52 protein-coding genes and 3 tRNA genes (2 of these 55 cut by a window edge) are annotated in these 57199 nt (G+C 51.0%); 33 read left to right on the top strand and 22 right to left on the bottom strand.

The window, feature by feature from the left end; translation table 11 throughout:
* The 8 genes from aspS to AYI96_RS09765 form a co-directional block, all read left to right on the top strand.
* Window positions 1-348: the 3' end of an aspartate--tRNA ligase gene (aspS, locus tag AYI96_RS09800; protein WP_039032908.1), read on the top strand. Its footprint begins 1434 nt before the window's first position; only the last 348 of its 1782 coding nucleotides appear in the window; the start codon falls outside the window, past its left edge; it ends in the stop codon at window positions 346-348.
* Window positions 349-454: 106 nt separating this feature from the next.
* On the top strand, window positions 455-1201 hold the full coding sequence (locus tag AYI96_RS09795) for a YebC/PmpR family DNA-binding transcriptional regulator (protein ID WP_039032909.1): 747 nt from the start codon (window positions 455-457) through the stop codon (window positions 1199-1201).
* An 11-nt stretch (window positions 1202-1212) separates the two neighbouring features.
* A complete protein-coding gene (gene ruvC, locus AYI96_RS09790) occupies window positions 1213-1734 on the top strand; it encodes a crossover junction endodeoxyribonuclease RuvC (protein ID WP_039032910.1) in 522 nt (173 codons plus the stop codon).
* Window positions 1731-2348, top strand: a complete 618-nt coding sequence (gene ruvA / locus AYI96_RS09785; protein ID WP_039032911.1) for a Holliday junction branch migration protein RuvA — start codon at window positions 1731-1733, stop codon at window positions 2346-2348. The genes ruvC and ruvA overlap by 4 nt, the downstream gene beginning before the upstream one ends.
* Window positions 2349-2383: 35 nt before the next feature.
* Entirely contained in the window at window positions 2384-3388 is a 1005-nt protein-coding gene (gene ruvB / locus AYI96_RS09780) for a Holliday junction branch migration DNA helicase RuvB (protein ID WP_039032912.1), read from the top strand.
* 341 nt (window positions 3389-3729) lie between these two features.
* A complete protein-coding gene (locus tag AYI96_RS09775; RefSeq protein WP_071476682.1) occupies window positions 3730-5718 on the top strand; it encodes a cation:proton antiporter in 1989 nt (662 codons plus the stop codon).
* Between the two features lie 174 nt (window positions 5719-5892).
* Window positions 5893-6627 (top strand): 5,6-dimethylbenzimidazole synthase, encoded by a 735-nt coding sequence (gene bluB, locus AYI96_RS09770; RefSeq protein ID WP_144361513.1) that lies wholly within the window; start codon window positions 5893-5895, stop codon window positions 6625-6627.
* Between the two features lie 252 nt (window positions 6628-6879).
* A complete protein-coding gene (locus AYI96_RS09765) occupies window positions 6880-8652 on the top strand; it encodes an acyl-CoA dehydrogenase family protein (protein ID WP_144361512.1) in 1773 nt (590 codons plus the stop codon).
* A gap of 104 nt (window positions 8653-8756) precedes the next feature.
* On the opposite strand, the gene dacB is transcribed toward AYI96_RS09765, so the two are convergent.
* Complete coding sequence (gene dacB / locus AYI96_RS09760; protein WP_144361511.1) at window positions 8757-10295, bottom strand: D-alanyl-D-alanine carboxypeptidase/D-alanyl-D-alanine-endopeptidase; 1539 nt, start codon at window positions 10293-10295, stop codon at window positions 8757-8759.
* Window positions 10296-10346: 51 nt separating this feature from the next.
* On the bottom strand, window positions 10347-10511 hold the full coding sequence (locus AYI96_RS20305; protein WP_100143596.1) for a hypothetical protein: 165 nt from the start codon (window positions 10509-10511) through the stop codon (window positions 10347-10349).
* A gap of 348 nt (window positions 10512-10859) precedes the next feature.
* On the opposite strand from AYI96_RS20305, the gene pssA reads away from it, so the two are divergent.
* The gene (pssA, locus tag AYI96_RS09755) at window positions 10860-12173 is read left to right on the top strand and encodes a CDP-diacylglycerol--serine O-phosphatidyltransferase (protein WP_144361510.1); all 1314 of its coding nucleotides are present in this window, start codon (window positions 10860-10862) and stop codon (window positions 12171-12173) included.
* A gap of 103 nt (window positions 12174-12276) precedes the next feature.
* Complete coding sequence (locus tag AYI96_RS09750; protein ID WP_071476677.1) at window positions 12277-13212, top strand: LysR family transcriptional regulator; 936 nt, start codon at window positions 12277-12279, stop codon at window positions 13210-13212.
* Here the strand turns inward: AYI96_RS09750 and AYI96_RS09745 are convergent.
* The 4 genes from AYI96_RS09745 to AYI96_RS09730 all read right to left on the bottom strand — a co-directional run bounded on the left by AYI96_RS09745 (window position 13199) and on the right by AYI96_RS09730 (window position 18352).
* Entirely contained in the window at window positions 13199-14275 is a 1077-nt protein-coding gene (locus AYI96_RS09745) for a YjjW family glycine radical enzyme activase (RefSeq protein WP_144361509.1), read from the bottom strand. The genes AYI96_RS09750 and AYI96_RS09745 overlap by 14 nt on opposite strands.
* Before the next feature lie 11 nt (window positions 14276-14286).
* Window positions 14287-15837: a YjjI family glycine radical enzyme gene (locus AYI96_RS09740; RefSeq protein WP_144361508.1), complete on the bottom strand. Its 1551-nt coding sequence runs from the start codon at window positions 15835-15837 to the stop codon at window positions 14287-14289.
* A gap of 345 nt (window positions 15838-16182) precedes the next feature.
* The gene (gap, locus tag AYI96_RS09735; RefSeq protein ID WP_025010313.1) at window positions 16183-17193 is read right to left on the bottom strand and encodes a type I glyceraldehyde-3-phosphate dehydrogenase; all 1011 of its coding nucleotides are present in this window, start codon (window positions 17191-17193) and stop codon (window positions 16183-16185) included.
* Window positions 17194-17404: 211 nt separating this feature from the next.
* On the bottom strand, window positions 17405-18352 hold the full coding sequence (locus tag AYI96_RS09730) for a DUF2989 domain-containing protein (protein ID WP_313954996.1): 948 nt from the start codon (window positions 18350-18352) through the stop codon (window positions 17405-17407).
* A 193-nt stretch (window positions 18353-18545) separates the two neighbouring features.
* Here AYI96_RS09730 and AYI96_RS09725 point away from each other — a divergent pair, with 193 nt between their 5' ends.
* The 4 genes from AYI96_RS09725 to AYI96_RS09710 all read left to right on the top strand — a co-directional run bounded on the left by AYI96_RS09725 (window position 18546) and on the right by AYI96_RS09710 (window position 20799).
* Window positions 18546-19988: a glyceraldehyde-3-phosphate dehydrogenase gene (locus AYI96_RS09725; RefSeq protein WP_039032918.1), complete on the top strand. Its 1443-nt coding sequence runs from the start codon at window positions 18546-18548 to the stop codon at window positions 19986-19988.
* A 512-nt stretch (window positions 19989-20500) separates the two neighbouring features.
* A tRNA-Gly gene (locus AYI96_RS09720) sits at window positions 20501-20576 on the top strand.
* 20 nt (window positions 20577-20596) lie between these two features.
* Window positions 20597-20670, top strand: a tRNA-Cys gene (locus AYI96_RS09715).
* Window positions 20671-20712: 42 nt separating this feature from the next.
* Window positions 20713-20799: transfer RNA gene (locus tag AYI96_RS09710), tRNA-Leu, on the top strand.
* A 372-nt stretch (window positions 20800-21171) separates the two neighbouring features.
* On the opposite strand, the gene AYI96_RS09705 is transcribed toward AYI96_RS09710, so the two are convergent.
* The 3 genes from AYI96_RS09705 to AYI96_RS09695 all read right to left on the bottom strand — a co-directional run bounded on the left by AYI96_RS09705 (window position 21172) and on the right by AYI96_RS09695 (window position 24428).
* Window positions 21172-22506 (bottom strand): anti-phage deoxyguanosine triphosphatase, encoded by a 1335-nt coding sequence (locus AYI96_RS09705; protein WP_144361507.1) that lies wholly within the window; start codon window positions 22504-22506, stop codon window positions 21172-21174.
* A gap of 11 nt (window positions 22507-22517) precedes the next feature.
* The gene (yfbR, locus tag AYI96_RS09700) at window positions 22518-23105 is read right to left on the bottom strand and encodes a 5'-deoxynucleotidase (RefSeq protein WP_039032920.1); all 588 of its coding nucleotides are present in this window, start codon (window positions 23103-23105) and stop codon (window positions 22518-22520) included.
* Between the two features lie 108 nt (window positions 23106-23213).
* Complete coding sequence (locus tag AYI96_RS09695; RefSeq protein ID WP_039032921.1) at window positions 23214-24428, bottom strand: pyridoxal phosphate-dependent aminotransferase; 1215 nt, start codon at window positions 24426-24428, stop codon at window positions 23214-23216.
* A gap of 575 nt (window positions 24429-25003) precedes the next feature.
* On the opposite strand from AYI96_RS09695, the gene AYI96_RS09690 reads away from it, so the two are divergent.
* Complete coding sequence (locus tag AYI96_RS09690; protein WP_071475537.1) at window positions 25004-26386, top strand: Na+/H+ antiporter NhaC family protein; 1383 nt, start codon at window positions 25004-25006, stop codon at window positions 26384-26386.
* Between the two features lie 217 nt (window positions 26387-26603).
* On the opposite strand, the gene AYI96_RS09685 is transcribed toward AYI96_RS09690, so the two are convergent.
* Complete coding sequence (locus tag AYI96_RS09685; RefSeq protein ID WP_039032923.1) at window positions 26604-27857, bottom strand: uracil-xanthine permease family protein; 1254 nt, start codon at window positions 27855-27857, stop codon at window positions 26604-26606.
* A gap of 211 nt (window positions 27858-28068) precedes the next feature.
* Here AYI96_RS09685 and AYI96_RS09680 point away from each other — a divergent pair, with 211 nt between their 5' ends.
* Together AYI96_RS09680 and hda are read left to right on the top strand one after the other, a co-directional pair.
* Window positions 28069-29214, top strand: a complete 1146-nt coding sequence (locus tag AYI96_RS09680; RefSeq protein ID WP_144361506.1) for a DUF2066 domain-containing protein — start codon at window positions 28069-28071, stop codon at window positions 29212-29214.
* A gap of 76 nt (window positions 29215-29290) precedes the next feature.
* Window positions 29291-30001 (top strand): DnaA inactivator Hda, encoded by a 711-nt coding sequence (gene hda, locus AYI96_RS09675; RefSeq protein ID WP_039032924.1) that lies wholly within the window; start codon window positions 29291-29293, stop codon window positions 29999-30001.
* Between the two features lie 79 nt (window positions 30002-30080).
* Here the strand turns inward: hda and AYI96_RS09670 are convergent, their stop codons facing one another.
* Window positions 30081-32030: a PKD domain-containing protein gene (locus tag AYI96_RS09670; protein ID WP_144361505.1), complete on the bottom strand. Its 1950-nt coding sequence runs from the start codon at window positions 32028-32030 to the stop codon at window positions 30081-30083.
* Between the two features lie 310 nt (window positions 32031-32340).
* On the opposite strand from AYI96_RS09670, the gene AYI96_RS09665 reads away from it, so the two are divergent.
* On the top strand, window positions 32341-32619 hold the full coding sequence (locus tag AYI96_RS09665) for a peptidylprolyl isomerase (protein WP_025010268.1): 279 nt from the start codon (window positions 32341-32343) through the stop codon (window positions 32617-32619).
* 1 nt (window position 32620) lies between these two features.
* Here AYI96_RS09665 and AYI96_RS09660 read toward each other — a convergent pair whose 3' ends face one another.
* Together AYI96_RS09660 and AYI96_RS09655 are read right to left on the bottom strand one after the other, a co-directional pair.
* Window positions 32621-33208, bottom strand: a complete 588-nt coding sequence (locus AYI96_RS09660) for a class I SAM-dependent methyltransferase (protein ID WP_071475540.1) — start codon at window positions 33206-33208, stop codon at window positions 32621-32623.
* Window positions 33205-33678 (bottom strand): mechanosensitive ion channel family protein, encoded by a 474-nt coding sequence (locus tag AYI96_RS09655; protein WP_144361504.1) that lies wholly within the window; start codon window positions 33676-33678, stop codon window positions 33205-33207. The genes AYI96_RS09660 and AYI96_RS09655 overlap by 4 nt, the downstream gene beginning before the upstream one ends.
* 256 nt (window positions 33679-33934) lie before the next feature.
* Between AYI96_RS09655 and AYI96_RS09650 the strand changes: the two genes are divergently transcribed.
* From AYI96_RS09650 to AYI96_RS09630, 5 genes are all read left to right on the top strand, one after another.
* Complete coding sequence (locus AYI96_RS09650; RefSeq protein WP_186300047.1) at window positions 33935-35440, top strand: EAL domain-containing protein; 1506 nt, start codon at window positions 33935-33937, stop codon at window positions 35438-35440.
* Complete coding sequence (locus tag AYI96_RS09645; protein WP_071475542.1) at window positions 35440-37308, top strand: VRR-NUC domain-containing protein; 1869 nt, start codon at window positions 35440-35442, stop codon at window positions 37306-37308. The genes AYI96_RS09650 and AYI96_RS09645 overlap by 1 nt, the downstream gene beginning before the upstream one ends.
* 165 nt (window positions 37309-37473) lie before the next feature.
* Window positions 37474-38007, top strand: coding sequence for a PepSY-associated TM helix domain-containing protein (locus AYI96_RS09640; RefSeq protein ID WP_409928941.1), 534 nt, complete (start codon window positions 37474-37476; stop codon window positions 38005-38007).
* Between the two features lie 69 nt (window positions 38008-38076).
* A complete protein-coding gene (locus AYI96_RS09635; protein ID WP_144361502.1) occupies window positions 38077-38610 on the top strand; it encodes a DUF2271 domain-containing protein in 534 nt (177 codons plus the stop codon).
* A 3-nt stretch (window positions 38611-38613) separates the two neighbouring features.
* A complete protein-coding gene (locus AYI96_RS09630) occupies window positions 38614-39438 on the top strand; it encodes a DUF4198 domain-containing protein (RefSeq protein WP_260852983.1) in 825 nt (274 codons plus the stop codon).
* A 300-nt stretch (window positions 39439-39738) separates the two neighbouring features.
* Here AYI96_RS09630 and AYI96_RS09625 read toward each other — a convergent pair whose 3' ends face one another.
* From AYI96_RS09625 to AYI96_RS09615, 3 genes are all read right to left on the bottom strand, one after another.
* Complete coding sequence (locus tag AYI96_RS09625; RefSeq protein WP_039032940.1) at window positions 39739-40116, bottom strand: DUF2069 domain-containing protein; 378 nt, start codon at window positions 40114-40116, stop codon at window positions 39739-39741.
* On the bottom strand, window positions 40117-40467 hold the full coding sequence (gene arsC, locus AYI96_RS09620) for an arsenate reductase (glutaredoxin) (protein ID WP_039032941.1): 351 nt from the start codon (window positions 40465-40467) through the stop codon (window positions 40117-40119). It abuts the gene before it with no gap.
* Window positions 40468-40589: 122 nt separating this feature from the next.
* The gene (locus AYI96_RS09615; protein WP_039032942.1) at window positions 40590-42059 is read right to left on the bottom strand and encodes a M48 family metalloprotease; all 1470 of its coding nucleotides are present in this window, start codon (window positions 42057-42059) and stop codon (window positions 40590-40592) included.
* Window positions 42060-42161: 102 nt separating this feature from the next.
* Here AYI96_RS09615 and AYI96_RS09610 point away from each other — a divergent pair, with 102 nt between their 5' ends.
* Window positions 42162-42407, top strand: coding sequence for a sulfurtransferase TusA family protein (locus AYI96_RS09610; protein ID WP_039033027.1), 246 nt, complete (start codon window positions 42162-42164; stop codon window positions 42405-42407).
* Between the two features lie 61 nt (window positions 42408-42468).
* Window positions 42469-43560 (top strand): AI-2E family transporter, encoded by a 1092-nt coding sequence (locus AYI96_RS09605; RefSeq protein ID WP_039032943.1) that lies wholly within the window; start codon window positions 42469-42471, stop codon window positions 43558-43560.
* A 65-nt stretch (window positions 43561-43625) separates the two neighbouring features.
* Here AYI96_RS09605 and AYI96_RS09600 read toward each other — a convergent pair whose 3' ends face one another.
* The gene (locus AYI96_RS09600; protein WP_144361501.1) at window positions 43626-44519 is read right to left on the bottom strand and encodes a LysR family transcriptional regulator ArgP; all 894 of its coding nucleotides are present in this window, start codon (window positions 44517-44519) and stop codon (window positions 43626-43628) included.
* Window positions 44520-44675: 156 nt separating this feature from the next.
* Between AYI96_RS09600 and AYI96_RS09595 the strand changes: the two genes are divergently transcribed.
* Complete coding sequence (locus AYI96_RS09595; RefSeq protein ID WP_039032945.1) at window positions 44676-45302, top strand: LysE/ArgO family amino acid transporter; 627 nt, start codon at window positions 44676-44678, stop codon at window positions 45300-45302.
* A gap of 112 nt (window positions 45303-45414) precedes the next feature.
* On the opposite strand, the gene AYI96_RS09590 is transcribed toward AYI96_RS09595, so the two are convergent.
* The 4 genes from AYI96_RS09590 to AYI96_RS09575 all read right to left on the bottom strand — a co-directional run bounded on the left by AYI96_RS09590 (window position 45415) and on the right by AYI96_RS09575 (window position 49744).
* Window positions 45415-47016 carry a PepSY-associated TM helix domain-containing protein gene (locus AYI96_RS09590; RefSeq protein ID WP_144361500.1) on the bottom strand — a complete coding sequence of 534 codons (1602 nt, stop codon included), beginning with the start codon at window positions 47014-47016 and terminating at the stop codon, window positions 45415-45417.
* Window positions 47017-47304 (bottom strand): hypothetical protein, encoded by a 288-nt coding sequence (locus tag AYI96_RS09585; protein ID WP_028779881.1) that lies wholly within the window; start codon window positions 47302-47304, stop codon window positions 47017-47019. It lies immediately after the preceding gene.
* On the bottom strand, window positions 47301-47558 hold the full coding sequence (locus tag AYI96_RS09580; RefSeq protein WP_039032947.1) for a hypothetical protein: 258 nt from the start codon (window positions 47556-47558) through the stop codon (window positions 47301-47303). Before AYI96_RS09580 ends, AYI96_RS09585 begins: the two co-directional genes overlap by 4 nt.
* A 908-nt stretch (window positions 47559-48466) precedes the next feature.
* Entirely contained in the window at window positions 48467-49744 is a 1278-nt protein-coding gene (locus AYI96_RS09575) for a tyrosine-type recombinase/integrase (RefSeq protein ID WP_039032948.1), read from the bottom strand.
* Between the two features lie 507 nt (window positions 49745-50251).
* Here AYI96_RS09575 and AYI96_RS09565 point away from each other — a divergent pair.
* The gene (locus AYI96_RS09565; RefSeq protein ID WP_144361499.1) at window positions 50252-51829 is read left to right on the top strand and encodes a response regulator; all 1578 of its coding nucleotides are present in this window, start codon (window positions 50252-50254) and stop codon (window positions 51827-51829) included.
* Window positions 51830-51865: 36 nt separating this feature from the next.
* Here AYI96_RS09565 and AYI96_RS09560 read toward each other — a convergent pair whose 3' ends face one another.
* Entirely contained in the window at window positions 51866-52327 is a 462-nt protein-coding gene (locus tag AYI96_RS09560) for a hypothetical protein (protein ID WP_039032949.1), read from the bottom strand.
* Window positions 52328-52592: 265 nt separating this feature from the next.
* Here AYI96_RS09560 and ccoN point away from each other — a divergent pair, with 265 nt between their 5' ends.
* From ccoN to AYI96_RS09530, 6 genes are all read left to right on the top strand, one after another.
* Window positions 52593-54029, top strand: coding sequence for a cytochrome-c oxidase, cbb3-type subunit I (ccoN, locus tag AYI96_RS09555; RefSeq protein ID WP_028779894.1), 1437 nt, complete (start codon window positions 52593-52595; stop codon window positions 54027-54029).
* 12 nt (window positions 54030-54041) lie between these two features.
* The gene (gene ccoO / locus AYI96_RS09550; protein ID WP_025010382.1) at window positions 54042-54647 is read left to right on the top strand and encodes a cytochrome-c oxidase, cbb3-type subunit II; all 606 of its coding nucleotides are present in this window, start codon (window positions 54042-54044) and stop codon (window positions 54645-54647) included.
* 10 nt (window positions 54648-54657) lie between these two features.
* On the top strand, window positions 54658-54834 hold the full coding sequence (locus tag AYI96_RS09545) for a CcoQ/FixQ family Cbb3-type cytochrome c oxidase assembly chaperone (RefSeq protein ID WP_039032950.1): 177 nt from the start codon (window positions 54658-54660) through the stop codon (window positions 54832-54834).
* 5 nt (window positions 54835-54839) lie between these two features.
* Window positions 54840-55820 (top strand): cytochrome-c oxidase, cbb3-type subunit III, encoded by a 981-nt coding sequence (ccoP, locus tag AYI96_RS09540; RefSeq protein ID WP_039033029.1) that lies wholly within the window; start codon window positions 54840-54842, stop codon window positions 55818-55820.
* A 104-nt stretch (window positions 55821-55924) separates the two neighbouring features.
* Window positions 55925-56404 (top strand): FixH family protein, encoded by a 480-nt coding sequence (locus AYI96_RS09535; protein WP_039032951.1) that lies wholly within the window; start codon window positions 55925-55927, stop codon window positions 56402-56404.
* Window positions 56405-56412: 8 nt separating this feature from the next.
* A protein-coding gene (locus tag AYI96_RS09530; protein ID WP_039032952.1) for a heavy metal translocating P-type ATPase crosses the window boundary here: on the top strand, window positions 56413-57199 show its 5' portion. It continues 1610 nt past the right edge of the window; the window shows 787 of its 2397 coding nt (coding positions 1-787); it begins with the start codon at window positions 56413-56415; its stop codon lies off the right edge, out of view.

The following is a 57199-nucleotide window of genomic DNA, read 5'->3' as shown; positions in this document are numbered from 1 at the left end:
AACGGTACCGAACTCGGTGGCGGCTCTGTACGTATCCACAATCAGGAGATGCAGGCCACGGTATTCCGTATTCTTGGGATCACAGATGAAGAAGCCAAAGAAAAATTCGGCTTCCTGCTGGAAGCGCTGCGCTACGGCACACCACCGCACGCAGGTTTGGCCTTCGGTCTCGACCGTCTGGTTATGCTGATGACAGGCGCCAGCTCGATTCGTGACGTAATGGCGTTCCCGAAAACCACTACCGCAGCCTGCCCGCTGACCAATGCACCGGGTGAGGCCAATCCACAACAACTGGTGGAATTGGGTATCAAGGTTGCCGAAAAGGCCGCCGACAAAGCTGAAGTCTGAATGACTGAGCTTGAAGTCATAAAAGTGTGAATCAAACCGGGGCATAAGCCTCGGTCTGTTTTTTTACCGGTCTGAATTTAAGCCGGTATTGAGAGGAGATATACCTATGGCAGGTCATAGTAAATGGGCCAACATCAAACACCGCAAGGCCGCTCAGGATGCCAAGCGCGGTAAACTGTTCACCAAACTTATCCGCGAGCTGACAGTTTCAGCCCGCGAAGGTGGCTCAGATCCGGATTCCAACCCCCGTTTACGTGCCGCTATCGACAAAGCGCTGTCCAACAACATGACCCGTGACACAGTCGATCGTGCGGTTAAGCGCGGTGCCGGTGAGCTCGACGGCCAGGCGCTGGAAACCGTTGTTTATGAAGGTTATGGCCCAGGCGGCACCGCCGTTATGGTCGAGTGCATGACAGACAACCGCAACCGCACTGTGACCGGCGTACGTAACGCCTTCAATAAGTCAGGTGGTAACCTGGGCACAGACGGCTCAGTGGCGTATCTGTTCACCAAGCAGGGCGTTATCAGCTACGAAGAAGGCGTTGATGAGGATGCCATCATGGAAGCCGCGCTGGAAGCCGGCGCCGAGGATGTGGTCAGCAATGATGACGGCTCTGTGGATGTATACACTGCACCTGCCGATTTCGGTGCGGTAAAAGATGCGCTGGATGCGATTGGGGTTGAAGCGGTGAATGCTGAAGTGACCATGGTGCCATCGACCAAGGCCGATCTGGATGAAGATACCGCCGCCAAGTTCCTGCGTCTTATCGACACGCTGGAAGATCACGACGACGTTCAGGAAGTTTATCACAACGCGGAAATTGCCGATGATGTGATGGAACGCCTCGGCTGATAAGGCGGACTATGGCGATTATTTTAGGTGTTGACCCTGGCTCGCGGATCACTGGCTACGGCGTGATCCAGTGTCAGGGAAGACACCAGATTTACCTCGGCAGCGGTTGCATTCGCACCAGCTGCGAGGACCTTCCCTCCCGTCTCAAACAGATATTCGATGGCCTGTCGGAGATTATCCGCCAATATCAGCCGGAGCAGTTTGCCATTGAGAAAGTGTTTCTGGCCAAAAATGCCGATTCGGCGCTGAAATTGGGCCAGGCCAGAGGCGCGGCCATAGTGGCGGCCACAGCGGCGCATTTGCCGGTGGCTGAATACACGGCAACCCAGATCAAAAGCGCCGTGGTTGGGACAGGCAGGGCTCAGAAAACCCAGGTACAACACATGATCCAGCAGCTGCTCAAACTGCCGGCCGCCCCGCAGGCGGATGCGGCAGATGCGCTCGCCGTGGCCGTGTGTCATTATCATACTTGCCAGAGTCTGGTTGCCCTCGGTGGCCGGGCAACGGCCCGCAGCTATGGAAGATACAGATGATAGGGCGTTTACAGGGAATATTGCTGGAAAAGCAAGCTCCGGAAGTGTTGTTGGATGTGCATGGCGTGGGCTATGAACTGCAGATGCCGCTGACCAGCTTTTATGAGTTGCCGGAACTGCAACAGAGCACCACTCTCTATACCCACTTTGTGGTGCGTGAAGATGCTCAACTGCTGTATGGCTTTATTACCAAGCAGGAAAGAGCGCTGTTCAGGTTACTTATCAAGGCCAATGGGGTCGGCCCTAAGTTGGCGCTGACCATACTGTCGGGGCTGACGGCGCAGGAATTTGTCAGCTGTGTCGAGCGCGATGATATCGCCACTTTGGTAAAACTGCCGGGGGTGGGCAAGAAGACCGCCGAGCGTTTATTGGTTGAGATGCGCGACAAGCTCAAGAGCCTGATGGAAGCCTCCAGCGGCAATGAGCGTGAGTTTGTGCTCAAGTCCAATTTTACCCCGGCAGAAGCGCCCAACAACGCCGAAGAAGATGCCATTGCAGCCTTGCTCTCTTTGGGTTATAAACCCGCCCAGGCCAGCAAAGCGGTTTCCAGCGCCTTTGTTGAAGGCATAGATTCAGAAACCCTGATCAAGGCCGCACTCAAATCCATGCTGTAACATGGAGCGGATAACTGAGGAATGAAGGTAAAGGCATGATAGAGGCCGACAGACTGATCCAACCCCAAAGCTCTCCTCAGGAGGAGCTTATCGATCGGGCGATGCGTCCCAAGTTGCTGGACGAGTATACAGGTCAGAATGAGGCTCGCGCTCAGCTCAAGGTGTTTATTCAAGCCGCCAAAAACCGCCAGGAAGCCTTGGATCACATGTTGATCTACGGCCCGCCGGGGCTTGGCAAGACCACCTTGGCAATGATAGTGGCCAATGAGATGGGGGTGAATATCAAGTCCACCTCGGGGCCAGTGCTGGAAAAAGCCGGCGATCTGGCGGCATTGCTGACCAATCTCGAGCCGGGCGATGTCCTGTTTATCGATGAAATTCATCGTCTCAGCCCTGTGGTGGAAGAAATTCTCTATCCGGCGATGGAAGATTATCAGCTGGATATCATGATAGGCGAGGGCCCGGCGGCCCGTTCTATCAAACTGGACTTGCCGCCATTTACCCTGGTGGGCGCTACCACCCGCGCCGGTGCGCTCACTTCGCCGTTAAGGGCTCGTTTCGGGATCCCGCTGCGGCTAGAGTTTTACAATGTGGACGACCTCAGCACCATAGTTGCCCGCTCTGCCAAGATGTTGGAACTGCAGATGGACTCGGACGGCGCCAGGGAAATCGCTCGCCGTGCCCGCGGAACCCCGCGGATCGCCAACCGCCTGCTCAGACGGGTGCGTGACTTTGCCGAGGTGAAACACGATGGCCGGATCACCAAGTTGGTGGCCGAGCAAGCGCTGGATATGCTGGATGTGGACGGCGAAGGCTTCGATTACATGGACCGCAAGTTGCTGCTGGCGATCATCGACAAGTTTATGGGCGGCCCAGTGGGGCTCGACAACCTGGCGGCGGCTATAGGCGAAGAGCGGGAAACCATAGAGGATGTGCTGGAGCCATTTCTTATTCAGCAAGGTTTTATCCAGCGTACTCCCAGGGGCAGGATAGCCACTGCCAGGGCCTACAGCCATTTTGAGATGATAAAGCCGGAATAGTCAGAAAAGGGAAAGGTCTTAACGACTTTTCCCTGTCTAATCACGCAAAATAGGTAAACCCTGCATCTTGGCAAACTGAAAATCGATAGTTAACTTATTGTTTTTATAAAGTTAGTTTTGCAGCCTTATCAACTTCCTTGGAAAAGCACTTTTGCTTAATATTATGTGCATCTTCCAGTTCTTATCAGATTTTATTCTTGTATAACCGGGTTTTGAAAATCATTGATATTCAAAGCTGGTACATATTTCGTTAACTCATATATGCTCATAATGCGAATGCGGCTTTTACTGGGCTGATGGTAGAACGGCTTTCGGGGCGAGCCAAACAAAAGGATTCACTTATGGTTGAAAAAATCACCGCCATGCTGGCGTTGATAGGAGTCTTGTCTCTGGCGTGTCAGTGGATTGGCTGGCGGATGCGTCTGCCGGCGATATTGCCGCTGCTATTGTGTGGTTTATTGCTGGGGCCTGGACTAGGTTTACTTAATCCCGACGCGATTTTCGGTGATCTGCTGTTCCCGATAATTTCCCTCGGGGTGGCGGTGATTCTGTTTGAGGGGGCGTTGACACTCAACTTCAAGGAGATCAAAGATCACGGCCGGATGGTGACGCATTTAGTGTCTGTGGGGGCATTGATTACCTGGGGCTGCATCGCCTCGGCGGCGCATTTTTTGTTGAGCTTTGACTGGCCGCTGGCGTTGCTGTTTGGTGCCTTGGTCGTGGTGACCGGCCCGACTGTGATAGTGCCCATGCTCAGAACTGTTAAACCCAAGTCTCAGTTGGCCAGCATTCTGCGCTGGGAGGGGATAGTCATAGATCCGATAGGCGCCATGCTGGCGGTATTGGTGTTTGAGTATATTACTGTCAGCGCCGGGCAGACGGCGCATGTACTGCTGGCGCTCGGCTCCATGCTGGGGATAGGCCTGGGCCTGGGGGCTCTGGCCGGTTATCTTGTTGGTCGGATGCTGAGAAGTAACCTCTTGCCTCATTATCTCACTAATACGGCAGTGTTAACCATAATGCTCGGGGTCTTTGTCGGCTCGAATCTGCTTCAGGAGGAGTCCGGCCTGCTAACAGTGACAGTAATGGGGATTTGGCTGGCCAATATGCGCGGTGTGGATATTGCCGATATTCTTGAGTTTAAAGAGACTCTCACGGTACTGCTTATCTCGGCGCTGTTTATTTTGCTCGCCGCCAGGTTGGACTCATCTGCCATGCTCGACTTAGGGCTGGGCGGTCTTGGGGTACTGGCAGTGGTACTCTTGGTGGCTAGGCCCTTGAGTATCTGGATCTCTGGTATAGGAACGTCTCTTAGTAGCCCTGAAAAGTGGTTTTTGAGCTGGGTGGCACCAAGAGGGATAGTAGCGGCGGCAGTGTCATCACTGTTTGCCATCAAGCTGGAGAAGATGCAAGTGCCCGGGGCTGAAACTATAGTGCCGTTGGTGTTCTTAATCATCATAGGCACGGTTGTGATCCAGTCACTCACGGCCAGACGCTGGGCCAATATGCTTGGGGTACAAGCGGGGTCCGCCCGCGGCCTGCTTATCTTTGGCGCTTCCAAGTTTTCCCGGGAGCTGGCCAAGGTGCTCAAGGGTAAGGATATCAAGGTCATCCTCGCCGACAGTAACTGGGATAATATTCGTTTGGCACGAATGGATAATATTCCGGTTTATTTCGGTAATCCGGCTTCCGAACATGCCGACACCTATCTGGATTTGACCGGTATCGGCAAGGTGCTGATCCTCTCCCCATATCGTCAGCTCAATCCTTTGGTCTATTTCCATTTCCAGGATATCCTCGGGCAGAAGAAGGTTTATGGTCTCAGTAACTCGGAGAACAACGGTACCAGCGCTCGCCATCAGTTATCTGAATCTTACTTGAAGCGTATGTGCCTATTCGGGGAGACAGTTTCCTACGCCAAACTGGCCAGCTTGATGTCTAAGGGCGGAGTGCTTAAGAGCACTAATCTGACGGAGAGCTTCGGCTACAAAGATTTTTACCGTCGTTATGGTGAAACTGTAGTACCACTGATGTATTTGAAAAACGGCAAGGTCACTATGTTGACCGGTAACACGACAGACTTGCCAACGGGAATTGAACTTATCAGCCTTATCCCTAAAGAGGCGATGGCAGAAGCTTCAGCACTCAAGGAAGCTGAAGAAACCCTCAAGCAGGCAAGGGCTGAAGCCGAGCAAAAGGCCAAGGAGCTGGAAGCAAAAGAGCAGCAAGCCGCATTAACGGCATCTGGTGAACAAGGCAAGAACAGCAATGAAGATGGAAAAGCCGGCGGCACGGACAATAAACAAGATCGTGGAGAAGTGAGTGTCTGATAAAGCCTGAACCTTTGCCTTGAACAGTATTGAAAATACCGGGTCATTCAAACGACCTGGTATTTTTCCATAAAGCGCTTGCTGATATGGCATCAAATCCGCGAACGTCGGATTGGCCCAATCAGTAAAATGCCTGCTATAGTCCGGGCACAGCAGTCATCAAAGAGGTGAACCATGTCTGATTTTACCGTCTCCTCCGAAGCACAGGCGTTTTCTCTGCAAGAAAGAGAAGCCCTCTACAAGGCGATATTTGCCCGTCGTGACATACGTAGCCAATTTTTGTCAAAACCGGTTGCCGAGGATAGTTTACAGCGGATCCTGGATGCCGCGCACCATGCGCCCAGCGTTGGCTTTATGCAGCCTTGGGACTTTATTCTGGTGCGTAGTGACGCCAAGCGCCAGGCAATTAAAGAAGGGTTTGACGCCGCCAATGCGCGTTCTGCCGAGCAGTTCAGTGGTGAAAGACGACGCCATTATCAGCGACTAAAACTAGAAGGTATTGTTGAAGCGCCTTTGGGTATCTGCGTGACTTGCGACCCAAGCCGCACTGGGCCAGTGGTACTTGGGCGCACCATTAAACCGGAAATGGACAACTACAGTGCGGTTTGTGCCGTGCAAAATTTGTGGCTTGCTGCCAGAGCAGAAGGTCTTGGGGTGGGTTGGGTCAGTATTCTCGATGATGAAGTGCTGCGTGAGACATTGGGGATCCCGGAGCAGATAAGAATTATCGCCTATCTATGTCTGGGTCGTGTGAGTGCCTTTAGCGATATCCCTGAGCTTGAACGTAAAGGCTGGTTGCCACGGCGACCACTTGAGTTGGCTGTCCATGAAGATGGCTGGCAAGCGACCCAGCAGCAACAAACAGAGCAACTTTTGGCTGAATATCTCCATGAAAAGGGATATGAATAGATTTCACAACTCAATGCGACAGTTTTGACTGTAACTACTTGATGAGACTGAAGAGTGGCCCGGCGGAAAGCGGCAGGGGATATCCGCTTTGGGTTTGGTCGTTGTGCTTGATAATCAGAATATGATTATACCCATAAAACCCTCATTTCTGTGGATATCGCCTCGGTAATTCTACCTTTGGCGCATTGTATTACTGCGTTAACTGAGTTAGATTGAAACAAGTGTTTAAATCCAACGTTTAAGAGTCTTTAGATGAATCCCTACCAAGCTCCGTTAACTGACATGCGCTTCTTGCTTGAACATGTTTTTGATGCCGAACAAACCTGGTCTTCATTGCCGGCAATGGCCGATATGGTCGATCTCGATACTGCCGCTGCCATCCTCGAAGAAGGCGCCAAACTGTGCCGCGATCTTATTCATCCTATAAACCGCAATGGCGATGAACAAGGAGTCCGTTTCGAGGCTGCCAAGGTGATCACACCCGATGGTTATAAAGAAGCTTATGCCGAGTTTGCCGCCGGTGGTTGGGTAGGGCTGTGCGGCGACCCTGAGCTGGGGGGGATGGGGATGCCGAAAATGCTCGGTGTCATGGTCGATGAAATGGGCTATAGCGCCTGTAACGCCTTTACACTTTACAGTGCACTGACTTCAGGTGCTGCACTGTGTATTCACGCCCACGGTAGTGAGGAGCTCAAGGCCAAATATCTGCCTAAACTCTACTCAGGTGAATGGGCCGGCGCCATGGATATGACAGAGCCTCAGGCCGGTTCGGACTTGCGTAATATCCGCACCCGCGCTGAACCAACTGACAGCGGCAGTTTCCTTATCAGTGGTTCAAAAATTTTCATCACAGGTGGCGATCAGGACTTGACCGAGAACCTGGTTCATCTGGTGCTGGCCAAGATCAGCGGCAGCAAAGGCATCTCGCTATTCCTGGTACCTAAGTTCAAAGTGGCCGATGACGGCAGTTTGGGCGCAGCCAACGGTGTAACCGTCGGTGCCATCGAGCACAAGATGGGTCTCAAGGGTTCGGCGACTTGTGTGATGAATTTTGATGATGCCGAGGGGTATCTTATCGGCGAGCCCAATCGTGGCCTGGTGTGCATGTTCACCATGATGAACTATGAACGTCTGTCCATAGGTATCCAGGGGCTTGGCAGTGCTCAGGGCGCTTATCAGATGGCGGCCGATTATGCCAAAGAGCGCCTCCAGGGCGTCGCTGCCGGTGGCTCACCCACCGGCAGCGATTCAGATCCTATTTTGGTACATGGCGACGTAAGGCGCATGCTGCTGAATATCCGCGCCATGACAGAAGCGGGCAGGGCCTTGGCTATGCTCACAGGTAAACAGCTGGATCTGGCCAAGTTTGCCGAAGATGAAGCGATTAAAACCAAAGCCAGTCGTTACGTGGGTCTCTTGACTCCGGTCGCTAAGGCGTTCCTGACCGATCGCGGTCTGGACGCTACCATATTGGCGCAGCAGGTATTCGGTGGCCACGGCTATATTCGTGAGACCGGCATAGAGCAATTGGTGCGTGATACCCGTATCGCCCAGATTTATGAGGGCACCAATGGTATTCAGGCCATTGACTTTTTGGGGCGCAAGCTGACAGGTGATCGCTTGGCAACCTTGAATGAGTTTATCGCCGATATCAAGGTTGATATGGCGACTTTTGGACAAGTATCAAATGAGCAGAAACAGCGCGTTGAAAGCCTGTTTGACCAGTTCGCCAGCGCGATTGCCGCTATTAACGAGCAAAAAGGCGATAAGCCTGCGCTTATTAACGCCTTGGCGGTTGAAGCCTTGGATGCCTTTGGTTACATACTCTACGGTTACCTGTGGCTGTTGATGGCAGATAAGGCACTCGCTGCAACCGATAATACCCTTGAGCCAGGCTTTGCCGAGGTCAAGAACCAACTGAAGGAGTTCTACTTTGCCAAATTGTTGGCCAAAGCCGATTTCCATTTGAGTCAGCTGGCCGGTGGTGATGACAGTGTGATGGCCCTTGCGCCCGAGCTGTTCTGAGAACGCAGAAGTATTCAAGCTGAATCGAAAGAGCCGCTATAAGCGGCTCTTTTCTCATGGCTTTGTTGGCGTTTTATCTAAGTACAAGCTTTGACGTTGCCCTACTAACGGGCGCTGACATTCAGCTCGGCCTGGGCTTTTTCCTGTTGTGCAGCTTTGGGTTTATCTTGCTCTTTTGCCGCCAGTTGGCCTTCTGCGCGGCTGTTTGTGCGAAAATCTGTCAGCCCCTGCAGCAAAAGTGTGGCAAAGGGCGCGGCTTCAAGCTCCTTGCTCTGGGGGCTCAAACCATTTTCCAGCACTACAAACAGGTATCTGGGCACTTGCTTGTCACTGCCATCGGTAACATAACCGGCCAGATTCACCACACCCTGCATACTGCCGGTTTTGGCCCAGACTCTGCCCTTGAGCGGCTTGTTGGCATAGCGCTTGCGGTACTTTAAGGTGCCGCTGTGGCCGGAAACCGGTAGCTTGTGCATCAACCATTGGTAATCCGGGGTATCGGCAATTAATCGCAGCAACTGCGCCAACTGCCTGGCATTGAGCAGGTTATAGCGTGACAGTCCGGAGCCATCTATCAACTGGGCTCTTTCCAGCACTACACCTTTTTCTGCCAGCACTTCCCTGATGGCTTTGGCGCCGGCACTGAAACTGGCGCCATCACCATAATAGTGTTTCCCCAGCTGTTTAAGTAGGCTGTCGGCAATCAGGTTGTCAGATTCCAGTAACATGATTTCCAACAGCTCGGGCAGGGCATCCGAGGCATGACTGGCTACCACCCTGGAGCTGGCCGGCAGCTGATTGGAGGTCAGTATCTTGCCTTTGATACTGAGTTTACCCTTGATAATGCCGGCGACGCTGTCGATGGCATATTGGCCGGGGTCGTTGACCGCCAGCGCCAGCGGTAATACCTGAGCGCCCGGGAAACAGCCACTGAAATGAAAGTGGTTGCCGGGTAACCGGTCCAGTTGCAGTTCGCAAAAGCCCTGCTTGTGACCTTTGTCGAAAATGGCGTTGGTGGTCAGCTTGACCGGCAGATAAACCGGCGCTGAAATTTTGGCTTTGTCTGAGGCGAGTGTGGGTTCGAGTTTGCCATGGACACAGTTTTGGTTAATCACATAGCTGGAGACGGGGGCTGCGTAACAGATCCCCAAGTCATCCCATACCCAACCGGGTGCTCTAAGCTGCTCATGGGTTTCTCCTATCAAGATAAGGTTGCCCTGTACCTGGTTGATACCCGCTTCGGTGACACGCTTGAACAGTTCCATCAGATCCTGGCGCTTTAAGGTAGGATCGCCACTGAACAGTAGATAGAGATCGCCTTGAAGTACGCCATTTTTGGGCGAATTGGTACTGAGAATGCTGGTGTGATAACGAAACTCCTCTCCCAGCAGCTCAGTGGCCGTTACCGCGGTCAGCAGTTTTTGAGTACTGGCCGGGATCATCAGGGTTTCACTGTTGTGGCTCAGCAGTTGCTCGCCGCTTTGCAGATCTTCTATCCAGACGGCAGTTTGTGATGAGGCCGGAGTGATCAGAGTCAAAAGATCATCAAGGGAGGTATTATCGGCCTTCAAAGGGGAAGACAGCGCCATGGCGCTCAATAACAACAGTGGACGTGCCAAGCCCTGCAGGGACAACTGTGGCATAAAAAAGCCTCCGGTTCCGTGAATGCTTTCGAGAGTATAACCTGCAGAGCCTTAGCTGTCGTCCTTGTCCATCAGTGCATAGAGTTTAAGTGTGACTATCAATACCAAACCGATAAACAGCGGCAGTACCAAAGGGCCGAGATAGGTTTTGAAGTGAAACAAGGCCCAGGCCGCGAGCAGGGTACCGATAAGCGTCAACCAGAATTGTTTGTTCATTGCCGTCCAGGTTTGAGTTAAGTGAGTGAGGGATTAAGGGCATATTAGTGTATAAGGCTAATGCTGTGATAACAGGGCTGCCATCACAAAAGCGTGATCTGGGTCGGTTTTACTCTTGGCGCGGTGTCCTCATAGCCTCTTTTGATACAAATTGCGCCGAAATCGTGAACCAATAGCGGCTGTTGACTAGAAAAGGCTTGCCCGATAGAAGACAAGTGGGTAATTTCTATTGCCTTATTCGCCCCGCCGTGGATCTTTATCGATTACGCCATCACAGGGGAAGGACATTTTGCCGGGAAACACAAGGAGCGAGTGGATTGCCGGAACATACAGTGACAGGAGGATACCTTGCTGGATAAGCTGGGTGGAATTGCCATAGCGCCGGATGCATTGCACTGGCTGCTGACCCCAAGTAACTTCAAACAGACCTTGATTGAGCGGATCCGTAGCGCCAAAGAGGCCATCTATATTGCGGCACTCTATCTGGAAGACGATGAGGCCGGACGCGAAATACTTGCCGAACTGCTGGCGGCCAAGGCAGCCAGACCCGAACTCGAAATCAAAGTGTTGGTAGATTTTCACCGTGCCCGCCGCGGCCTTATCGGCCACAAGGGCGATGGCGGCAACAACCTGATGTACCGTCAGGTGATGGCGCAAGCGCAGCAGCGTTTCAACATCTATGGCGTACCGGTGAAATCCCGTGAGTTTATGGGAGTACTGCACCTCAAGGGCTTTATTGTCGATGATGCCGTGATATACAGCGGCGCCAGCCTCAATAATATCTACCTGCAGCAGAAAGACAGATACCGTTTCGATCGCTATCACTTGCTGGAATCGGCCGAGCTGGCTGCCAGCATGCGAGAGATGATTGACAGTGCTATTTTAAGCGACAAAGCGGTCAGTTGCCTGAGCTGTCCGGAAGAAGAGGAAGTGCTGCCGGAAAAAATTGATGTCAGAAGCTTTAAGCAGCGATTGTCGGCGGCAAGCTATCAATTCAAGGGCGTTGAAGAGGGATTGCGGGTCACGCCGCTTTTGGGGCTTGGACGCAAGCGCAATCCGCTCAACAAGGCGGTACTCGCCATGGTTGAGGAGTCCAAGGAATCGCTTTTTATCTGCACTCCCTATTTTAACCCGCCCTATGCTTTGGTGCGGGCGTTGGTTAAACATCTGCGTAACGGCAAGCGTCTGGATATTTTGGTGGGTGACAAGACGGCCAATGACTTCTATATTCCGCCGGATCAGGATTTTTCCACCATAGGTGCATTGCCGTACCTCTATGAGCAGTCGCTGCGCAAGTTTGTCAAACGCCAGCAGTGGGCGGTTGATCAAGGACTACTCAATATCCATCTGTGGAAGCATGACAACAACAGTTATCACCTCAAAGGGGTGAGCATGGATGGTCGCAAACATCTGCTCACCGGCAGCAATCTCAATCCGCGGGCCTGGGCCCTGGATCTGGAAAATGGTTTACTGCTGCATGATGACAAACAAGAGCTGGCCGAGTCTTTTGCCAAAGAGCAGCAACATCTGCTGCTGCACAGCCAGCGTTTGTATCATTACAGCCAGATAGATACCTTGCAGAGTTACCCCAAGCCGGTAAAAAAAATCATGAATCGTATTCGCAGGCTCAAGGCCGACTTTCTGCTGCGGCGTATTCTCTGACAGCGCTTTACCAAGCGCTTGGCTGAATGAGAGCCTGATTGCAGAACTTGATTCAGTTTTGGTTTAGCCTTGGCTTATTCAGTCAAGGTTAAACACAGCCAGAATGAGTGATATCGTCCGCTTATCCCGCATTAATTTCCGTCATCTTCTGGTGCTCAGACAGCTGCTGGAAGAGCAAAGCGTCACCCAGGCGGCCACGCGTCTGTGTTTGAGCCCTTCGGCGGTCAGCAAAATACTCTCCCAGCTCAGGGATTGCCTCGATGATGAGCTCTTCTACCGTCAGGGTAATCAGTTGTTGCCGACTGCCAAGGCCAAACGACTCGGGCCGGTTATCAGCGCCATGCTCAGAGAGATGGACAACCTGTTTACCGAAGAGGGCTTTCGCCCGGAAGGATTTCAAGGGCGGATGAATTTGGCGCTGAGAGAAAGTAGCTTCGAACTGCTTGCGGGCGCTATCGCCAGCGTGCAACAGCAGGCGCCGGGAATGAAACTGGCAGTGCATGCCAAAGAGAGCACGGGTTTTCAGTCCCTGTGTGAAGGACGGGTGGACTTGCTGGTTCTGCCACACGACTTGGGACAGCCGCCAACTGGCCGCAACGAACTGATTTGGGAGCGTTTGGCAGAGGACGAGATGTGTTGCCTGATGCGAGCCGGGCACCCGCTGGCAACAAAAAAGTTGACACTGGATGCCTATCTGAGCTTTGCCCATGTGGGCATTTTGGACGCCGATCTGCAGCAACCCTTTTTCGAGCAGTCATTGGCACAATTGAGCCGCAGGCGGGAGCTGGCGCTGGAAGTCGCCGACTTCGGCGCCGCCGCCAGTATCTGCCGCCACTCGGACTTGTTGTTTACCTGCTCGGCGCTGTGGGCTTCAATGGCGGCGCAGGCAAGCGGCATGGTAGTTAAGCCATTGCCCTTTGCCTATGGCAAGGTGGGCTATAGCATGGTGCATCATCAAAGTGGTAGCCGAGATCCGGCGCTACAATGGCTAAAAGCAACTCTCCTCAGTGGCTTTAAGCAGTCCATCAGCCAAGGTTAACCGGTGGCAGACTGATATTGGCTATACCGGCGCGGCTGAGCGCCTTGGCCAGGTCATCAATCTGCTGTTGGCTCGCCTTGGGCCAGCGCAAGGCCTCGCCTTTGACACCATGATGATTGTAACCGTTTAGGCGCAGCCGCATCGGCTCCCCCTTCAGCGCTTGCCGGCGTTGCAAGTCGAGCAAAAACAACGCCAGAGCGTCAAAGTGCTGCCAATAATCACTTTTTCCGGGGACTTCCAGTAGCCTGATTTCCGCCAGTTTTCCTACTTCGGCCAGCAGTTGCAGGCTCTGCTTGACCTTGATATTGCCACGGCCTGTCAGTCGTCGGTGAGCCGGCTCATCCCAGGCTTTCAGGTCAACCATAGCGCCATCAAGCCAAGGGATCAGACGCTGCCAACCACTTGCTCCCAGGCTACCATTAGTATCCAAAAGGCAAGTCAGGTGTTTGAGCCCTGGGCTTTGTTTGATGGCTTTGAACAAGGTGCTGACAAATTTCAGCTGCAAGCTGGCCTCTCCGCCACTCAAGGTGATACCGCGGATAAAAGCTTTCTGCCTTTTAATCAGTGTCAATGCTGTTTCGACTGACAGGCGTTGGGTTTTGGGCTGGCTGCTCGAAGGGCAAACATCGAGACAGGTGTCGCAGCCGATGCAGCTTGTACTATCCCAGGCAAGCCTGAGAGATGCCTTGCTATTTGAAACTGCTTGAATATCAGCCGCAGCTGATTTTAGGCTCAAGGCACCTGCCGGGCAGTGCGTAATACACTCCTGGCAGGCGTCACACAGAGTGATGGTTTCCGGATTATGGCAACCGGGGCAGCGAAAGTTGCAACCCTGAAGGAAAAACACCATGCGATTGCCCGGGCCATCAACGGTCGAGAAGGGCAACACTCTGGCGACGTCGGCACTGGCAACCTCGGAACTTATAGTCAATGCCGAAGTGCCAGTGTCGCCGCTATTTAACTCACGGTAATTCGACTGACGCCCATTCAGCTCATCGCGATTAAGCTCAGAATGATTAGACGGGCTATCAAATATTCCTATTCCCGGGGCTGCACTCTTCATAGCTTGCGTCCTTACACCTGGGACTTGTCGGCGGCATGGAACTCTGCGCTCACTACCCGCGGTGCCCTTTGGGTCACGGCCGTGGTTTCACTGGCTTCTGTGCCCAGAAAGGTGGTGTTGGTACGTGAGCCTTGTTGGCGGTAACTGGCGATCTGCGACTTTTTCACCATATAACCTGTGATGCGCACCAGATCGGTATCGGCGGTATTGGCGGTAAATTCACGAAAGCCGGCATCCAGGGCGCCAATACACAGCTCAAGCAGGGCTTCAGGATTGGCCTTGATGGTTTCATCCAGGGTCAGGATCTCGCTGATCCCGGAAGGATAGAAAGCGTGTTGCGCCGCCAGCGCCAACACATGAGTGACAGGGTCCGGCTCGTGGCCGTAGGCTATTCTGACTCCCGGAGTGGTGCCTTTGTCGATGGAAAGGCCCCCCTGGGCATGAAGTAAGGCGCGGCCATTAAAGCCAAAACTGACTTGGGTAGTGGTCACTCTGTCACTGAGCGCGCGGGTAATGGCTAAACCGAGTGCATTGGCCTGCTCGTTGTGACCATATTCGCCACTCATACCTGCCAACTGCTGCAGATGATTGACGGCTTCGGCCATGGCATAAACGCCGAACATGGGTGCAAAGCGGGATTCGTCAATGAGTCCTTCTTTTACCAGGAAGGAGTCGAAGAAATGGGATCTATGGTGTAAAAACTCACAACGTAGCTCAATCAGTTCATACATCAGGTTGCAGTAATGGGGCAGGGTGCGCTCGAGCATTTCCTCCAGGGTACCGGCTTCTTCGGCGACGGCTTTGAGGTTAAGTCTGACCAGCGTATTGGCACCGCCTCGGGTGGGGAGCGCGTTATAACAGCTGACAATGCCGAACGTTTGATTTGGCGCCTCACCGGGAGCACAGGCAAAGGTTTGGGCATGTATCGGCCAGTTGCCGATATGAGGTTTGCTGCAGGCAATGATATTGTCTGTCGCCAATCGCAGCAGCGCTTTGGGCGTGCGCCTGGGGTCATACATAAAGGTTAGATTGGGAGCCACCTGCTTGAGCTCGGCATCAATGCGTAAAATAGTGCGGCAGACACGGTTGTCCTCTGGGCCTATATTGGCATGCATAAAGGCGTCCGGCAGGGTGCGATCCAACTGGATCCAGAAGCGTTTCAGTTTCTGATATAGGGTTTCATCACTGACGTCCTGGCAGTAAGGCAACAATAAACTATCGAGATAGCCGAGAAAAACCGGGATATTGGTGACTGACGGCACATGGTGATACAGCACCATCAGCTTCATCAGGGCATCATCCAGATCTTCGGCCGGTGTCAACTCCAGATACTCGGAGCCTTGCTCGAGAAAACGTTGGTAATCGGGCAAAACATATCTGGGTTTGAACGGGGCATGGCCCTCAAACATATCGCAAATAATGCCTTTATCCATGGCTTGGGTCAGTGCTTCACTGCGAGGCAGATAGGGAATACTGGCATCGGCGGCACCGGCCAGCGCCAGGGTTTTTTGCTTGGGGTCAAGCAGGGGATCGGTAATAAGACTAAGAAATTGATTGTCCATAGTGAGGCTCCGCTAAAGGCAAGGCGCTAACCGGCGCAATGGCCGAATTGGCTTTCAAACACAATAATTGAAATGGCTTTTAACCTGAGTCTAAGTAGGGACTTTATTTTCCGGAAGTGAAATGTGTTTGATGGCGCTTGTCTAAAATGGAAATCCGCTGCTTTACATCAAATATTGAAAGAGCAATGAGACAGCAGGGGGATATCGGGAGAAGCACTGCTGACAGACGGATAAAACGGGCTATGGAAGTTTGAGAAATAAAGACCTAGTCTGTGGCAAGACAAAGCTAGTACAACTGGCATAAAAAACGCCTGCACTAGGCAGGCGTTCGGCTTTGAACTTATATTACTTGGCTGTCATCAAGGCAACGGCGTTGTCCAGCATACGGTTGCTGAACCCCCACTCGTTGTCGTACCAGGCCATGACTTTCACCAGGCGTCCCTTGACGCGAGTCTGGGTGGCGTCGAAGTTGGATGAGAAGGCGTTGTGGTTGAAGTCGATGGAAACCAGAGGCTCCTTATTAACCGCCAGCACTTCGTTCATGGGGGAAGTCTTGGCTGCCGCTTCTATAATGGCGTTAACTTCTTCCACTGTGGTGTCGCGGGAAGCGATAAAGGACAGGTCAACCAGAGACACGTTGACAGTCGGAACCCGAACTGCCAGACCGTCAAACTTGCCCTGAAGCTCAGGTACAACCAAACCAACAGCCGCAGCAGCACCTGTTTTGGTTGGGATCATCGACAAAGCCGCCGCGCGGGCACGACGCATATCGCTGTGATACACATCAGACAGACGCTGGTCATTGGTGTAGGCGTGAATCGTGGTCATCAGGCCGGATTCAATGCCGATGGCATCGTTCAATGGCTTGGCCACTGGTGCCAGACAGTTAGTGGTACAGGAAGCATTGGAGATAACAGTCATCTCTTTGGTGATTTCCTGGTTGTTAACCCCGTATACCACGGTGGCATCAACATTCTTACCGGGAGCTGAGATGATAACCTTCTTGGCGCCGGCATCCAGGTGTGGTTGTACCGCTTCTTTGGAAGTGAAGATACCGGTACATTCGAAAACCACATCTACCTGCAGCTCGGCCCATGGCAGTTTGGATGGATCGCGTTCCTGGAAGGTCGGGATCTTGTCGCCATTGACATAAATAGCTTCATCGTCGTGTTCTACTTTGGCGTTGAAGCGGCCGTGAACAGAGTCATATTTGGTCAGGTGAGCGTTGATGGAAGCGTCTCCGAGATCGTTGATGGCAACGATTTGAATAGGATAGTCTTTCTCGCTCTCGTATAGAGCACGCAGAACATTGCGTCCGATACGGCCATAACCGTTAATTGCTACGCGGATAGTCATCTCATATCCCTCTGGTGAATGTAAAAATAGTAATTGGTAGTAAAATTACAAAAATGTCGCGGGTCGTCAAGTTAAATCACGCTGTAACTGGCTATTCCGTTAACAAATTAGGTGTTTTTATTACAGCGGTCGCGAAACAATGCTTTAATTGTGCGACCGACAGGCGTAAATTACAAACTGGCAAGTAATTTGCCGCCCGGAGAATAGATCATCAGTTTTGTTTGGCCGCTTCGGCGCTTTTCTCAAGCTTACTGTCGCTATCAATGGGTTTGCTATTTGCGGCTTGTGTTGCTCCAACCTCAGGAGCAACTTGTGTCCCCGCATTGCCTTGCAGGCGTTTGGGCCAGTCACTCTCAAGGTAATCACCGCTTTTGAGAGCGTCCGCCAGACTACTTGCCTGTTGATCCAAATGAGTACTCAGCTGACTGTTGTTGCCTATCATGGCCTGAAGCTGGACCTCATCGACCGGGTTGTCGGTCAACAGTAGATTGGTTCTTGAAAGCAGATAGGCCTGCTCCATATCCTGCAACTGCCGGGAAGCACTCGCCAGCCCCAATAACCAATCGGGGTCGAAGTTCTTATCTGTACTTTTTGAAAACACTTTAAGATAGAGTTGTTTCGCTTTGATGGCATCAAACTTGAGATAATAGCCCGCTAGCCCGGCAAGGATCTCGGATGAATCTATCTGTTGCTGTTTCTCTGCTTCAAGCAATACCTTGAGCGCCGCATCGTCACCTAAATGTGCCCAGTGATAGAAGGCAATATAAATGTCATTACTGCCCTTGGTGGAGGCCTGCAGCTCAGACAGGCTTTGCGCGCTTAAACCATAGGCTCTGGCTCTGTCATTGGTGCGCTCTGGATTGAGAATATGTTGTACTCCGGACGCAAGTCCCACACAGCGGTTGTAGTTTTCCAGTTTAGTGAGCAAGTGATAAATTTGCTCACCTGAGGGTTCAGCGGTGGTTTTGACCTGGTAGCGCTGAATAATCAGACTGTTTTTTTCCCGCCTGCACCAGCTATCCTTATGCAAATCGTCACAAAGTTCAGGATTATTCTTACAAATAGTGGCGGGGTTACCGCCGTTATCACAGCCACTAACCCATGCTATAAGGATAAATGATGTAATTATTACTAGATTACGCGTCAAAATACGCTCCACATGGTTAAATCTGTAATTTAATTAGAGATTTAGCGAAAATCTCCTACTAGCTTGAAGCTGCAGTTTTCATTACAATAGCGCCGACCAAAGAGGGGCAGGTTAGCTGTCATAAATATGATTATTGGTCTTTTCTTTTTGTTACTCAAACCTTTCCCGTTAATTTAAGTGGAAAAGTGAGATAAAGGATCTGTAAATGAGCGCTGATAAACACCTACAAAGTTGGCAAGAACGCTTCGAACTGGCAGAGGCCATGCAGCCCCTGTTGGGCAAGTTGTATCGCAATCAGGGCGTAGAAGTGGTGGTTTATGGTAAACCCCTGCTGATCGCCTCCACTATCGATATTATCAAGGCCCATCGTCTGGTTCGTCGCCATGTGGGCGACAAGCTGCGCCTGCGTGAGAGCTTCCCCTTCGTAGAAGCCCTGAGCAAACTGGATGTCAAACAGTGCAAAGTGGATATAGGTAAACTGGCGGTTAAGTACTGGCGTAATCATACCGATGGCAGCGAAATCGAGGCTTATATGAGCCGCGAGCTGGCCAGTGCCATTGAAAGCAAAGATGAAGTTGAACCACGCAACGTCGTACTGTACGGCTTCGGCCGTATCGGTCGTCTGCTGGCCCGTCTGTTGATCGAAAAAACCGGTCGCAGCAACAAGTTGCGCCTGCGCGCTATCGTACTGCGCGGTGGCCGTAAGGGCGATCTGGAAAAACGTGCCAGCCTACTGCGCCGTGATTCAGTACACGGACCTTTTAACGGTTCGGTTGAGGTGGATGAAGAGAACAACGCCATCATCGCCAACGGTACTTATATTCAGGTGATTTACGCCAACTCACCCGATGAAGTGGATTACACCAAGTATGGTATTACTGATGCCTTGGTGGTCGATAACACAGGTATCTGGAAAGATGAAGACGGTTTGGGTCTGCACCTTAAGAGCCCTGGTGCATCCAAGGTTCTACTGACTGCACCTGCCAAAGGCAGTATCAAGAACATAGTCTTTGGTGTTAACGACAGCGATATTCTGCCGGAAGACGTTATTGTTTCTGCTGCCAGCTGTACCACCAACGCCATTACGCCTGTATTGAAGGCCGTTAATGATAAGTACGGTATCGAAAATGGTCACGTGGAAACTATCCACTCGTATACCAATGACCAAAACCTGATTGATAACTACCACAAAGCCGACCGTCGTGGTCGCAGCGCGCCGCTGAATATGGTGATCACCGAAACCGGTGCCGCCAAAGCCGTTGCCAAGGCCTTGCCGGTGCTTTCCGGTAAGCTGACCGGTAATGCGATTCGGGTGCCGACTCCTAATGTGTCTATGGCCATCATTAGTCTGAACCTGAATGCTGAAACCAGCAAAGAAGATATGAACGCGTATCTGCGTGATATCGCGCTGCATTCAGAGCTGCAAAACCAGGTTGACTTCACCGAGTCTACGGAAATCGTTTCTTGTGATCTGGTGGGTTCACGCTACGCCGGCGTGGTTGACTCTCAAGCCACTATCGCCGATGGCAAGCGCGCCATCCTCTACGTATGGTATGACAATGAGTTTGGTTATAGCTGCCAGGTGGTGGGTGTAATGCAGAAGATGTTAGGTCTTAACTACTTGTCTCTGCCATTGTCTGAAGATTAATTCCGACTCTTAATAGCCAAGGCCCGGTCTGAGTACCGGGCCTTGTTATATCCAAGCCTGAATATTATTGGATTCACCTCGGACCGTTTGAGAAGTGATTTTAGAGAGGCGTTGTACAAGGTTTTTTAGGATGTCATTTGATAGGGAAGGGAGTCGACAAGCTACTGAATCAGATTGCATTTTAATCATTTTGACCGGAAATAGTCCCCTGTTGAGTAAATTGCCAGCATTCAAGCCATTTTGATATAAAAATGCTTATTTGCCGATTGACTCCCGCCCTTAAATCGGTAGAATGCCATTCCGCAGTCAGGGGATAAGACTCTGGCTTTCGCTTGGATAGCGGAACTGGTATGCGACATTAGCTCAGTTGATAAAACAAAAGGTCGGTACCTTTGTTGATTGTCAACTCGGAAGATGAAGCAAACAAGCGATGCGACATTAGCTCAGTTGGTAAAACAGAAGGTCGGTACCTTTGTTGATTGTCAACTCGGAAGATGAAGCAAACAAGTGATGCGACATTAGCTCAGTTGGTAGAGCGGTACCTTGCCAAGGTACAGGTCATCGGTTCGAACCCGATATGTCGCTCCAATCCCAGCCTTACGGCTTGGGGCGCGATGGCAGAATGGCTATGCTGCGGATTGCAAATCCGTCGATCTCGGTTCGACTCCGGGTCGCGCCTCCACTCTTTCAGCGACGATGAGATATGCTCCTTGTCGCACAATTTGCCCGAGTGGTGGAATCGGTAGACACAAGGGATTTAAAATCCCTCGCTGGTAACAGCGTGACGGTTCAAGTCCGTCCTCGGGTACCATATTAAAAAAGAGGCCAAGCAAATTTGCGGCCTCTTTTTTATTTCCATAGCTAGCTTTCCGAATATTTCCCTAGATGGCTACCCAACAAAGGTAACCCTCTTTTTCAATCACGTTTTAACATCAAGCGGCTATGCAGCCATCTAGAGTGATTGCTCATGATCAATCATGTAGTGGTTCATGATGGTAAAACTACCGCCATGTCCTCCTTGGTATAAATCATCAAAAAATAACAGCTATTATACGGCCTGCCTTGATGAGTTCGCCCCTTCGCAACGATATGGCAAAGCCTGCGTAAATCGTATTCCCCTCATGTGAAATGAAGATCAATTTTTTCGACCCATTATTAACTGAACGGCATTGGCTTGATGTGGTCAATAATTCTGGCTCAAGTCTATGATGGCACCGCCCTTTGGGCTAAACAGTTGCTGATGTAACCTGGCGGCAAACTCATCTGTCATTCCCGAGATATAGTCTGCTATTACTCTGTGGCTGTTTTCGCCCTTGTTGTTGGCTTGCTGCCAACGAGATTGTGTGTTGTGAGGCAAAAGCCTCAGGGGATCCGAGGCAAAGGCTTCAAACAGCTCCATCACTATCTGTTGCCCCTTGTACTCCAGCATCTGGATCTCGGGCTTACGTACCACATGTTTAAGTACAAACTGCTTCAATAGTTCCAATAGCTCGGCAAAGGCCGGCTCCAACTTGGCACTGAATCTCAGCAAGGGTTCGGCAAAGTCCGGAGTTTGGTCGATTCTGATGGCGGTTACCAGCGCATTTACCAAGGTTCCTATGGCATCCTTACGCAAGTGATGTTTGCGGGAAAACAGCTTGAGCTCAATATTCCCGAGCTGGCTTTGGATCCATTCATCCTCAATGGCTTGCAGCGGTGCACGCATATCCTCATGCCAATTGGAGCAGGTGACAATTCCCATCACTATGGCATCTTCGAGATCGTGCACCGCATAGGCGATATCATCGGCCAGCTCCATAATGGTGCAGTCGAATGATTTATAGCGGGTGCGATGGTGCAGCCCTTCGCCCGGGCTATAGTGGCTGAGAAAGCCTTGCTTGTCTTTACTATCCAGCGGCTCAAGCACCCAATCGAGGATAGCTTCATCATCATCGAAAACCCCTTTGACCGGCGGCCATTGGCTCGGCCTTAACTGACGATAGTGACTCAGTTCCGGCTGGGGTCTATCGACTCTCAGCGTACGTACCGGCGCTGGATATTTGAGTACACCGAGCAGGGTACGCCGGGTTAGGTTCATGCCAAAGTGTTCGGTATAGGGTTCGAGCCGGGTAAGAATTCTGAAGGTCTGGCCATTGCCTTCAAAGCCGCCGTGCTCACGCATCATGTAGTTGAGCGCCACCTCACCGCCATGGCCATAGGGTGGGTGGCCGATATCGTGGGCGAGACACAGGGCTTCGAGCAGACTCATGGAATCGAGCAAAAAGGCCATTTCGGGATAGCGCTGCTTCAGCTGGGCGGCTATGCCCGTGCCTATTTGCGAGACTTCCAGTGAGTGGGTCAGGCGGGTGCGGTAAAAGTCGTTCATGCCCACCCCAAGTACCTGAGTCTTGGCCTGTAAGCGCCGAAAGGCGGCAGAGTGCAGAATTCTGGCTCTGTCTCTCTGATAGGGACTGCGATTATCGTCGCGGCGCTGACTGTTATTGGGCTCGCGCCTGGCTTGCCAGTGGGCTTGGCTCATAATATCTCCTGCTAGAGCAGTTGATTGATCTCATCCAGATCCAGGGTGAAACTGGGAATAAAATGCTCGCGAAAATACGCCACTGCCGGGTCGGGGTTGGCATCCAGCATGGTTTCGAGTCGCTTGCGGGCACTATTGAACTCGTTGTTGCCTGCACGCTTTTCTTCGAGACACTTAAGATAGGCGCACAGAGTATCGGCGGACTTGACCAACTTGCGATGGCTGAGCTCGGCGTTATCACTGATAAACAGCGAGCGGTAGTCGTCACGAAACTCTTCGGGCACCATCTCCAGCAGCCTGGCTTCGGCTATGGCTTCAATCTTCTTGTATTCGGCTTCTATCTCGGCATTGAAGTATTTGACCGGAGTGGGCAGATCGCCGGTAAGAATTTCGCCGGCATCGTGAAAGATGGCCAGGGTAGCGGCGCGATCGGGCGAATACTGACCATTGAATTTACGGTTACTGATGATGGCCAGCGCATGGGCCACCATGGCGACCTGCAATGAGTGTTCCTGCACATTCTCGGGGCGGACGTTATACATTAAAGGCCAACGCTGAATTAACTTCATCCTGGCCAGGTGGGCAAAAAGGTGACTCATACAACTTCTCTAAGTTTTTGCGCGTTTCCCTTACTTTACCTCAGTGGTTAAAGGCTGTCAGTGCCGGGCGGCGATAAAAAAGCCGCCTCGACGGGCGGCTGGCATTTGTTATTGGCGGTAGTACTCGAGGAAGTCACCGAAGGCGAGCAGGGCCCGCTGTAAGTCTTCCTTATGAGGAAGAAACACCACTCGTAAGTGATCCGGCTCTGACCAGTTAAAGGCAGTGCCCTGTACCAAGAGAATTTTCTTATCTTTCAGTAGATCCAGCACCAGGCGCTCATCGTCCCTGAGGCCGAAACGCTTGCTGTCGAGGCGAGGGAATGCATACATGGCACCCTTGGGTTTCACCACGCTCACGCCGGGAATTTGATTGAGTAGCTCATAACAGATATCCCGCTGTTGGGTCAGGCGGCCATCTATGGCGGTAAGCTCATTGATACTTTGATAACCACCTAATGCGGTTTGAATCGCGTGCTGATTGGGCACGTTGGCACAAAGGCGCATAGAGGAGAGCATCTCCAGCCCTTCAATATAACTTCGCGCCGCCTTGAGATTGCCGGACAGCATCATCCAACCGACCCGGAAACCGGCGGCTCTATAGGCTTTGGAAAGGCCATTAAACGTCACTGTGAGAATATCGTCCGACAAGCTGCAGGCCGGGATATGCACAGCGCCATCGTAAAGAATTTTGTCATAAATCTCATCGGCAAACAGTATGATGGAGTGTTGCCGGCACAACTCAACAATCTCCAGCAACAGCTCGCGACTGTATACGGCACCGGTTGGATTGTTGGGGTTGATAATCACAATTCCGCGGGTTCTTGGGCCAATCTTGCTCTTGATATCCTCAAGATCGGGAAACCAGTCGGCCGCTTCATCGCAGCGATAGTGGCGCGCCTTGCCGCCGGCCAGGTTAACCGCCGCGGTCCATAGTGGATAGTCAGGGGAGGGAACCAACACCTCATCATCGGTATTGAGTAGCCCTTGCATGGCCATCACTATCAGTTCGGAAACACCATTACCTATATAGATATCTTCAATATCGACACCGAAGATCCCCTGGGACTGGTAATGCTGCACTATCGCCTTACGGGCAGAAAACAAACCTTTGGACTCACAATACCCTTGAGCCGATGGCAGGTTGAGGATGACGTCACGAACTATCTCTTCCGGGGCTTCAAAGCCAAAGGGGGCCGGGTTACCTATATTGAGTTTAAGAATACGATGCCCTTCATCTTCCAACCGACGTGCTTCTTTATGTACCGGTCCTCGAATATCGTAACAAACACTGTCGAGCTTATTGGATTTGATGATTGGCCGCATTACTACCTCGAAACTGGCTGATATGAAAGAGTTTAACCTTCGGCACGATACCTAATTTAAAGCATCTTAGAAAGGGGGGGTGAGCCATATTTTTTGCTTTTAACAGAATTTTTATCTTTTCACGTCAAACAAATATGCCAGTTAAAAGATGATGCGACTACAACCTGATTGGATATCAGTATTTAAAACTGCTTAATCGCCAGAGTGCTGGTGATTAGCACAAAACTCATTTGACATTGTTTAAAATAAAAAGGCAGTTTAACTGAATGCTTATATGTCAATAACGCTAAAAGAGCTTAAAATGTGCATGTAAAAGCTATTGAATCATATAGAAATTTTTTGGCAATTGCCTGCAAGGTCAAAATTTGGGCTGACTGATTCAGATTATGGTTGACTCATATGCAGTTGAGCATTATTTTCTGCGCGATGTTTTTAGCAAGGCTCCAACAAAAGCGACCAGTTGTTACTGTCCGTCTGGCGGAAAGCCGTAAATAAAGCAGTTGTTTTGGCGGTGTCTTGAACGCCCCACATGACTTTATAGGGCCGTAAGGCCATCTTTTTGAGGACCTAAGTGCATGTCTGAGCCGACAGCGTTAAGTCTTGTTCCCCCCATTGTTGTATTGGTGCTGGCCATTTGGCTGCGTCGTCCCATTTTGGCGTTGATCATAGGCGCGGTCAGTGGTCTGTTACTTTTGGATCCCAGTCAGGTACTGAATAACTTCGCCGATATTTCACTCAAAGTGATGGCCGATGAGACCATAGGTTGGTTAATCCTGGTGTGTGGCAGTTTCGGTGCCCTGATTGCCTTATTGGTGCGCACCGGCGGTGCCTTGGCCTTTGGCCGCAAGGCAATTAAGTTAGCCAAGGGGCCGCGCTCGTCCCTGCTAATGACCTTTGTACTTGGCCTGGTTATCTTCATTGATGATTACCTGAATGCGCTCACGGTCGGTGAAACCATGAAACGGGTCACCGACAGATTCAAGATCTCCCGTGAGATGCTGGCCTATGTGGTCGACTCTACCGCTGCGCCAGTGTGCGTGTTGGTGCCGCTATCTACCTGGGCGGTCTTTTTCGGCGGGCTCTTGGTCAACAACGGAGTGGCTGCCGAAGGTGAGGGGATCCAAATCTATATGCAGGCAATCCCGTACATGTTTTATGCCTGGTTGGCAGTTGCCATGGTGCTGTTGGTGATTCTCGGAATAGTCCCGGCCATAGGGCCAATGAAAAAAGCACAGCTTGCTGCGGCTGCCGGTAGTCCAGCCAAAGAACAAACAAATTTTGATGAAGTCCAGACCTTGGATGAATATGCCGTGCGCGCGATGGAAGAGGAGTTTGAGCTGGCCGATAAGCAAGGACAATTACATAATTTCCTGGTACCTATTTTGCTGTTGGTTGGCTTTACCGTCTACTTCGATATCGATGTATGGAAAGGCTTGTTGGCAACCTTGGTGATTACCTTGCCATATTACGCGGTACAGCGTTTGATGCCCTTGTCCGAAATGATGGATCAGATGATAGATGGCTTCAAGAGCATGCTACCGGCTATAGGCACTGTTATCGCCGCCTTTGTGTTCAAGGATGTTTGCGACCAACTGCTGCTACCTCAGTATGTCATCGACTCCCTGAGTCCCTTTATGACACCTAAGCTCTTGCCGGCAGTAGTATTTGTAGCCATGGCAATTCTGGCCTTTGCCACAGGTTCCAGTTGGGGTATTTTTGCGGTAACCATTCCTATTGTAATGCCGCTGGCGCAATCTGTTGGTGCCGATATCCCCTTGGTGATAGGCGCCTTGTTGTCAGCTTCATCCTTTGGTAGCCAGGCATGTTTCTACTCAGACTCCACCGTCCTTGCGGCGCAAGGCTCCGGCTGTAATCTGGTAAGTCACGCAGTCACTCAACTGCCTTATGCCTTAATCGCAGCGGCACTGACTTTTGTTGGCTTTATCATAGTGGCTTGAGCCCTAACCTGAACTCTAAACAGTGACCTAAAATCCCCGGGTATGTCCTGGGGATTTTTGTTTTCTGCACATCCCAGACGGTTTTTATTCGAGTCTGTGAGGCTCGTTATGTGTTCTTATGCTTCCCATTGGGAAATGACAGATTATAATTAAAAAAACCGATGACAACGCCATCGGTTTTTTTAATTAATATGTTCTAACGCAGCCAGTACTCAGCTTAGGTTTCATCTGCTACAGAGTTACCTGTTTTGCTCGCGTGAGGTTTGCTGTTTGGCAGCAACAGGTTCATCAATATAGCTACGATACCGCAAAGGCTGATGCCGGTCAGGCTGAATGAACCGATACCGAAAGCCATCCCCCCGATACCGAATACCAGTGTCACTCCAACGATAGAAAGGTTGCGAGGTTCGCTGAGATCCACCTGGTGTTTGATCAATGAGTTGAGGCCCACTGCAGCGATAGAGCCGAACAACAGACACATGATACCGCCCATTACAGGTACCGGAATGGTCTGCATCAGAGCCCCCAACTTGCCGACGAAGGCCAGCAAAATAGCAGTAATGGCTGTCCAGGTCATAATTCTCGGATCAAAGTTGCGCGTCAGGGTTACTGCGCCTGTGACCTCAGAATAAGTGGTATTGGGTGGGCCGCCAAAAGCGGTAGCTGCTATGGTGGCAACACCGTCACCGGCAAGAGTGCGATGTAAGCCGGGCTTTTTCAGGTAATCTTTACCGGTAACATTGGAGATAGCCAGAATATCCCCTATGTGCTCCACCGCCGGGGCGATGGCAACCGGGATCATGAAGGCTATGGCGTGCCAGTTAAATTCGGGAGCGACGAAGTTAGGCATGGCCAGCCAGGCGGCTTCGTGTACAACATTGAAGTCCACTATGCCGTAATACAGACTCAAGCTGTAACCGACTATAATGCCGGCCAGGATCGGCATCAGCCTCAGCAGTCCCTTGGCAAAGATGGCCACGGCTATGGTGGTCAGGAGTGATGCCAGAGAAACAAATAGCGCGGTATCTTGGGCAACAAGCACCTGGCTGCCATCTCCACTTTTACCAAGCGCCATATTCACCGCAACCGGTGCCAGGCCGAGACCTATGATGATGATAACCGGCCCCACAACCACAGGGGGCAGAAGCCTCATAATAATGCCGCTGCCACGCAGCTTTACCACAGAGGCCAGCATTAGGTAGACACAGCCGGCTGCCATCAACCCGCCCATGGTGGCAGGGATACCCCAAGTTTGGACGCCATACATAACAGGAGGAATAAAAGCAAAAGACGACGCGAGGAAAACAGGGATTTGACGTTTGGTGATCAGTTGGAATAACAGGGTGCCGAATCCGGCGGTAAACAGGGCTACGCTGGTATCGAGGCCGGTGAGCAACGGCATCAGCACCAGGGCTCCGAAAGCGACAAATAACATTTGTGCGCCTTGCAGAGGACGGGCAAGGTATTTCATTTTTTTATCCGTATTGTGGTTAAACCGGCCAATATTACCAGATGGCCACAAAGCGTGGGGGGCTATTTGCCGTTTTAGATCAAATTTTTCACAATTTCCACAGTTGAACCCGAGATGAACCAAGAGGCAGGTTTTTCATCTCCACCGGCTCGCCAAGTGGGGCATATATGATACACTTTTGCCATTCCGACCACTTTTTACCGTCGCAAAGATGCTGAATTTATTTGTAAAGCCAGTTGTTTTTCTTTCCCTGTTCTGCGCCACGACTTTGGTTCAGGCTGTTGAGGTTAAACAGCTGGATGAAGCTACTGTAGCCGTTGGGTCCAGATCCAGTGCCGAGAAGAGCAAGGGGCTCAAGAAGGCATTGGAAGATGTTATTTTAAAAAATTCCGGCTCACGCAGTGCTCTCGAAAGCCCGGAGATCCAAGCCAAACTTGCCAATGCCGATGCCCTGGTCAGTCAGTTTGGTTATCTTGATACTGAAGAAGGGCTCAAGCTAAAAGCTAATTTCGAACACCGGAAGATAGTCGACATGTTGCGTGAAGCCGGCTTGCCTGTATGGGGCAAACAGCGTCCCTTAACTCTGTTTTGGCTCAGTACGGATATCAACAATGAAAGAGTTATCCTAAGTGATGACTCAAGCGCTGAAGAGCGCAAGGCGTTTGCCGATGCTTCGATGGAACGTGGTGTGCCGCTGATGTTTCCTTTGATGGATCTTGATGATTTGATGCGTATCAATGTCAATGACGTGCGCGGTTTATTTGCCGATACTGTTGCTACCGCCTCAACTCGCTATCAGGCGGACTTCTTTGCGATGGGCGCACTTGAGGCAAATGGCAGTGAATTTAACTATCAATTGGTACTTTATCCCAAGACGGATATCAGTCAGTCCTTCGGCCAGCCTCTGCTCAATCGTCAGGGACAAGCTGCCAGTAAAGACGAGGCTGTGGCCGAGATGATGTTGTCACTGTCCGATTACTTTGTGTCCCGGTACGCCATAGCCGACTCTGGGGATGGTTTGCTGAGCAAGGTACGTTTTACCGGCATCAGCCAGATGAAGCAGTTGGTGGAAATTGAAGCGTTTCTCAATCAACTCAGCGCGGTGCGTGAAGCAAGCCTTAGCACTTTGCAGGGTGATAGCGCTACTTTTAAGGTGCAACTTTTTGGCTCGGAAGACGACTTGAAAAACCTGTTGCGTTTGGAGCCTCGGTTATCTTCGGCCCAGAGCGGTTTTCAAGATGTCGCCGACGGCCAGGGTTACGATAGTTTTAACTCATTGCCGCAGGCATCCGAGACCACAAAATTCAACGAGAATGTGAGCCAGCCCTTAGGTCCTTACCAGTGGCACAGCCGTTGAGGTTTTAACCGCGGCGCCAGTCATGCTAGACTTGGCGCCCGCATTTTTGATTGACCGCGATTGGGAACGATCCTGAGTGACACAAAACTCACCCTTGCAACTTTCACTGCCCGTTCACTTGCCGGACGATGAGACTTTTAACAGTTACTATCCAGCGGCAGGAAACGATGAACTTATCCAGACTCTGAGAGCCTGTGCCGAAGGCCACAGCCAGGGAGCCGTTTATTTATGGGGACCGGTAAAATCGGGTAGAACCCATTTGATGCACGCCGCCTGTGCTCACGCCAATGAGTTGGAACGCAGCAGTTTTTATATTCCTTTGGGTATTCATGCCAGTATCTCCACCGCTTTACTTGAAGGGTTGGAGCAGCTCGATCTGGTTTGTATTGATGATGTCGATGCGATTGCCGGCCATCCTTTATGGGAAGAGGCGATATTCGATCTCTATAACCGGGTAGCCGAACAGAAACATTGTGCTCTGGTGGTCAGTGGCAGCGCGGCCCCCATAGATGCCGGTTTTGCCTTGCCGGATCTGGTCTCAAGGATGCAGTGGGGACTCAATTATCAGCTCCAGCCCATGGCCGATGAAGAAAAGTTGGTGGCATTGCAACGTCGCGCTGCCATGCGTGGCCTACAGTTACCGGAAGATGTAGGCCGCTTTCTGCTTAATCGTTTAGCCAGAGACTTACGTACCCTGTTCGATGTACTGGATAGGCTGGACAAGGCGTCTATGGTTCATCAACGTAAGTTGACCATTCCCTTTATCAAAGAGATGCTACGGCTTTAGTCTTTAAGTCGCTAAAGATAGTAAAAAAGCGCTGCCCTAGAGCAGCGCTTTTTTATACTATGACAAACTAAAATAACAATCAGTGTCTGTTTACACCCACAGGAGCTCTGTGGCGATCGCCACTCAAACGCAGCGGCACTTGAGTTTGTTCACGCTGTTGTTGATGCTGGATATTGCTCTTTGGCGCCATAAGTGTGGGTGATATGCCGAGGTTGGCTGCCCAACTCAAGCCTGGTTGCATCTGCAGCGGCGCCGGCAAACTATCCAGCAGCAGCTGATTATTGAGCTCAGGCATCATCTCGCTCAACACCAAACCTGTTCGGTTTCTAAGTTCGGTGGCACCGATCCGTCCCCGTTGGCCCCAGTCGACACTGATGCTGTTTGCGGTCACGGTTGCGGGTTTGTCTGTGACAGCCACATCCCGCTGTACCCCAAGGCGGTAACTCATCATGGCTTCTTCAAACAGCATGGCGGCATCTTCCCTGGAGGTACTGTAGTTGTAAAAGTCATTGGCTCTGTCGGCAAAGAAGAAGCCGCTGACATCCCCGGGCGAGTATGCCTTTTGGGTCGCTGTGGCGGTTTCGCCCATAAAGCTTACGCTGGCCAGGGCTCTCATTTCTGTGCTATTAAGCGGATAAGCGCTGCTGAGCTGATCCGATATCAAGGCTTTTTGCGCCGTGCGCCGGTAATAATCATCCAGCAAAGTTGGTCCCTCAAGGCTTGAATGAACACTGCGCGGGAAAAAGTCATTGGCATGAGCCAACTCGTGGTATAGCAGCGAGGAAAGATCGGTAGTCAACTCACTGATAGGACGATTGCTGCGCTGGTTGCGATCACGATAGACAGAAGCATAATCGTTGTCTTTGACATAACGCCAGGGGATCAGGAACTGCAGCTCATTACCGAAACCGGCACGGTAATCCGGCGCTTCATTGATGCTGTCGCGCTCGGTTGCCGTCAACCAAAGATCTTCCGGATCCAGATAGATAGCACCTGTAACCACCCAGTAGAAGGACGGGCGGACATCGTAGCTTATCACCACGGCGGTGACAGATTGCAATAAGGTGGCAAAGTCACCATGAGAGTCCATTTGATCGATAAAGGCTTCAAAATTACGCCCCATCCAATCGTGGGATACCAGTACCCGGTCCATTATCGCTTGTTTATCACTGATGCCGGTGCCGACTTGTCCAATCAAGGGCAGGGTACTAAGCTGGCAAGCGCTCAACTGATTGGAATAAGTGCAGCGTTTTAGTACATCGGCATAGGGCGAGTTTCGCCTGTAGGCATGAGTGCGGGCAACTGGCGCATCAAAGTACTCTGAGGTAATTTGCGCTTCATCAGTTATCAGTATGCTGACTTCATCGCTTAAGATCTCGCCATTGACACTGGCGCTGGCTCGCAAGATCACCCCCGTATCCTGACTAACCCCGGGGGCGACAAATAAGGGACGCTCAAGATTGGACAAGTCCAGATTAAGGTCAGGCCCGGCAGCAATACACCAGTTGATATTGTTTGCCGCAGCGCCATTGACTCTATCCAGTCGTACGCTGACATTATTGCCTTCTACCACTTGGTGATCCTGGCGGATATTTAGGCCACTTCCCGCTGCGACTGTCAGGGTAACCGTCTCCTGCAGGCTGAGATCATTGCCGCTGACATTTAACTGAAAGCGGTAATCACCGCTTTGTGGCGGTACAAACGCCAGCACTGGGCTGTCATTGATGCTCATATCGACACCGGGCCCGGACAACTGCTGCCATTGGAACTGCATATTACGGCTGTTGAGCGTGCCCATAGTGGCAATAACACTGCTTTGCTGGCCGGCTAAATAACGGCTTTGCAACTTAAAAACCAGACCGGATGCTGTTGTTTGATTGTTGAATTCACTTTGTTGCTCACAGCGAGACAAGGCCTGAGGTGGAGTAACGACAGGAGGGATAAGGTCGCCGCCATTATCATTGCCACCACCGCCACAAGCGCTGAGCAATAGGGTACAGCTTAAAGGGAGGTAAGACAGTATCTTCATGGCACGACTCCACTTGGTTGACAGTTTGTTGTTGCTTGTTGTTGTTTTATATCAAAATGGTTGTAAACATTGGGCACTATAGCACGGGCCGTTAGGGTCACCAATAGTCCGGGGGATTGGGACTTTTGTAGTAGGAGAGCGGTGGCAGAAGCTATTTTGAAGCTCTGACATAGGTTTGGCTAAAGCTTGCCCCAGGCAAATAAGGTCAACATAGTGCAGCTTGTTTCATATCGAATGAGGGGAGGATCCAAGATTATGGTAAAATCGTCTGCTAATGGTTAGCTAACGAAGATGACTCAGGAGAAACAACATGGCCCGAGCTTGTGCCCGACACATTTTGGTTAAAACCCGTGAAGAGGCGGAAAAACTCAAGGCCCGGATCGCCAAAGGAGAGGACTTTGGCAAGCTGGCGAAACAATACTCTCAGTGCCCTTCAAAAAAACGCGGTGGCGATCTCGGGGAGTTTGGTCCGGGCCAGATGGTTAAGGCCTTCGATCAAGTGGTGTTCAAAAAGCCGGTGCTGGAAGTGCATGGCCCGGTCAAAACCCAGTTTGGTTTTCATCTGATCCAGACTATTTATCGTAATTAAGCTAAAGCTGCTGCGGTTTTCTGGCAAAGGCTCGATAGCATTGAGCCGTATCGCCGGCCAAAGTTCTACAGGTTGTGACTTCATCTTTCAGGTCGACAAAGTCTTCCAGCAGCTCCTGCAACTGCATGGGCGTGTGATAACACATAGGAGTACCCAGCCCTGAGGTGAAACGTTTCGCAATGGGGGCGCAAAACTCACTCAGGTGGAACAAGCCACCCGGCTTAAGCACGCGTTTTAGCTCCAATATGGCGGCTTTTTGCGCCATTTCAGATGACATGCAGGTTAAAACGGCGCAGCTCAGCACTACATCGAATGTTTCATCGGCAAAAGGCAATGGAAGTTGTGGCAGCTGAATTAAATTGATGTCCGGGTACAGACTGAGGCCGCGCTTTATCATGGCGGTTGAGGGATCGACCCCCAGCACTTCAGGATAGCCTAACTGTTTCAGCTGCTTGGCTATCCGGCCATAACCGCATCCAAAGTCCAGTATTCTGGCGTCGGGTTTTACCAAGTGGCAGAAGCGCTGCACATCGATTTCCAGATTGAAATTGACCTGATTGGCAACCTTATCCCAAAGCTGCGCCGTCATTGCTTATCCTCATCAATAATGGAAACTTTATTGTTTAGGAACAAAGAGTTTGGCACCAGGTGTGTCACACCGTCATCCTTCACCGTGATATAACGCAGATTGAGATCCACCACAGTCCCCCTGGAGCCGGTAATATCGATTTTATTGCCCAGCTTTATCGGCTTATAGAGCACTATCATAATACCGGCAATCAGGTTGGAGGTGGCGTCTTTGAGGGCGAAACCCAGCGCAAAGCCAGTGAGTCCGAGGCCGGCAACCAGGGCGCCAACATCAAAGCCCAACTTGGATAAGGCCAAGACAGCGCCGATAAATATCAGTACCACGCGCTGGGAGTTGGAGATCAAGCGAAACGATTCGCTGGCCGCCGAGTCAAAGCGGGCGGCCACTTGTTTCAGGCAACGGTCGATAATCAGGCTGAACACTGCAAATGCGGCAAACACCAGGATTGCCTGAATGACATTCTCATTCATTTTCTGCTCCGAATAATAAAACCCTAATCGCTGAAATTTTCAGCTTGGTGCACAAAGGCATGCCAAACCGCTAAAAATATCAAATTCCGAGATAGAGACAAGAGTCAACCCATTAATTTCAGTGACTTAATTGGGCTTGCTATAAAGCTGTTTACCCGCTTTAATACTGTCATTTCTTATTGAATTACCGAGTGCATCATTGTATTTGAAAATATGGCTGTGTATAAGGGGGTAACATTTTACAAGGACGAAAATCATGAAGGCTGTATCTGAGAATAAACGGGTTTTGCTGCTATTGCTGTTACCTGTAGTTCTCTTGCTGTTGTCATCGGAATTATTGTTAAGGCCAGTGACTTCGATGATAGTTAAAAAACAGTTCAAACTCATGGAAGAGTATCTTAGCCAGAGACAACGCTCCATCAATGACATTATCCTACATCAAGTACCTGAGTTTCATTTTGATTGTGGTCCGAAAGACGCGAAATTATTGCGGTCCCCTGAAAACTACAATCGTTATTTTCGGGTGATGGGGATTAAAACCAAAACCGGCCTTGGCTGCAGTTCGCTTGGCACAGATTTACTATTACCGGATCTTCCCAATGACACGTATGTAGGTCAAGGCTTTGGCCTGACCACCACAGGCGCCATGTATGATACCGAGCAGGAGCTCTTGGTTTATTTCAAAAGCAATGGCAATACCGCTTACTGGATTTTGGACAGCAGTTGGATCCGTGAGCTTATTAACGTTCCCTGCAGTGATTGTTTCTACATAGAGTTTAGGCATCATGCTCCAGGCTCCGAAGGCCTGGTATTTGAGCGCGGCAATCCTTCGGTACCCAGAGAAGCCAATGTGCATTTTTTCAGCGTGATGAACCAGCAGCAAATGGAGCAAAAACTCTGGTTTGGTGAGAAACTCGATGATTACGCCAGAGAAAAGATCTTTGTTTACGGTTTACCCTTGAGCATTTTACTCGGCGCGCTGCTCGCCGGGGCTTATTGGCTTTATCTGAGTTACCACAGTTCGCTCAAGAGCATGATCCAAAGAGGCATTGCCCGGCAGGAGTTTATCCCTTTTTATCAACCCATAGTCGATATTAATCAGAATAAAGTGGTCGGTTATGAAGTGCTGGTGCGCTGGAAGAAGGGCAAAGAGTTTATTCCACCTGTTGCCTTTGTTGAGCATGCAGAAGCCTGTGGCCTAATCATTCCCATTACCGAATCTTTGCTGCAGCAGGTACTGCAACAACTGCCGGAGCTGGAGAGCGGCACTTGGGTTAGCATCAACCTGGTGGCAGAACATCTGGAGCAGGCTCATGTCAGTCGCGTGCTGCAACAGCATAATTGGCCAGAGCCGGACAGACTTAAATTTGAGATCACCGAACGCTTGCCCATTGCCGACATTGATGCCGCCAAGCAGGAAATCGCCAGGCTGACCGAGAAGGGCTACAGCTTTAAAATTGATGACTTTGGCACCGGATATGGCGGCTTTAAGTATATTCAAACCTTGGGGATTGACAGCATCAAGATAGATAAGATGTTTATCGATACCATAGGCACCAACGATCTCAAGCGTGGTGTGCTGGATGCCATTATCGCCTTTGGTTTGGAGTCAGAGCTTGAGATAATAGTCGAAGGCGTGGAGACGGCGGAGCAGGTGGAGTACCTCAAAGAGCGCGGTATATTCCTGGTGCAGGGATACTATTTTGCCCGCCCCGTGCCGGTTGAGGATCTGAAAACCGTGAAATCAGGCGAAGCTTCCTAATGGCAGAAACCTTAGCGGCAAAAACCTTAGTGAAACCAGCTGCCCCTGAACTTGCAAGCGACTATTATCTGAGCAATTTTGAACTCTTGCTGGAGGGTAGCCGCCGCTATCTGGATATTTTGCCAAGCGAGCTTGCCAGGTTACGCGCGGCGTACCTGGCCTGCTCCAAACCTTCGCGGATGTTGCTGGTGCGTCTCTTGTCCCGTAAGGGCGAGTGGTTTCGCGCCGATAAGCTTAACTACCCGGAAATAGGGGCTTTGGAACCTGCGATAAAGGGGCTTGAGCAAGCGGAGCTTATCAGCACCACATTCCTGCCAAACACTGAAACCTGGCTCAAAGGAGTCACTCTCACCGAGCTGCGCCGGGCGCTTCTCAAACTGCAACAGAGTCAAGCCCCGGAGGGCAAAAACTGTCTTGGGGGCCTGGTCGATATTGCGCTGCATCTAGGTAAAAGCATGAAATGTGCCTCAAAGGAGACGCTGAAACGTACCCTGCTGGCGCTCGGGCCCCAAGACTCACAGTTATTGATTGACGAACTGAACTCTCTACTGGGCATTGACTGGCTTGAGCTTAAATGCCAGCGGCTTCTCGATGGCCTATTGCTACTCTATTTTGGCAACCGTTATCAGGATCTGAGCCAGTTTGTGCTCAGCGATCTTGGTTTGCAATGCTTTGAAGTCACTGTGCTGGACAAGGCCCACCGCGCCTATGACAGCCCAGAGCAGCTTAACGCTGCGTTGGCATTTGGCCTTATGAGTCAGCAGATAGAAGAGGCGATACTGGCCAAACAGGTGCTGGATATTCCATTGCGGCTTGAGCAGCTTAACGCCATTTCAGCAGTGCCCGAGGCTAACCCCTTACTCGAACGGCGCCGGCAAAAACTACTGACTCTGATAGGCCGCGAAGCCGAAAGGCAAGGCCAAACCACTCTTGCCATCAGTGTCTATTCGCAGTGTGAACATTGGCAGGCAAGGGAACGCCTGTGTCGCTGTCTGGAAAAACAGGCTCAGTGGCAGGCTCTGACTCATGCGCTGTTGCACCTTTGCGACCTTGCCGGTAATGAGAGTCAGTGGCAAATCATAGAACGTATTGGCAAACGCCTGCTTAAAAAGTTGCCAAATGGCAACGACAGCAAGTTTGCCTCACCATCAGGCCATGGTGAAACGCTTGATTCCTTGGCGCTTGAATCTTTGATGTTAAGGCTGCAAGCGCTGAGTGAAAGTGTGCCGGGTAGACTGGGTGCGCTGCAAACGATAATACTGCAACTTACTCCCAATGGTGAACGAGTTGAAATGCGTGTCGCTGCGCACTTTGAAGCGCTCGGCTACCGGGTGTTTTTTCTGGAGAATACCTTGCTTTGTGGCCTTTTCGGGCTGGCCTTTTGGGACATTATTTTTGCCCCCATTAAGGCGGTATTCGATAACCCATTTCAACGCAGCCCACGGGATATGTTCACCGAGGAGTTTGTTAGCCGCCGCCAAGAGGCCATCACGGCGCGTCTTGATGAAATCGCTCGGGAGCCCGGCGCTGTTATTTGGCGCCATTTTCAGCAAAAGCAAGGGCTGGCAAACGATTGGGTTTACTGGGAAAATCTGCCGCAACAGGCGCTGGAGCTGACGCTGGCGGCACTTTCCGGTGCCAGGCTCGCTCAGGTATTTGAACGTATGCTTGGCGATCTTAAGCATTACCGCAGTGGCCATCCGGATCTTGTGTTATTTGACGCCGAAGGGCGCATCAGTTGGCTTGAAGTCAAAGGCCCGGGCGATAAGCTGGCCGATCATCAAATATACTGGCTCAACTTCCTCAGTGACTTGGGAGAGGCCCGGGTTTGCTATGTCGACTGGGCAACTGCCGGCGAGTGTAAATAAGGTAAATAGCATTAAGGCAAGAATGATTGTTATTTAGTATTGACCAATAACAGTCAATTAACAGGCAGCCCAGTGGCGGCCTGCGCTATGTGGAAACCTTAATTGAAGTTCAGAGTCAGCAAGTCATCGCTCCATTTCGCCCGCGTCGTTCATATCTATGTCTCTATGGCACTGCTGCTGTTGATGCTGTTCTTTGCCGTTACCGGTATCACTCTCAATCATCCGGATTGGTTTATCCGCCAGGGCGGAGAAAGCCTGGCATCGGAAGAAGCCCTGCCGGGATTTTTGTTGCCGGTGAATAGTGAAGATCCGGATTGGCGCGACGCCACAGCGCATTGGCTCAGTAGCCACTGGGGAGTGGATGGTCACAGTGCCGAGTTCAGTGAAGATGAAGTGGCGCTGGTGCACAAGGGGCCGGGGCGCTATCAGAGCATTACCCTGGATCTGCTGGATGGGAAAGCCTATGTCGAGCAGATAGATTATGGTGTTATCGCAGTACTCAATGATCTGCATAAGGGGCGTAACAGTGGCACCCTGTGGGTCTGGCTGCTGGATCTTTGTTCAATTCTCATCATCCTGTTTTCCCTGACCGGTGCTTTCCTGCTGTTGCCTCAGAGCCGTAGATTGAAAAAATCCTTACTGGCCATGGCCGGTGTCAGCAGTGCCTGTGCCCTTATTTATCTGTTGTTTGTTCCCTGAGTTCAAAGTGACAAACGGCAAAGCACGAACTCGTGCCCCTACCTTTGGTGTGTTGTGAATGGAGAATGTATGAGTGGCAAACCTTTGAAAACCAGATTGTCTCTGTCTCTGGTGGTATTACTGAGTAGCAGCTTAACTCTGGGGCAGGCCAATGCCGATTCGTTGGAGATTAATCTGATACTGCCGGAAATCACCACAGGCCAATACCACAGGCCTTACACAGCCGTGTGGGTGGAAGATGCCAAAGGGCAGAGCGTGCGAACTTTGAGCCTTTGGGTCATGCAGGAAGGCGAGGGATACAAGTGGCTGAAAGACATTCGTCGCTGGTGGCGCAAGGCCGGGCGGGATGACATGAACTTTGTCGATGCCATTGCATCGGCAACAAGGCCTGCGGGCAAGTATCCCATCAGCTGGGACCTCAAAGATGACCAAGGGGCTAAGGTTGCCAACGGTAAATATACCTTGCTGGTGGAAGTGGTACGTGAGCACGGCGGCCGGGATTTGGTACGGCACAAGTTTCAGCTCGACGGCAAGCCTTTCAAAGCTGAAATAGCGCCCACCATAGAAACCGGCACGATTAGCCTTCAATACCTAGTGGAGTAAAAGATGATGAAAACAAGCAAACTCTTGTTGGCCCTGGGGGCCTGTCTGTTGGCACAAACGGCGAACGCCCATGACAGATTTATACTGCCCAGCCAGTTCAATGTCTCGGCCGATCCCGGCAAAGGTGTGTGGATCACTTCAGATGTCAGCGCCAGTAACGAAGTCTTCCTGTTTGATAAACCTTTTGGATCTGAAGATGTGCAAATCATCACGCCGTCCGGCACCAAGGAGCGACCATCCTCAAGCTACCGCGGCAGCCGGAAGTCTGTGTTTGACTATCGCCTGACCGAAGACGGTACCTACAGATTCGAGAAAGAGACCCAGCCAAGATATATGTCGCGCTATAAGCTCACGGGCCAGCAAGACAGCATCCGCAGCCGTACTGACAAGCAAACCACCAAGGCAATGATGCCCAAAGGGGCGTACGATCTCGAAGGGGCGCTGTATTTCTCGCGTGTCGAGTCCTATGTCACCCTCAACAAACCAAGCGACAAGGCTTTTGAAGTGAAAGGGGAATACCTGGAACTCAAACCTTTGACCCATCCGGCTGACATAGTCGAGCAGGAGCCCACTGAGCTGCAATTCTATTTCCAGGGTAAAGTGATTGCCGGTGTGGAAGTCGCGATTGTGAAGGAAGGCACACTTTATCGTAACCAGAAACAGCAATTGACGCTGAAGTCAGACAAAGAAGGCAAGGTGAGTTTTGAACTGCCCAGCGCCGGCCGCTATATGTTGCATGCATCATTCGAGCAACTTAACGCCGATACTCGCCTTGCGGATAAGACAGTCAGTGAAATTTTCCTCACTTTCGAGGCCGGTTTGCAATAACCTAAATAGCCCGAAGCAGGCACTTTTAAGGCTTATCACCTTGTGAGTGCCTGTCAAAGTGAAGCTGTGGTGTCGCTTGCATTGCTGCTGTTTTAAGCTGCATTGGTTTTTGTGAGAACTGGTTTTTGTAAGAACTGTACGCTGTATCTTATGATTTGAACCTTCAATTATCTTGGAAAGCTTTCCTGCTTGGTTATCGACAACATAGTCAGTTCTTGGGCTAGGGAATGATGAGATTTCCGTTGAATCATTTCGAACTATCAATCCCCCCTTGGAAGTCTCGGTTTCAGGGGGGAACTTTCAGTTTTTGGTGCGTTTCTTGAGCCCAAGCCCCAACTCGCGGCCGCGTTTTCGGGCGTAGAAGGGCATGCTGATAAGCAAGCATGCGATCAACAGGCTCTCGATCAACGCAAACCACCATTCATTGCCCTGGGCTATATAGAGCAAGGTCAAGCCGTGCAGAAAATAGAGGCAAAGAATGAAGCTGGCCCAGGCAAAGGTATAGGGATTGCCTTTGAGGATCCCCGGTAGCGGCAGCAGCAAGGGCACCAGCCAAAGACTGGTAAACAGCAGTGAGTATTCGCTGTTGAGCCCCTTATCGATCAAGGCATAGGCCAACAAGGCTATCAGTAACAGATAGCCGCTCCGTGAGATTTGCAATAGCGCGTGACTGCTCATTTACAGGATCGCCAACACGTTTTCCGGTGGACGGCCAATGGCGGCCTTACCTTTGGCAAGCACGATTGGTCGCTCGATCAACTTGGGAGTGGCTACCATGGCGGCAATCAACTGGGCTTCTGTCAGCTCAGGATTATTCAACCCCTGGGCTTTGTATTCTTCTTCTTTGGTGCGCATCAGTTCACGGGCGCTGATACCCAGTTTGGCCAACAGTTCACTGATTGTGGCAGCATCCGGAACTTGTTTCAGATACTCGACAATCTGGATCTCGACGTCTTTGGACTCCAGCAGTGCCAGTGTTTCGCGGCTCTTGGAGCAGCGTGGATTATGGAAAATAGTGACCTGGGTCATGGGTTTTCTCTTTACCTTGGCTGAAAAGTGCGACGATGATAGCAAAAATCTGCGCAGACGTCAGGGGAAAGTGGCCCGGTGAACGGGCCAATGAAAACCTGCATAATCAAAGTTTAAGCAAACTATTTCTTCAATTCGTCCAGCGCCCTGTCGGCGATTCGGAATTGGCGTATCTTGGCCTCGATTCTGGCAATCTGCAGAGGCTGGCCATCGGCGGCCTTGTAGGCAAAGTTGAGCTGATCGATAGCCCCCTTATAATTGGCCCGCAGCGCCATGGATTCGGCATTGGAAAAGTGTTCCAGCGTCTTGTTACCGGTTTGTTTGTAAGCTTCGGTCAGCAATTGATAGGGTAAGGGATTTTGCTTATCCAGAAACGCCATATCCTCGAGAATAGGGATAGCCAGCTGCGGCTGTTTACTTTCGAGATAAACGCTGGCCAGGTTGGCGTTGATCACTTGAGAGGTGGGTTTGAGGCGTCTTTGGGCTTCCAACATCTTTATCGCGCCCTGATAATCGTTACGCTCCACCAGCAGATCGGTTTTGGTGTCGAGATAAAAGAGGTTGTCCTGATCTTTTTCCAATAATTGATCTATCAGTTGTTCAGACTGTTTGAAGTCCTTGAGGCGAAACAGTGCCAATGCTTTGCCATAGAGGGCCGCATCTTTAAAGGCGTAGTTGTGCTTGGCTAACTGGGTTTCAAACAGCGACAGTGCCGCATCGTCGCTATAGCTGGAAAAGCGCACCTGGATCCTGGCCTTGGCCAAATGGAAATTAAGGTTGTCTGCCACATATCTGTGGGGGTACTGAGCCGCGCGGTTACGGGCATCGGTTATCCGCGATTCGGGCAGTGGGTGAGTCAGCAGCATTTGCGGCGGCTTGGAGGTAAAGCGATAACGGGCTGCAAGTTTACCGAAGAAGTTGGCCGAGGCATTGGGATCGAAACCGGATTCCACCAGAATTTGCATGCCTATCCTGTCGGCTTCTTTTTCATGTAGCCGGGTATAGTTTATTTTGGACTGGGTCGATAATGCCTGAGTGGTGGCCAGCGCCGCCATCCCGGCCTGAGGCGCCGCTATGGTCAGCAAGATAGCGCCGAGTAGTCCGGCAATGGTGGCCGGACTGGCTTTCTCCTGGGCTTCGAGTGAGCGCGCCAAGTGCCTCTGGGTTACGTGGGTAATTTCGTGCGCCAGTACCGAGGCCAATTCACTTTCGTTGTCGGCGTTGAGAAACAATCCGGTGTGGATTGCCACATGGCCGCCAAAGAAGGCAAAGGCGTTGATTTCATCGTTTCGTAGCAGGAAGAAATAGAAGGGGGTCTTAACCCCGGTGGCATGCGCCACCAATTTATTACCCAGCTCAGTGGCGTATTGGCTCAACACAGGATCGGATAACACAGGCGCCTGGGAACGAATGACCCGCATATAGGCGTCACCATAGACCATCTCTTTTTCGAGACTGAAGGTATTGACGGCGGCGGTACCGAGATCCGGCAGGTCGTTATTGGCGAAACTATGGCTGGCGGTGGCGAGTAAAAGAGTTGTGGCACCGGCCAGAATGGATTGTCGAAACTTGGAAAAAGTCAAAGTACTCAAGCTGATTAGATTTCCTGTATGCCACTAATGCATAACTGCCTGGCTTGTGGTTTCAGTTGCAACTTAGGATAATAGCCGAGGTTTATGTTTAGCAAGCTCATCATGGTTTTAATTGATTTAACTCAGAGTCGTTGTCCCGAAGCCCTGGTCAAGGCCAAGATGGCGATGAAACGTTTGCTGCCCGGTGAAACTCTGTGTCTCTTGCTTTCAGACCCAGGATCGCGGCAGGATGTTCCCCGTTTCGCCAAAAAACAGGGTTATGATTGTCGGATAGCGTCCGATGAGTCGGCCGTTTTGCGTTTACATGTCTCAGTTGCCCAACAGGGTAGAAGCGCAGAATCTAACTAGACAGCTTCTTGATGAAGCGATAATCAAGATGGCGCAGCCATCATCAGCACAGGAATCCCGGATGTTTAGCTATTTGAGTCGTTGGTACCAAGCCCGCTTCAGTGATCCTCAGGCTCTGACACTATTGTTTATTCTGCTTGGCATTGCGTTGACCATCTACTTTGCCGGTGGTTTGTTGATGCCGCTGCTGGTCGCTCTGGTATTGGCCTTTTTGCTGGAGTGGCCGGTGGCACAAATGGCGAGGATAGGGGTAAGCCGCACTGCGGCCGCCTCTTTGGTATTGGTCCTCTTTATCGGCTTAATGATCCTGTTGTCATTTGGCCTGATCCCCAGCATCTGGCGCCAGGGGGCAGCACTGCTTAGCGATCTGCCCAACATGCTCGATAAGGGAATAATCCTGCTACAGGAGCAGGCGCAACAGTATCCGCAGTTTATCTCAACAGATCAGCTCGATACCATGGTGTCCGAACTCAAAAAATTGCTCGATACCCAGCATCTTTTGGATATTGCCACTCAGCTCCTCGGCTATTCGGCCTCTTTGCTGGTATTGATGGTTTACGCCATCCTGGTGCCGCTGCTGGTATTCTTCTTCCTCAAGGATAAAGATGAGCTGATCCGCGGCAGCAAGCGCTTCTTCCCCAGCAATCGTGAGCTGGCCCGTAAGGTTTGGTTCGAGATGAATCAGCAGATCTTCAATTACATTCGCGGCAAGGTGATTGAAATTGTGATTGTCGGGGTCGTGAGTTACGTGTTCTTCGCCCTGATGGATCTGCGTTATGCGGCGCTGCTCGGGGTGTTGACTGGACTTTCAGTGCTCATTCCTTATGTCGGTGCCACCTTGGTGACCTTACCGATTGCCCTGGTTGCCTTCTTCCAGTGGGGTGTCAGCCCCGAGTTCGGTTATTTGATGCTGGGTTACGGCATCATTCAGGCGCTGGATGGCAACCTGCTGGTGCCTTTGTTGTTCTCCGATGCGGTGGACTTGCATCCGGTGATCATTATCGCAGCAGTGTTGGTCTTCGGCGGCCTTTGGGGCGTTTGGGGCGTGTTCTTCGCCATCCCGCTGGCCTCGCTGGTCAAGGCTGTACTGAACGCCTGGCCCAACGCCGAAGCCGATGCGGCCAAAGCCGCTTTAGAGGCGCAAGCCGAATAAGGCGGTCAATTTCAAGTTAACTGATACAGGCGGCCTAAGGTCGCCTGTGTTTTTTCAATCGCTATTCATTCGGGCAACAAGTGGTTTCTGGCACTTGCCGCCAATGCCCTGAATACCAACGTGGTCTGCTTGGCCTTGAGGTTCCAGTGCTGCCAATAGAGTGGCACCCGCATCCGCATCATGGGTGTCAGCTCTATCAGGCGCCCGGATGCCAGCAGCGGCTGTGCTTGCAGATGGCCCACCAGTCCATAACCCAACCCTTGTAAAATCGCTTCCAGAAAGCCTTCCGATGAAGGTACTGTGTGTTGCCACCATTGTCCCGGCAGCATCTCGAAGTAGCGCTTCAAGTACTTTTCATGCAGCTTGTCGCGGGTGGAGAACACCACTGCCGGTGCCGAGGCAAGTGAGTCGGTATTCGGCAGACCGTCGAAATAACGTTCGGCAAACTCAGGCGTGGCCACACAGGCATACTCCATCACCCCGAGAAACTCGCTGGAGCAGCCGTTCATCGCTTGCCCCAAGGTGGTCACGCAGCCAACCGCTTCACCGTTTTTCAGTAGGTGATGAGTGTAAGACTCGTCATCCACAATCAGCTCCAACAGCCAACCGCGGCGGGCGAACATAGCACTGATAGCCGGCAGGAACCAGGTTGCCAGACTGTCGGCGTTCACCGCAATTCTCACTACAGTGGGCATGGCCGGATCGTCGGCGTCCATTTCGGCTCTGAGTTCAGTCTCCAGCAATTCGACCTGAGCATAGTGGCGCAAGAGCCGTTTGCCTGTTGGTGTCGGCACTACAGGGTTACTTCTGATGAGCAGCGCTTGTCCCACTCTTTCTTCCAGCTGCTTTATCCGCTGTGATACCGCCGATTGGGTCACATGCAGCCGTTTGGCGGCCCGCTCAAAACCGCCTTCGGCGACCACTACTGACAAAGCCTTGAGATGACTGTAGTCCAGCATAACGACTCCTTGGGTTAATCCTTGCTCGATTATAAGTTTTGCTAATGACCAATAAAAAACATTAGTTATATTAATTTTCTTGCCGGGAGTAAACTGCCGCCATTGAAAACCTTTATTGGTCGCCGATTATTGCGACGACCTGCTGTTGGAGAGATTATGCAAACCGCTTTCATTCAGGGCATGGGGATAGGTGCCAGTCTGATCATTGCCGTGGGAGCTCAGAACGCCTTTGTATTGAAGCAAGGCATCAAACGTGCCTATCCGTTTCCTATCGCCTTGACCTGTTCTTTGATAGATGCCCTGATGATTACTGCTGGGGTTGCCGGGCTTGGTCAGTTGATCTTGGCCGCACCGGCCATTAAACATCTGGCGAGCTTTGGCGGCGCAGCCTTTCTGCTGTGGTACGGCTTTAATGCGCTACGTTCCTCGTTCAAGAGTCAGGGGTTGCAGACCGGGGATACCGAAGCCGCGGATTCGTTTCGCAAGGCGATGATCACCACCTTGGCGATAAGCTTTTTGAACCCGCATCTTTATCTGGATACCGTGGTTTTACTGGGCAGCATAAGCACAAAGTTTGATACCGAGGTCAGGGGCTGGTTTGGTGCCGGTGCGGTGCTGGCTTCCTTTATCTGGTTCTTTAGTTTGAGCTTTGGTGCGCGCCTGTTGGCTCCCGTGTTCAGCCGTCCCGCGGCCTGGCGTTATCTGGACAGATTTATCTGGTTGACCATGTGGTCAATCGCCTTGGCTATCCTGTGGCCCTATTTTCAGGGAAGGGGTTTCTGAGGCAAGCTTAAGTATTTTGCAAAACACAAAAGCCCGCATCGCGGGCTTTTGTTATGGTTTGATTCAAACGAATGGACTAAGACTGAATGCTGGTTTGCAGCCCAGCAACAGGCTATTTTTGCGGCATGGCCCAGATACTGTCAGTCGGACCCTGGGTCGCTCGTTTAAAGGTTTTGAGTGCGCCAAAGGCAAAGATGGCGGCAAAACCGAATGCAGTAAGATCCACCGCCCAGGTGCCCGGGGTCTGCGGTGCCCAAATTCCAAGGCCGGGTGCCAGCAACGCCAGCATGGATGTCAGCGGCATTGCCACACAGACCAGCGCCGATAGTGCTTGCAGCGTTACCGCGGCTCTGGCAGCACCACGCCAGAAAGCATAAGCCAGGGCGAAAAGGAAACTGGCGTAGTAACTCCACAGATAGAGATGATTGATATTCTCTACATGAGCATATCCCCATTTGCCCAGCAACATGGCCAGCGCCACGCCTAACATTGAACCCAAGCAAATTCCCACAGTAGCGGCCCCAAGGAGCCTGACTCTTCTTGGTTGCTGTGGAATAGGCTCTCCCTTGCGCTGTTTACTGCGGCGCTTTTCCAGCCATAACAGATTACCGCTGTAAAACAGCATGGCACCACTCATTCCGAGGAAAAAATAGAGCCAGCGACCGGGATAGCCGCCGTAGGAGCCAAAGTGAAGTCCAAAGAATACCGAAACCATCCGGCCCCAAACGCCTTCTTCACCCGGAGTAAAGGTGCTGTTGCCCACCTCAAAGGTGTAGGGATTGATATAAAGGAAGTCTCCTATGGGGCCGCGCATCAAGGCTTCTTCGTTATACATGGCCATCCGGACCATGGGAGCCGGAGTATCCATACCCATATAGGTCAAACTGAGCGTCTGATAACCGGGCGCGAAGCTTTCGGCCCGAGCAACCAGTTCGGTTATCGGGGGCAGGGTGCTCAGTGAGCGCACTTCGCCCTTGGGCGCTTCACGGTTGAACATCGGCTTATCGCCGTAAACAAACTGCCCCAAGGCGCCGTACAATTGATCGTGAAACACAAACACCACCACAGTCACACTGATAATGATATGAAATGGCAGTGCGGTGATGCCAAGCAGATTGTGGCTGTCGAGCCAAAAACGATTGGGGCCTTTCTTGCGCCTTAAGGCAAACAGCGTTTTCACCAGAGTAGGCAGCAGGAAGATCACCCCGGAAACCAACGCCATAAAATAGAGAATGCCAGCAACCCCCATAAAATAAGCACCGAGCTGCTCGTGTCCCATATCGCCAGGAATACCGCCGGTGCGGTGCAGCTCATCTATCAAGCGTGCCAGTTGACTCTTGGGTTCCTTATGGGAGATGAGCTCACCTTGATTGTTTAAACTGGCATGCCAAAGCTCATCGCCCAGACCCCATTGCCGCTCACTGCCGGAGGCGTACCAACTCAAAGGCGAATGCTTGTCGCTGGCAAGATGAAGGCTGAAACCCTTACTTAACTCAGGGTGTTGCGCTCTGGCTTCACTGAGTAGTTGGTCCATCTGTTCCAGTTTCACCTGTGGCAAAATGGTTTGCGGCGGTGATGACCAGGCGGCAATCTCTTCCTTGAACATGGTCAGGGCGCCGGCATAAAAACCGATAAACAGTAAAATCCCGGCGAGTATGCCCACCCAGGTATGAAGTGTTTGATAAATTCTGAGAATATCGCTGCGGATCTGCATTTACTTAACCCACCATAGTAGCAGCCATGCAAGCACGTTGGCCGCCATTAGCCAGAAAATGGCGCGGCGGGCACTGTAGAACAAATAGCTGAAGCTGAAGAATGAAAGCCAGAGTGGCGCTATCAGCCACATATTGAATTGCACCTTATCTTTGGCATCTATTCCACCAGGCCCCACCCAGGCAAAGATACCACTGAGTGCTACTGCCAGGGCAAAGCCCAGCAAGGCGCCGGCAAGGGTTTTCCCCAGCCAATCAGGGCGGATTTTATCTTTTTTAATGGTTGTCATTCGTTGTCTCCCTTGAGCAGGGAAATAAAGGGCAGGGAGCCCAGCAGCATGGAAAGCAACATTAGCCAAAAGAACAGTGCGGCCGAAGCCGTCAGCAGTAAACCCCAGCCGAGCAGAGTCAGCAGCAATAATAAAGTGCCCAGTAGATTGGCCTGCCAGGGCAAAGGTTTGGCAAGCAAGGCCTGGTGTTTACTGCCTAAATAGATAAGCAGTGAACCCAGGGTCATCGCCAGGATCAACAGGAGGTACCACATGAGTTGCGATGTCCGAAGAATTAGTTTGATAAAGAATCGCAACATAGCACAAGTATCAGACCCGTTAAATGATATTTGTTCGCATTTACAATTAGGGCTGGCTTAAACACAGGCTACTGATATTAATGCTTAAACCTATGAACAACTCACATCAAACCTTTGAAATGATACTGGGGATGTGACCCCACATATGGTCGTGGCCAGGAAGTTAAGCCGCTATGTGGACTGGCACTGCATTTTTGATTGACAGCTGTTGTTTAAAGGCGCTGTAAGCCTTTCTTGGGAACATCTCCAATGGAGGGTCTAATGTGGAAAGAACTGGTATTCAGGGATGTCGTTCATAGCTCAATGCATTGTTGAGGTCACTGGAATTACCGGAGCCATTTGACCGGCAAATGGAAACTTAGCCTCTTGATAACTATGCCTCTTGATAACTATGTTGAATAGAGTAAAGCATCCGAGATCCTGGTTATTTCAGACCAGCCAGCTATAAGGTGTAGAGACAATCGCGATGAAGCAAGGGTTATGGGGAAAGCAACTCATAAGCTAAGTGGGACAAATTAATTAAATTGATGGGGCAAATCGTTGGCAAGTACTTAGTCTTAATGACGTCAGTAATTATCTGGCGTAGTTGCAAGATAAGCAATTCAGGACATTCTTGGTTATTGTATGTTTTACATGAGACAGGCATCCATGATGCAGGGTGCGGGGGCATGGATTTGTAGAGAAAGCAGAAAGAATAAAAGAATATATGTAGATAGATTCATTCAGACTCTATTTAACATAATATACATTGTGCGCATTTTTATGTGCAGCTGTTTGAAATCTGGAGTGTTATTACCGGTAATTCCAGGTTTAAGGCAACTTTTGCTCCTAAGCCACCTTAACCTCTGTGCAATATCCTTGGATTAACTCTCAATTCCTTGCAGTCGATCCAATGGTTTGGCGGATGCGCTCTGGTGCCTTTCTTCCTGACTGGTGTGCAGGTACTGCGATGTTGTGTCTATGCTTTCATGACCGGCGTCAGCTTGCACGTGTGATAAAGGTCGCCCGTTGAGATTGATGTCATGGGTGATCCCAGTATGACGAATGCTGTGCGCTGTGAGTTGCCGCATTTCATTGGCTTCACGGATAAAGCCATCCTTCTCGGCATCATCGGCGGCGCAGTTTATCAGAAACTGAATTTCATCCCGCAGTTGACGTATACCGAGGTTGGCATTGAGCACGCCGCTTTCCCGCCCTCGGCCGGCGGCGCGATGCCGTATAAACAGCGGCGTGGTTTCATTGGCTTCGGGATAATCGCTCAGTCCCAGGTGGCGCCGGTAACATTGCAGTGATTGCAGCAACGCCTTGGATACGGCTACGTTTCTGGCCTTGCCGCCTTTGCTCCTGGGAATATGAAAATACCAGATGCCACTGTGATTATGACGCTTGAATTGACTCATGGTTGGTGCATAACCGGCGCGGGCGGCAATTTCCGAGATCCGCAGATAACAGCCGTACATCAGGTTAATCAAGAACAGACTGCGTTGGTGTTGTGCCGGCAGCGTTTCCGCCAGTCGCTGTACGCAAGCCACAAGATAAGACCATTGCAACTCACTGAACACCTTAAGTTGCTCTTCGGCAGGATCTAACCTGAACTTACTCTTATTAGCAAAGCGGCTGTGATTGAGCCAGAGTTGCGCCGGGTTGCGCTCGCAATACTCTTCGCTCATAAGATAAGTATAAAATGATGAAAGTATGGCAATTTTCGTCTTCAAGGCATTATCGCTCAGACTGTATGGCAAAGGTTTTCCAAGCGCCTTGCGCCCAATAAACGGTCGCCAGCTGGGATTGGGTTCCCGGCTCTGACTGAGCTTATCCGTCTTGAATTGTGGGACGTTGAAATAACCCACTAATTCTGTCGGTGGCGCCTGACAATAAGCCACGTAACGTCCTATTTCCCGTCTGCCTACCTTGGCTGCTGATATACCTGCAACATCGAAACACCAATGAAAAAAGGTTGTCAGTTCACTCCGGTAAGCCTTGTAGTTGTTTTCACTGTCTCTTTGTTCGTAAAGCCAGTCTGTTGCATGCTCAAGCAAGAGACCCGCATCGGCCACTTTACCCAGGCTTAAATGGGTTATATAGCTGTTGACCACAGGATTGCCCTGCAAAAGTAAGTCTGCGCGGTCAAACAACGGCATGGCAGATAACGGCTGATTGTCTTCCAAGGTAAAGCCTATTCTATAGCAATGATTATTATAGATTTTACCCTTTTTTCACTAATGCCGATAATGTTATTTATCGGCACTAATCTCTGTCTCACATTGGCTGCACTGGTGATCGCAATGGACTCTTTGCTTACAGCACCAAAGGCACAATTGCCAAACCTGCTTTTTGGATTGACTGTCGAGACAACGAAAGTCCGCGGCACATAACTCGCCCTTGTGGATCAACTCAGCCAGTTTGGCGACGGGTATCGCCATGCAGACCTCCTGATCAGTTTTATACGCTATTGTTCTGCTGTTGGCTTTCATTCTTTCACCCTTCGTTAATGAGAATAATTCTCAATATAGTAGATCCTGACGCTGCTGAAAATCCCCCTATCCCACCGTGAGCCAATTTTGTGAACAATTGCTAGCCCTTCTCTAGGCTTGGACTACACTTTTGATTGGTAAATCAAAACTATTCAAATGATTGGAGTCAGACTGATGCTGATCGACACGGCCAAGAAAGGCCCTTTATTTGCCTCTAAGACAGCTTCAACCCCCACAGATAATCTGCCCCCTTGGAAAATACTTGTGGTGGATGATGAACCTGATGTGCACACAGTCACTAAACTTGCCCTCTCCCGTTTCAAGCTCGATGGCCGCGGTTTGAGCTTTATCAACGCCTATAGTGGCGAACAAGCCAAAGAGTTACTGCAAGGCGAAGAGGATGTCGCCGTCGCCTTTATTGATGTGGTGATGGAAAGTGATCATGCCGGGCTTGAATTGGTACGTTGGATCCGTGAAAGGCTGCAAAATAAAGCTATCAGGCTGATTCTCCGCACCGGCCAACCCGGGCAAGCGCCGGAAGAGGACGTGATAGTCAACTATGACATCAATGACTATAAAGCCAAGGCCGAGCTGGACTCCCGTAAACTGACAACCTGTGTCTACTCTGCCCTTCGTTCTTTCAGGGACATTACCGAAATTGAGCAGGCGCGGCAGATGCAGCTCAATCATCGTCGCGGACTGGAGCGAGTACTCGGAGCGACTTCTGGCCTGTTTGAACTGCGCACTCTGCACAAATTTGCCGATGGCTTACTGACTCAGGTCGCCAACTTGTTGGAGTTAAAAGGCACTACAACCATACTCGGTTGTAACGCTATGGATGCAGTGACTGAGCCTGGTGAAAACAAAAAAATTCAAATCATTGCCGCCACAGGTGAATTTACCAACCACCACGAAAAGCCCTTGCCTGCAGAGATCCGCTCACTGATGGAAGAAGCCCTGAAAGAGCAGCGCTGCCTTTATCGGGATAACTGCTTTGTGGGCTACTTTCCGGCCAAGAATAACTGGGTCAACCTGCTTTATATGGATTCTGTCAGCCAGTTGACCGATCTGGATAAACAGCTTATCGACATCTTTGCCATCAATGTCGGGATGGCGTTTGAAAACCTGTTGCTGAACCAAGAGGTGGAAGATACTCAGTCGGAGCTTATTCTACGTCTTGGTGATGTGGTGGAAAGCCGCTCCAAGGAAGCGGCCAATCATGTAAAACGCATGGCCGAATATTGCCACGCGCTGGCGCTGATAGCCGGTTTGCCGGAGCCTGAAGCCGATCTGCTCAAGCGGGCAGCACCTATGCATGATATAGGGAAAATAGCCATTCCCGACAATGTGCTGCTCAAACCGGGGAAACTGGACGATATTGAATGGGATGTAATGCGCCAACACCCGATAATCGGCCATCAGATCCTGGCTAATTCTGAAAGGCCCATTTTAAAGGCTGCCGGCACCATAGCCTTGCAACATCATGAGAAATACGATGGCAGTGGCTATCCCAGAGGTCTCTCGGGCAAAGAGATCCACCCTTTTGCCAGAATCGTTGCCATTGCCGATGTGTTCGATGCGCTATCCCATGCCCGCTGCTATAAGCCGGCCTGGCCGCTCGATGACGTACTGAGTGAGATGCAATCCTGCAGCGGCAACCATTTTGATCCGAACTTTTTAAAGCTGTTTATCGATAACATAGATGTTTTCATCAAAATCAAAAACAGCTGGCGCGATGACGCGGGATCTTGAGTTGTTGCCAATGGCGCGTCAATAAGGTGATTCTTATTACTTTTGCTTGTGACTATCAGCAAGAAAGTCGAACCAAGTGGAGTACTGTTCTGTACCTTGCTGCCAACTGACAAACACCCGCCATACCATATAACCACTGCTGCAGGAGCCAAAAATCAGCTGGCCCTCAAATGATTCCCCTTCGGTGGCAGATGGCGTCATAGGAATGACGCCCATAAACATATCTCTGCCTTCTACACGAAGTTTGAGATTGGACACTGGGCGATCAAAGCCAAGCTGCCAGTGAATAGGCTTTTCGCTGGGGGCATATTCTGGGTTTAACATCAGAGAGATCTGCTGCTCGCCCAATTTTTTAACACAAGCAGACACGGAAAAATCACACAAACTGGGATCGCTGGCAGATTGGGTTGCGCTGGAAACTTGAGCCTGGTCACACCCAAGAAGCGCGAACAGGCTGAAAACGACGCAAAATAGCTTGGAAAGAGTCACGCTATGCATAAAATTTCACCTTATGCTGCAAGGTGTTAACATTCTATGGTCAAGTTTGATCTGGATCAACAATGTGTCCGGCAGATTGGTATCTTTTTTGATGTAGCTCAAGTATCATTGCATCGCCTGACGTTTTATTCCAAATATGCAGGCCAAGCCATTGACACAAGAGTGTGACTCTCATAGGGGACGCCTTCACTCGAGTCATTTTATAACAGGTAAAGGCCAGTCCTTTACTGAACAACAAGTAAAAGTAATAAGCAGTGGAAGCAATATGATGAACCATTCCCAGCCAACAGGCGCTGATTACAATTACACCGTTGTCCGCCAATTTGCCTTAACCACAGTTTTGTGGGGCATTATTGGTATGTCATTAGGTGTACTTATCGCGGCTCAGTTAATCTGGCCACAGCTGAACTTTGAGACTCCTTGGTTAACTTTCAGTCGTTTAAGACCGTTACATACCAATGCTGTGATCTTTGCGTTCGGCACATCAGCCCTTTTCGCCACATCCTATTATGTCGTTCAACGCACCTGTCAGACCCGTCTGTTTGCACCTAAGCTGGCTGCATTCACGTTCTGGGGCTGGCAAGCCATCATCCTTTCGGCCGTAATCACTCTGCCGCTGGGTATCACCAGCAGTAAAGAATATGCCGAACTGGAATGGCCGATTGATATCGCCATCGCCGTAGTCTGGATCGCTTATGCGACCGTGTTCTTCGGTACCATTATCAAACGAACCACTTCCCACATCTATGTGGCCAACTGGTTCTTTGGCGCCTTCATTATCACAGTAGCCGTACTGCACATAGTGAACTCCATGGCTGTTCCTGTCAGTCTGTGGAAATCATACTCGCTGTACAGTGGCGCCGTCGATGCTATGGTGCAATGGTGGTACGGCCATAACGCGGTAGGCTTCCTGCTGACTGCCGGTTTCCTCGGAATGATGTATTACTTCGTTCCCAAACAAGCCGGGCGTCCCGTTTACTCATATCGTCTGTCGATTGTCCACTTCTGGGCACTTATCGCCCTGTACATCTGGGCCGGTCCTCACCATCTGCATTACACCGCCCTGCCCGATTGGACTCAGTCTCTGGGTATGGTGATGTCACTGATCCTGTTCGCACCTTCTTGGGGCGGCATGATCAACGGTATCATGACCCTGTCCGGTGCTTGGCATAAACTGCGTACCGATCCGGTTCTGCGCTTCCTGGTGGTATCTCTGTCCTTCTACGGTATGTCTACCTTCGAAGGCCCTATGATGGCCATCAAGACAGTAAACGCACTGTCTCACTACACCGACTGGACCATTGGTCACGTTCACTCTGGTGCACTTGGCTGGGTTGCGATGGTGTCTATCGGTTCTCTGTACCACCTGATCCCTGTGCTGTTTGGTCATGGCCGCATGTACTCCACCAAGCTGGTGAACCTGCACTTCTGGCTGGCGACTATCGGTACCGTACTTTATATCGTTGCCATGTGGATCTCCGGTGTAATGCAAGGTCTGATGTGGCGCGCTGTGAACGCAGACGGCACCCTGACTTACAGCTTTGTTGAAAGTCTGGAAGCCTCTTATCCGTTCTACTTCGTCCGCTTCCTGGGTGGTTGTTTCTTCGTAACGGGTATGCTGATCATGGCTTACAACGTGCTGCGCACTGTTTATGCCCCTAAAGACTCTCTGCCTGCCATCGCAGAAGCCAAAGCCGCATAAGGAGCAGTAACGATGAAATTCAATCATGAAATAGTTGAGAAGAACGTCGGCCTGCTGGGTATCTTCACTGTGATTGCCATCAGTATTGGTGGCCTGGTGCAGATCACGCCGCTTATCTTCCAAAAAGATACCACTGAGCCGGTTGCCGGTCTCAAGCCTTACACAGCCCTGCAGCTGGAAGGCCGTGATATCTATATCCGTGAAGGATGTAACAACTGTCACAGTCAGATGATCCGTCCGCTGCGTGCCGAAACCGAGCGTTACGGCCACTATTCGGTTGCCGGTGAATCTGTTTGGGATCACCCATTCCTGTGGGGCTCCAAGCGCACCGGTCCCGACCTGGCCCGTGTGGGTGGTCGTTACAGTGACAAATGGCATGAAGTTCACCTGATCGATCCCCGTGCCGTTGTTCCTCAGTCCAACATGCCTGCCTTCCCTTGGCTTGCTGAAAACACCCTAACAGGTGAATACACAGCCAAGAAAATGGAAGTGATGCGTGGTTTTGGTGTGCCATACGAAGATAAAGATATCGAAGGCGCCCAAAAAGCCGTTGAAGGCAAGACAGAGCTGCAGGCGCTGATCGCCTATCTGCAGTCGCTGGGACACGCACTGAAATAAGGAGGCAAATATGGACTACGGCACTATACAAGGGATTATAACGCTGGTTTTGATCCTGGTTTTTGTCGGGATATTTGCTTGGGCATATAGCTCGCGTCGTCAAAAGCAATTCGACGAAGCGGCTAACCTGGTGTTTTCCGATGAAGAACAACACCAGAATGCGAAGGACTCAGGAGAACACAAATAATGTTAATGAGTAACTTCTGGAGTATCTGGATCACCGTACTCAGCTTACTGGTGATCGCAGGATGTTTTATTCTGCTACGGCTCTGCTCCAAAAACACCACGCCGGAGATTAAAGAAGGCGACCTGATGGACCACAGCTATGATGGTATCCAGGAGATCAACAACCCACTGCCTAAATGGTGGAGCTATCTCTTTTATATCACCATCATCTTTGGTCTGCTCTACCTGGTACTCTACCCAGGCCTGGGTAATTACAAAGGCCTGCTCGGCTGGAGTAGTTCCAACCAGAGCATAGGTACAGAGCAAGGCATCAAGGCCGACTCTGCCAAGGCGATTGCCGACGCAACAGAAGAAGGCCGTTGGGTGCAGTACGATCAGGAAGTGAAGCTTGCCGATGAGAAGTACGGCCCTATCTTCGAAGCCTATAAAGCAACGCCATTGGCCGAGCTGGTTAAGAACGAAGAAGCTCTCAAAGTAGGTGGCCGTCTGTTCCTGCAGAACTGTGCCCAGTGTCACGGCTCTGCCGGTCGTGGTGGCAAAGGTTTCCCTAACCTGACCGACGGTGACTGGTTGTACGGCGGCGAGTTGGAAACCATCAAGACCACCATAATGAACGGTCGTCACGGTATGATGCCACCTAAAGGTGGTCTGCCTATCGATGACAGCGAGATTGAAGGTTTGGCCGAATATGTGATTAGCCTGTCCGGTCGTGAACACGACGCGGCTTTGGCTGCCAAAGGCCAGGGTTCATTCATGAAGGGCTGTTTTGCCTGTCACGGTATGGACGCCAAAGGCAACAAGCTGATGGGTGCCCCTAACCTGACCGACAATGTCTGGCTCTACGGCGGCAGCCGTGGCGTGATAATGGAATCCATCAAGAACGGCCGCAGTGGCGTTATGCCACCTTGGAAAGACGTTCTCGGTGAAGAGAAAGTTCACGTTATCGCCGCTTACGTATACAGCTTGTCACATCAGGCAGAGAAGTAAGTTCGCTTGACTTTTCAAAGGCCTCGATAATTTCGGGGCCTTTGTTTTTAAAAAACCGCTTTCGCGATAGAATAGCCGCCCAAATAGAATAGTAGGTAAACAGTATGAGCGCTCCACAAGCCTGGTATAAGCAGTTCTGGCCTTGGTTTCTTATCGTTTTGCCCATGTGCGCCGTTATAGCCAGTTTTGCCACTCTGCGTATTGCCCTCACCAACTCCGATTCCCTGGTTGCCGACGACTACTATAAAAACGGTAAGGCAATTAACCAGGACATCCACAAAATTCAATATGCCCGTCAACTGGGGATGCAGTTTTCCCTTGAATGGCATAATGGTGAACTTTTGATAACCCAACACGGCGGCCCGGAATATCTCGCGGCAATGAATCTGGAGTTTTACCACCCAACTCTGGCAGAAAAGGATTTTACCCAAATGCTGACGGCTGATGCCTCCAAGGTCTATCGCTATATCCCCAATGAGTCGCTTGATGGCGCCTGGGTTGTGCGAATCGAAGGATTTGACCGTAAATGGCGTTTGCAGCAAAGACTGCAAATAGAAGCGGATAAAACCTACTGGCTCAATTGAGTGCTGTCATGACACATACAGTCTGTTTTCATTGTGGGGAGCCCGTGACCACGGGTATGCAGTTCAGTACAGTGATTGATGGTCAGGCTCAGCCCATGTGTTGTCTTGGCTGTCAGGCAGTGGCTCAGGCCATCATGGATGCCGGACTGACCAATTACTATAAATTTCGCTCCGAACCCGGCAGCAGGCAAAACGCTCTGGTGCCGGACGAGCTCAAGACCTTCAGTGCCTACGATCTTCCCGAAGTGCAGCAGGATTTTGTGCATGATCAAGGCAATCAAACCTCAGTCTCGCTATCGATTGACGGCATTACCTGTGCCGCCTGCGCCTGGCTCATCGAGCATAAAGTTAAACAGTTGCCCGGCATAGATTCGGTGCAGGTTAACTCCACCACCCAAAGAGCCCTCATCAGTTGGCGTCCGGCCGACATTAAGCTGTCTGAAATACTTAATCAAATCGGCCGTATCGGTTATCAGGCGGCGCCTTATCAGTTGGATGATCAGGAAGTTCAGAGTAAAAAGAACAGCCGTAAGTTTCTGCTGAGGCTTGGCTTGGCGGGCTTTGCCACCATGCAGGTGATGATGTTTGCCCTGGCGCTGTACGCCGGTTACTTTACCGGGCTTGAAGTGGAATATCGCGACTATTTCCGCTGGGTAAGCATGATGTTTGCCGCACCTGTGGTGTTCTATTCGGCGCAGCCTTTTTATTTCAGTGCGCTGCGGGCCCTGCTTGCCGGCAGGCTCAATATGGATGTGTCTGTCTCCATCGCCATCTGCGGCGCCTATATCGCCAGCT

Origin of the sequence: Shewanella sp. MSW (assembly GCF_007636515.1) — a bacterium.
Taxonomy (GTDB): Bacteria; Pseudomonadota; Gammaproteobacteria; order Enterobacterales; family Shewanellaceae; genus Shewanella; species Shewanella indica.
The sequence above is the reverse complement of the archived record's forward strand: the minus strand, read 5'-3'. Positions and strand labels throughout refer to the sequence as shown.

What these genes read in the sequence shown, in the direction of transcription:
- AYI96_RS09795 (WP_039032909.1), top strand. Translation starts at nt 455, where the DNA reads ATGGCAGGTCATAGTAAATGGGCCAACATCAAACACCGCAAGGCCGCT.
- ruvC (WP_039032910.1), top strand. Translation starts at nt 1,213, where the DNA reads ATGGCGATTATTTTAGGTGTTGACCCTGGCTCGCGGATCACTGGCTAC.
- ruvA (WP_039032911.1), top strand. Translation starts at nt 1,731, where the DNA reads ATGATAGGGCGTTTACAGGGAATATTGCTGGAAAAGCAAGCTCCGGAA.
- ruvB (WP_039032912.1), top strand. Translation starts at nt 2,384, where the DNA reads ATGATAGAGGCCGACAGACTGATCCAACCCCAAAGCTCTCCTCAGGAG.
- AYI96_RS09775 (WP_071476682.1), top strand. Translation starts at nt 3,730, where the DNA reads ATGGTTGAAAAAATCACCGCCATGCTGGCGTTGATAGGAGTCTTGTCT.
- bluB (WP_144361513.1), top strand. Translation starts at nt 5,893, where the DNA reads ATGTCTGATTTTACCGTCTCCTCCGAAGCACAGGCGTTTTCTCTGCAA.
- AYI96_RS09765 (WP_144361512.1), top strand. Translation starts at nt 6,880, where the DNA reads ATGAATCCCTACCAAGCTCCGTTAACTGACATGCGCTTCTTGCTTGAA.
- dacB (WP_144361511.1), bottom strand. Translation starts at nt 10,295, where the DNA reads ATGCCACAGTTGTCCCTGCAGGGCTTGGCACGTCCACTGTTGTTATTG.
- AYI96_RS20305 (WP_100143596.1), bottom strand. Translation starts at nt 10,511, where the DNA reads ATGAACAAACAATTCTGGTTGACGCTTATCGGTACCCTGCTCGCGGCC.
- AYI96_RS09750 (WP_071476677.1), top strand. Translation starts at nt 12,277, where the DNA reads ATGAGTGATATCGTCCGCTTATCCCGCATTAATTTCCGTCATCTTCTG.
- AYI96_RS09745 (WP_144361509.1), bottom strand. Translation starts at nt 14,275, where the DNA reads ATGAAGAGTGCAGCCCCGGGAATAGGAATATTTGATAGCCCGTCTAAT.
- AYI96_RS09740 (WP_144361508.1), bottom strand. Translation starts at nt 15,837, where the DNA reads ATGGACAATCAATTTCTTAGTCTTATTACCGATCCCCTGCTTGACCCC.
- gap (WP_025010313.1), bottom strand. Translation starts at nt 17,193, where the DNA reads ATGACTATCCGCGTAGCAATTAACGGTTATGGCCGTATCGGACGCAAT.
- AYI96_RS09725 (WP_039032918.1), top strand. Translation starts at nt 18,546, where the DNA reads ATGAGCGCTGATAAACACCTACAAAGTTGGCAAGAACGCTTCGAACTG.
- AYI96_RS09705 (WP_144361507.1), bottom strand. Translation starts at nt 22,506, where the DNA reads ATGAGCCAAGCCCACTGGCAAGCCAGGCGCGAGCCCAATAACAGTCAG.
- yfbR (WP_039032920.1), bottom strand. Translation starts at nt 23,105, where the DNA reads ATGAGTCACCTTTTTGCCCACCTGGCCAGGATGAAGTTAATTCAGCGT.
- AYI96_RS09695 (WP_039032921.1), bottom strand. Translation starts at nt 24,428, where the DNA reads ATGCGGCCAATCATCAAATCCAATAAGCTCGACAGTGTTTGTTACGAT.
- AYI96_RS09690 (WP_071475537.1), top strand. Translation starts at nt 25,004, where the DNA reads ATGTCTGAGCCGACAGCGTTAAGTCTTGTTCCCCCCATTGTTGTATTG.
- AYI96_RS09685 (WP_039032923.1), bottom strand. Translation starts at nt 27,857, where the DNA reads ATGAAATACCTTGCCCGTCCTCTGCAAGGCGCACAAATGTTATTTGTC.
- AYI96_RS09680 (WP_144361506.1), top strand. Translation starts at nt 28,069, where the DNA reads ATGCTGAATTTATTTGTAAAGCCAGTTGTTTTTCTTTCCCTGTTCTGC.
- AYI96_RS09670 (WP_144361505.1), bottom strand. Translation starts at nt 32,030, where the DNA reads ATGAAGATACTGTCTTACCTCCCTTTAAGCTGTACCCTATTGCTCAGC.
- AYI96_RS09665 (WP_025010268.1), top strand. Translation starts at nt 32,341, where the DNA reads ATGGCCCGAGCTTGTGCCCGACACATTTTGGTTAAAACCCGTGAAGAG.
- AYI96_RS09660 (WP_071475540.1), bottom strand. Translation starts at nt 33,208, where the DNA reads ATGACGGCGCAGCTTTGGGATAAGGTTGCCAATCAGGTCAATTTCAAT.
- AYI96_RS09655 (WP_144361504.1), bottom strand. Translation starts at nt 33,678, where the DNA reads ATGAATGAGAATGTCATTCAGGCAATCCTGGTGTTTGCCGCATTTGCA.
- AYI96_RS09650 (WP_186300047.1), top strand. Translation starts at nt 33,935, where the DNA reads ATGAAGGCTGTATCTGAGAATAAACGGGTTTTGCTGCTATTGCTGTTA.
- AYI96_RS09645 (WP_071475542.1), top strand. Translation starts at nt 35,440, where the DNA reads ATGGCAGAAACCTTAGCGGCAAAAACCTTAGTGAAACCAGCTGCCCCT.
- AYI96_RS09640 (WP_409928941.1), top strand. Translation starts at nt 37,474, where the DNA reads ATGGCACTGCTGCTGTTGATGCTGTTCTTTGCCGTTACCGGTATCACT.
- AYI96_RS09635 (WP_144361502.1), top strand. Translation starts at nt 38,077, where the DNA reads ATGAGTGGCAAACCTTTGAAAACCAGATTGTCTCTGTCTCTGGTGGTA.
- AYI96_RS09630 (WP_260852983.1), top strand. Translation starts at nt 38,614, where the DNA reads ATGATGAAAACAAGCAAACTCTTGTTGGCCCTGGGGGCCTGTCTGTTG.
- AYI96_RS09625 (WP_039032940.1), bottom strand. Translation starts at nt 40,116, where the DNA reads ATGAGCAGTCACGCGCTATTGCAAATCTCACGGAGCGGCTATCTGTTA.
- arsC (WP_039032941.1), bottom strand. Translation starts at nt 40,467, where the DNA reads ATGACCCAGGTCACTATTTTCCATAATCCACGCTGCTCCAAGAGCCGC.
- AYI96_RS09610 (WP_039033027.1), top strand. Translation starts at nt 42,162, where the DNA reads ATGGTTTTAATTGATTTAACTCAGAGTCGTTGTCCCGAAGCCCTGGTC.
- AYI96_RS09605 (WP_039032943.1), top strand. Translation starts at nt 42,469, where the DNA reads ATGTTTAGCTATTTGAGTCGTTGGTACCAAGCCCGCTTCAGTGATCCT.
- AYI96_RS09600 (WP_144361501.1), bottom strand. Translation starts at nt 44,519, where the DNA reads ATGCTGGACTACAGTCATCTCAAGGCTTTGTCAGTAGTGGTCGCCGAA.
- AYI96_RS09595 (WP_039032945.1), top strand. Translation starts at nt 44,676, where the DNA reads ATGCAAACCGCTTTCATTCAGGGCATGGGGATAGGTGCCAGTCTGATC.
- AYI96_RS09590 (WP_144361500.1), bottom strand. Translation starts at nt 47,016, where the DNA reads ATGCAGATCCGCAGCGATATTCTCAGAATTTATCAAACACTTCATACC.
- AYI96_RS09585 (WP_028779881.1), bottom strand. Translation starts at nt 47,304, where the DNA reads ATGACAACCATTAAAAAAGATAAAATCCGCCCTGATTGGCTGGGGAAA.
- AYI96_RS09580 (WP_039032947.1), bottom strand. Translation starts at nt 47,558, where the DNA reads ATGTGGTACCTCCTGTTGATCCTGGCGATGACCCTGGGTTCACTGCTT.
- AYI96_RS09575 (WP_039032948.1), bottom strand. Translation starts at nt 49,744, where the DNA reads ATGCCGTTGTTTGACCGCGCAGACTTACTTTTGCAGGGCAATCCTGTG.
- AYI96_RS09565 (WP_144361499.1), top strand. Translation starts at nt 50,252, where the DNA reads ATGCTGATCGACACGGCCAAGAAAGGCCCTTTATTTGCCTCTAAGACA.
- AYI96_RS09560 (WP_039032949.1), bottom strand. Translation starts at nt 52,327, where the DNA reads ATGCATAGCGTGACTCTTTCCAAGCTATTTTGCGTCGTTTTCAGCCTG.
- ccoN (WP_028779894.1), top strand. Translation starts at nt 52,593, where the DNA reads ATGATGAACCATTCCCAGCCAACAGGCGCTGATTACAATTACACCGTT.
- ccoO (WP_025010382.1), top strand. Translation starts at nt 54,042, where the DNA reads ATGAAATTCAATCATGAAATAGTTGAGAAGAACGTCGGCCTGCTGGGT.
- AYI96_RS09545 (WP_039032950.1), top strand. Translation starts at nt 54,658, where the DNA reads ATGGACTACGGCACTATACAAGGGATTATAACGCTGGTTTTGATCCTG.
- ccoP (WP_039033029.1), top strand. Translation starts at nt 54,840, where the DNA reads ATGAGTAACTTCTGGAGTATCTGGATCACCGTACTCAGCTTACTGGTG.
- AYI96_RS09535 (WP_039032951.1), top strand. Translation starts at nt 55,925, where the DNA reads ATGAGCGCTCCACAAGCCTGGTATAAGCAGTTCTGGCCTTGGTTTCTT.